Below are 57671 nucleotides of genomic sequence, written 5' to 3'. Positions count from 1 at the left end.
CCTGCCGGAGCTGGCCTTCCTCGATGGTCAGCGCGGGCAGCAGCTTGAGCACTTCGTCGTTCGCGCCGGAGGTCTCGATGACCACTCCGCCCTTGAACGCCTGGGCCGCGATCTTGTTGGCCAGTCCCGGTACGCCGCTGACCAGGCCCTGGATCAGGCCGCGGCCGCGCACCGACAGGTCCGCCTCGGGGTGGCTGTGGACCATGTTCTCCAGCCAGTCGCGCACCAGCGTCTCCTTGGCCTGGATCTCGCGGGTGAAGGCGCCGTCGCTCCAGTAGTGCTCCAGCGCCTGCTGCGCGGTCACGAAGGCCAGGTTGTTGCCGCGGAAGGTGCCGTTGTGTTCGCCCGGCTTCCAGATGTCCAGCTCGGGCTTGATCAGCACCATGGCCATGGGCAGGCCGAAGCCGCTCAGGGACTTCGACAGCGTGACGATGTCCGGCTGGATGCCGGCCGACTCGAAGCTGAAGAAGGTACCGGTGCGGCCGCAGCCGACCTGGATGTCGTCGACGATGAGCAGCATGTCGTGGCGGCGGCACAGGCGTTGCAGCTCCTGCAGCCAGCGCAGCGTGGCCACGTTCACGCCGCCCTCGCCCTGCACGGTTTCGACGATCACCGCGGCCGGGGTGTCCATGCCGCTGCTGCGGTCTTCCAGCATGCGCTCGAAGTACGCCATGGTATCCACGTCCGGACCGAAGTAGCCGTCGTACGGGATGAAGGTGGTGTTGCCCAGGCTCACGCCGGCGGCTTCGCGGTACTTGGCGTTGGCCGTGGCCGACAGCGACCCGGCGCTCACGCCGTGGAAACCGTGGGTGAAGGAGACGATGTTCGGGCGCTGCTTGACGCGGCGGGCCAGCTTGAGCGCGGCTTCCACGGCATTGGTGCCGGTCGGGCCGGTGAACTGCAGCGTGTACTTCATGCCGCGCGGCTTCAGGATCAGCCGCTCGAACGCTTCCAGGAAATCCTTCTTGGCAGACGTGGCCATGTCCAGGCCGTGCACCACGCCGTCCGCCTGGACATAGTCCAGCAGAGGCTGTTTCAGCACGGGATTGTTGTGGCCGTAGTTCAGCGTGCCGGCGCCGGCAAACAGGTCGATGTACTGCCTGCCCTCTTCGTCGAACAGCAACGAGCCCTTGGCCTTGCTGAAAACGACCGGAAACGAGCGTATGTAGCCGCGGACTTCCGATTCGAGGCGGTCGAAGATCTTGAGATCCATGGTTTTTCCCTCCTGTTTTGCTTCTAGAAGCGTGAAAGACGTATAGGCGGACCCGGACGAACCGGGACGGATACGAGGGGCATCCGGCCTTTACCTAGAACGGGCCGATGCGCAGCAGCCGTTCGTCCTCGTGCTCGGCCTGGCCGAACAGTTCGGGCGGAAACATGGGCTGCTCCACGCACTGGGCGCCGCGATCCTGCGCCAGCGCCGCGAACATGCGCCGCGACGGCTGATTGGATGGAGATACGGTGGTTTCGATGCTGTGTACGGGCTGTGGCAGCGACCTGGCCAGCAGGTGCTCGAGCATGCGTTGGCCCAGGCGGTGGCCGCGTGCCATGGGATGGACCGCAACCTGCCAGACGAACAACACGTTGGATTGCTTGGGCGGGAGGTAGGCAGAAACAAACCCTGCCAATTGCCCTTGCCGGGTGGCCACTACGCAGGTATCGCGAAAGTGCCGGCACAGAAGAAGGTAGGCGTAGGTGGAATTGACATCCAGCGGCGGCGATTCCTGTATGAGTCGCTGGATGTCCGCGGCATCTTCGATTTCAGGGGGCCGGAGATCGAAATTCTCCAGTGCCGGATTGAAGACCGCGGGTTGGATGAGCGTATCGTCGATCGCTTTCAGACTCCGACCCTCCTATGTTTCGTACGCCGCCGCCCTGCGGCGACGCACTGTGTTGATGGCTCCGGGATCAAACCGCCAGGCCTGACTCCGGAGACGTGTCCGATGCATTGATGTCCAGGATGGGCGAGGTGTCCGAGCCCGGGCTTTCCATCAGGCTGACGATGCGCTCGAGCGAGAGCGTGATCGTGGCCTGTTCCAGTTCCGGCAGCGCGCCCAGGGCGTCGGCCAGCGTTTTCTGCAGCGGCGAAGGCGCCTGGCTGGCCACCTCGCGGCCGGCATCGGTGGCCGATACCAGGACCGTCCGGCGGTCTTCCCGGCTGCGTTCCCGCTTGACCCAGCCCTTTTCCTCCAGCCGGTCGAGGATGCCGACGACCGTGCTCGGACTGACCGAGATTTCACGGCTGATGGCGGTGGCCGTGAGCGGCCCCGACTCGATTACGGCCAGGAGACAGACCAGTTGCGGCGCGGTGATGTGGCTGCAGGCTGCCAGCTGCTTGGAATGCAGCGCGATGTTGCGCGTGATGCGGCGCAAGGCCCGCAGGATGCGCAGGTTGTAGTTGACGCCCGTATCCGCAGCCGAGCCGATGTGGTCCATGTCCAGGAAATCAAAAGTGCGTAGTGAAAAAAAATCACTGCCCACAAATCAATGTAGAGCAATGATTTCAACTCAAATCATTCTAGTCAGAAGGACCGGGCATGTCAACCCTGTGGCCCCTGGATTTCGATGTCAACGGCTCCGAAATTACCCTTATCCGCGTCGATTCCGCTGACATCCCGCTGAAACATGCAAAACCGGCGTTCAGCCTTGCGCTACGCGCTTTCCGGTCAGTTCCGCAGGGTCGAAACTGTCCACCTCGACGACGTCGGCGACGGCGCGCTCCAGGTCTTCGAACATCGAAGCCTGGGCCGCATCCACCTTGCCGGCACGCACGCCTTCGCGCCAGTCGCGGATGCCGGCGTGGCGCAGGCCATCCAGGACCGGAGCGGCCCGCGCTGCCAACTCGAAGGCCTGCGCCAGCCGGTCCAGCGCCTCGCCCGGACGCGGACGGGCAAGGCCCGGCAACAGGCGGTCGCGCGCGGGCGACGGCTCCAGCAGCCGCTCGGCGCAGGCCAGGGTCACCGCGTCGGCCGGACCGCGCCGGCGCACGCCGCGGGGCAGGCAGACCACCCGCAGCAGCCCCGCGGCCGCCCGCGCGGGCAGGTTGGCCAGCACCGCGTCCAGGCTCGCCTCGATGGCGGCCAGGCCGCTTTCCATGCACCACTGCACCAGCGGCAGGTCGTCGGGTTGCCGCCCTTCGTCGTGCCAGCGCTTGAGGACGGCGGACAGCAGGTACAGTTCGGCCAGGATGTCTCCCAGCCGCGCCGACAGCATCTCCTTGCGCTTGAGCGCTCCGCCCAGCGTCGCCAGCGTGACGTCGGCCACCAGCGCGAACGCCGAGGCATAGCGGCCCAGCGCGCGGTAGTACGGGGCCACCGGACCGGCCGAGCGCGGCGCCGGCGCGAACCGGCCGCCGGTCCAGGCCCGGCCGAAGGCGCGCAGTGCGTTGGCCACCGAATGGCCGGCATGGCGCCAGAAGGTGCGGTCGAATTCCTCCAGGCCGCGCGCCGGATCGCTGTCGGCCAGCGCCGCCATCTCGCGCATCAGGAACGGATGCGCCCGGATGGCCCCCTGGCCGAAGACGATCAGGCACCGGGTCAGGATATTGGCGCCTTCGACCGTGATGCCGATGGGAATGGCGCGGTAGACGTTGGACAGGTAGTTGCGCGGGCCGTCGATCACCGCCTTGCCCGCGTGGATGTCCATCGCGTCGTTCACCGCGATGCGCATGCGCTCGGTGGCGTGGTATTTCATGATGGCCGAGATCACGGCGGGCTTGTGGCCCGCGTCCAGCGCGGCGCAGGTCAGGCGGCGCGCGGCATCCACCTGATAGGCCAGCGCCGCCAGGCGGCCGAGCTTTTCCTGCACGCCCTCGAACTTGCCGATCGGAATGCCGAACTGCTGGCGCACCCGCGCATAGGCGCCGCTGGTGTGCGCCGAGAACACGCACGAGGCCGCCGCCAGCGAAGGCAGGGAAATGCCCCGTCCCGCCGCCAGCGCCGTCATCAGCATCTGCCAGCCCTGCCCCACCCGCTCGGCGCCGCCGATGACGGACTCCATCGGGATGAACACGTCCTTGCCCTGGTTGGGGCCGTTCTGGAACACCTGCATCGACGGCAGGTGGCGCCGGCCGATCTCCACCCCCGGCGTGTCGGTGGGCACCAGCGCGACGGTGATGCCGATGTCCTCGCGGTCTCCCAGCAGCCGATCGGGGTCGCGCAGCTTGAAGGCCAGCCCGAGCACGGTCGCGACCGGCCCCAGGGTGATGTAGCGCTTGTGCCAGGTCAGCCGCATGCCCAGCACCTCGCGCCCCTGCCACGTCCCCTTGCAGACCACGCCATGGTCCACCATGGAAGCGGCGTCCGATCCCGCCTCGGGGCTGGTCAGCCCGAAGCACGGAATGTCGCGGCCATCCGCCAGCCGCGGCAGCCAGCGCTCGCGCTGGGCGTCGGTGCCGAAATGCAGCAGCAACTCGCCCGGGCCCAGGGAGTTGGGCACCATGACCGTGACCGCCGCGGTCAGCGACCGGGTCGAGATCCGCCGCACGACCTCGGAATGCGCGTAGGCCGAGAACCCCAGTCCGCCGTACTTGCGCGGAATGATCATGCCGAAGAACTTGCGCGCCTTCAGGAAGGCCCAGATGTCGGGAGGCAGATCGTGCAGTTCCCAGTTGACCCGCCAGTCGTCGACCATGGCGCACAGCTCGGCCACCGGCCCGTCCAGGAAGGCACGCTCTTCATCGCTGAGCCTGGCCGGGGGCATGTCCAGCAGACGGCGCCACTCGGGATTGCCGGTGAACAGGTCGGCATCCCACCACACGTCCCCCGCCTCGATCGCCTCGCGCTCGGTGTCCGACATGGTCGGCAGCGCCTTCGCGGCCCAGCGGAACAAAGGCTTGGACAGCCATTCGCGGCGCCATGAGGATGCGGCCATCGGGGAGTCTCCTTGTCGACTATCTACCTCATATAGTAAGCCGGCCGGGAGACGGGACCAGGGCCGCGCGCGGCCTGACGGGCATGGTCTGGTTAAATGGAGGCTGCTTCTTCCTCACCCGTTCCCATGCATCCTCCCCGCCTGGCCTTCGTCGACCTGGAAACCACGGGCACGACGCCGCGCAGCGACCGCATCACCGAGATCGGCATCGTCCAGGTGGATGCCGACGGCATGCGCGAATGGAGCAGCCTGGTCCACCCCGGCCGCCCCATCCCTCCCGCCATCCAGTCGTTGACCGGCATCACGGATGCGATGGTGGCCGGCGCCCCGCCGTTCGAGGCCCTGGCCGACGACATCGCCCGGCGCCTGGACGGCTACCTGTTCATCGCCCACAACGCGCGCTTCGACCACGGCTTCCTGCGCGAGGAATTCGACCGCCTGGAGCGGCCCTTCCGGCCCGACGTCCTGTGCACCGTCCGCCTGTCGCGCAAGCTCTATCCGCAGTACCGCAGCCACAGCCTGGATGCGGTCATCGCCCGCCACGGCCTGCAGGTGCACGCCCGCCACCGCGCGCTGGACGACGCGCGCCTGCTGTGGCACTTCTGGCGCGACATCCACCGCGAGTTTCCGGCCGGGCGGATAAGCGAACTCGTCGACGCGCTGGCCGGGCGCGTGCCCTGGCCCGAGTATCTGGATCCGGCGCTGCCCCGCCTGCTGCCCGATACCCCTGGCGTCTATGTCTTGCGTGACGTGAACAAGCAGGCGCTGTATGTCGGCCGGGCCGCCAGGCTGCGCGACAAGGTGCTGTCCCACTTCCAGCCCGGCGGCTGGAAATCGGCCAAGGCGCGGCGCCTGGCCGAACAGGTGCGGAACATCGAGTGGCTGGAGACGGGCGGCGCGATCGGCGCCCTGCTGCACGAGAACCGGCTGCTGCGGACCCTGGCGCCGCTGCACAACCGGCGCGCGCGTTCGCCGGCCCTGGCCGGCGACACGCACTGGCCCTACGAGGGCCCGGTGGGGATACGCGAGGCCCGCGTCATCCACGTCGTCGAACGCTGGCAGTTCCTGGGCAGCGCGACCGACGACCAGGCCTTGTACGACCTGCTCGACGGCGGCCGCGCCGAATACGACCATGAGGTCCACCGCATCCTGCGCGATCGGTTGGCGCAGGTCCCGCTGCTGAAACTGGACCGCGGCCGCGCTCCCTGAAGGTGCGCCCGGCTATTTCCCGCCGGGCCCCGCGACGTCGATGCCGCTGCCCGACAGCTTGTTCGACCGGGGCGCGCGGCCCAGGTCGTCGGCGGAGGTGTTCCGGTCGTTCTGCCGGGCCATCTGCTCGCGCTTGAGATCGGTCTCCGTAGCCTGCGGCTCCGGTTTTCGGGCGGGCCGGGCGACCGGCCCGGATGGCTTGCTGGACGAAGGTTTCATAAATGCTCCGGACGGCTTATCGTTGATCCGATCCACCCAGCGGTGGACCTTCACCGATCAGCACGAGACGTGCCCGACCACGACCGCCAGGAGAACGAGATGCCCCCGTCCGCGCCCATGAATCGCCGCATCGTCATGGCCAGGCGCCCCGCCGGGACGCCGGCGCCCGAGGATTTCCGCCTGGACACCCAGCCCGTGCCCAGTCCGGCGGACGGCCAGGTGCTGCTGCGCACGCTTTACCTGTCGCTCGACCCCTACATGCGCGGCCGCATGAGCGACGCCGCCTCGTATGCGAAGCCGCTGGAGGTCGGCGACGTCATGCTGGGCGGCACGGTGTGCCGCGTGGCCGAATCGCGCCATCCGGACTTCGCCGCCGGCGACCTGGTCCTGGCCGCCAGCGGCTGGCAGGACTACGCGCTATCGTCCGGCAAGGGGCTCACCCGCCTGCCGCCGGACCTCGCCCACCCATCCTGGTCCCTGGGCGTGCTGGGCATGCCCGGCTTCACCGCCTACGTGGGCCTGATGCAGATCGGCACGCCCAAGGCGGGCGAAACGGTGGCCGTCGCCGCCGCGACCGGGGCCGTCGGGTCGGTCGTGGGGCAGCTCGCTCGGCTGCACGGCTGCCGCGTGGTGGGCATCGCCGGCGGACCGGACAAGTGCGACCATGCCATCCGCGAACTGGGCTTCGACGCCTGCGTGGACCATCGAGCGGCCAACCTGGCCCAGCGGCTGGCGGCGGCCAGCCCCAACGGCATCGACGTCTATTTCGAGAGCGTGGGCGGCGCCGTGTTCGATGCCGTGCTGCCGCTGCTCAACCGCCATGCCCGCATCCCGCTGTGCGGCCTGATCTCGCAATACAACGCCGTGCCGGGCGTGGAAGCCCCCGACCGCCTGCCCATGCTGATGCGCCTGGCGCTGACCAAGAGCCTGCGCATCCAGGGTTTCATCGTTTCCGACTGGTACGGCCCGCTCTACCGGGAGTTCTCGCGCCAGATGGCGGCCTGGATCGCCGACGGGCGCATCAAGTACCGGGAAGACGTGGTGGAGGGTCTGGAAAACGCCCCCGCCGCCTTCATGGGCCTGCTGGACGGGCGCAATTTCGGCAAGCTGGTGGTGCGGGTCGCCCACTAGGCGAAGCGCGGCGTGCTACCCTAGGGGCGTCATCGAACAATTACAAGCAGGTCGCGCCACGGCGCAGTCCCGCAACAGGAGACTCGTATGACGTGCCAAGTTATCCCCCTGCGGCCCCGCCGCGCCAAACGGCGGACGTTCACCGTCCCGGGCAAGTCGTTGATGGTCGCGGTACCCGTGGCCCTGTCGATAGGCTGGCTGCTGGCCCTGCCCGGCATGCCGCACGCACAGGCCGGCCCGAATGCCTCGGCCGAGCACCGGCAGGATTTCGCCATTTCCCGCGGCGACCTGCGCCCCGCGCTCGAGAAATATGCCCGTCAGGCGGGCATACGCCTGTCGTTCGACCCGGCCCTGGTGGCTGGCCTGACGACTCCCGGGCTGACCGGCCGCCACACCATCCAGGACGGTCTGGACACCCTGCTGCGAGGCACGGGCTATACCACGGCCCAGGAAGGCGGACGCTACGTCCTCGTTCCCGAGCCGCCGGCCTCGGCCGGCAAGCGGCCGCCCAGCGGACCGCGCCTGGCGGGCGCCCTCACCCCTGTTTGAAGTCGTCGGTGCTCAGGCCCAGCCTGTGCATCTTGTCGTAAAGCGTCTTGCGCGGCAGGCCCAGCATCTCGCTGGCCGCTGCCGTGCGGCCCGAACAGCTCTTCAAGGCGTCCTCGATCAGCAGGCGTTCGAAGCTGGTCATCTGCTCTTCCAGCGAACGCTTCACGCTGGCCGCCGCGCCCGCGAGTCCGTCCTTGGCCAGCCCCAACACGAAGCGGTCCGCCACGTTGCGCAGCTCGCGCACGTTGCCCGGCCAGTGATGCGCCATCAGCGACTGCAACTGGGAGCCCGATAGCACCGGCGCTTCGCGCCCATAGCGCAGGGCCGCCTGCAGGATGAAGTGTTCGAACAGCAGGGGGATGTCCTCGCGCCGTTCGCGCAGCGGCGGGATCTCCAGCACCGCCACGCTCAGCCGGTAGTACAGGTCCGGTCGGAACGCACCCCGCTCCGACTCGGCCAGCAGATCGGTCTTGGTGGCGGCCACCACCCGGCAATCCATGGGCTGCGGCTCGTTCGAGCCCAGCCGCTCGAACACCCGCTCCTGCAAGGTGCGCAGCAGCTTGATCTGCAGCACCATGGGCATGGTCTCGATCTCGTCCAGGAACAGCGTGCCTCCCCGCGCGTACTCGATCTTGCCGATGCGCCGCTTGGCCGCGCCCGTGAACGCACCGGCCTCGTGGCCGAACACCTCGCTCTCGAACAGCGTCTCGGGCATGCCGCCGCAATTGAGCGCCGAGAAATGGCGATCGTGCCGCCGGCTGTGGTCGTGCAGGCACCGGGCCACCAGTTCCTTGCCCGTGCCGGTTTCTCCCACCAGCAGGACGTCGGCGTCGGTGTCGGCCAGGTCCTGCACCACCTTTCTCAGTGCGACCATGGCCGGCGACCGGCCCAGCAGCGCGCTTTCTATGGCCACGCGATTGTCCAGCTGCCGCCGCAGGGACTGCACTTCCAGCGTCAGCCCGCGCTTATCCAGGGCCCGCTGCACGACCTCGCTCAAATGCTCGGACGAAAAAGGCTTCTCGATGAAATCGTAGGCCCCCAGGCGCATGGCCTGTACCGCCATCGAAATGTCGCCGTGGCCGGTCACCAGGATCACCGGCAGGCTGGCGTCGATCTCCAGCGCGCGGCGCAGCAGTTCCATCCCGTCCATGCCGGACATCTTCACGTCCGTCACCAGCACGCCGGGAAACCCGGGCACGATGTGTTTGATCGCCTGCTCGGCCGACTCGAAGGCCTTGACCTCCAGGCCCGCCAATTGCAACGCCTGCTTGCCGCCCAGCCTGACCGCCGCGTCATCCTCGACAAACAGTACCGCCAATCCTTCATGCATCCATCGTCTCCTCCAACTTCGCCGGCCGCAATTGCAGCACGAATTCCGCCCCGCCCTCTTCCCGGTTGCAGGCGCGCAGGCTCCCGCCGAAATCGCGCACGATACCCGCCGAGATCGCCAGCCCCAGGCCCAATCCCACCCCTTGCTCCTTGGTCGTGAAGAAGGGCTCGAACAGCCGGCGCATCACTTCGTCCGGAATGCCCGGTCCGCTGTCCAGTACCGATATGGCGACCCAGCCCTCCGCTTCCCTGACCGAGATGTCCAGGCGCCGCTTATCGGTGCGCGCCATGGCATCGATGGCATTGCCCAGCAGGTTGACCAGTATCTGTTCCAGCCGATTGCCGTCGCAATAGGCACAGGCATCCTCCGGCACGCTCAGGCACAACTCGATCCTTTCCTGCCGCAGCCGCTGTTCGAGCAGGAAACAGGCGTCGGCCACGGCCACCGCGATCGACGTCGGCTTGAGCAGGGCCGGAGACTTGCGCGCGAACTTCTTCAATTGGCCGGTGATCTTGCCCATGCGGGCGATCAGTTGCCCGATCAGGGTCAGGTTCTCCTCGGCGTCGGCCTGCCGCCCCCGCTGCATCAGCACCGTGGCGTTGTCGGCCAGCGTGCGCAGCGCCGCCAGCGGCTGGTTCAACTCATGCGTGATACCCGCGGCCATCTGGCCAAGCGCCGCCATCTTGCCGGCCTGAACCAGCTCGTCCATGGTGGACTTCAGGACCTCCTCGGCGCGCCGGCGTTCGGCGATCTCGGTCTGAAGATGGCGGTTGGCGTTGCTCAGCGCCTGCGTGCGCGCCGCCACCTTGCGCTCGAGCTCGTCGTGCGCGCGCCGCAAGGCCGCGCTGGCCGCCATGCTCTGTGCGATGGCGCGCCGCCGCTGCTGGAGATACAGCCCCAGGATGGCCAGGAACCCCATGGCCAGCGCCACGGCAATGGCCATGTTGCGGGCGCGCGCATGGATGGGCGCCATGTTGGACAAGGCCATGAGCTTCCACTGCGTACCCGGTATCTGGCGGCTCTGGACCAGGTAGGACGGCAGCAGGAAATTGCCGCCCTCGCCTTCGCGCGCCGCCTCGCTGGTGAACTGCACGATACGCACGCCCTCGGGCTGTTTGCCGACCTCGGCCATGCCCAGCGGCTCGAGCGAGCCGGCGCGATGGTACTGGCGGGTCACGGCCAGCTTCTGCAGCGTATGCGACGACAGCGGCGCGAGCGTCTTGAACTTCCAGCCCGGCACCGAGGTCAGGAAGATCACACCGTTCTCGTCCACCACCACCACCTTCTCGTCGGCGCGCAGCCATGCGTCGTCGAGTTTGTCGAGATCGACCTTCAACGCCGCCACGCCCAGCATCCTGCCGTCGTAATAGATGCCGTACGAAAAATAGTAGCCCGGCGACTGGCTGACGGTGCCGATGCCGTAGAAACGGCCCGACAGCCCCTTGGCCGCGTCGATGAAATAAGGCCGGTACGAGAAATTACGGCCGACGAAGCTGGGCGGACGGTTCCAGTTGCTCGCGGCCAGCGTCAGCCCCTCCACGTTCATCACGTAGATATCGGAGGATCCGGCCTTCTGGTTGACCGCTTCCAGGTACAGGTTGACCCGGGCGATCCGCTCGGGATTGCCCGGGTCCTGCAACAGCGAGATGACGTCCTTGTTCAGGGACAGGATGCCCGGCAGGTAGTCGTAGCGGGTCAACTCGCTCTGCACCCCGCCGGCATAGATGTCCAGCCGGTGCTCGACGCCCTGGCGCAGCACCTGGATGCCGGTGCGCTCGCCCCAGATGTAGGCCAGCATCACCGCCAGCGCGGCGGCGAACAGACAGGCGCCGCCCCACGCCAGGCGGCGCTTGGAAAAACCGAGGGCGGGCGGGTTGACGCTCAAGTCTCCATCCATGATTGTCGTTCTAGTGTCCGCAATTTATCCCAGGCATGCGATGAAAGACACCGGAGCTTGCGCCACGGGGCGGCGCAAGCTCCCTTGCCGCCTAGTCGGCGTAGACGCCGGCCGCCCGGATGATGGGCGTCCACTTGGCGATCTCGTTGCCGAGATGCTTGCGCAGCGAATCAGGCCGGGCCCGCTCGCCAGTCGCCGCCTGCGCGCCCAGCTCCGCCATCTTTCCGCGGAACACCGGGTCCTGGACCGCGGCCTGCAGCGCGGCCGACAACTTCTCGACCACCGCCGGCGGCGTACCCTTGGGCGCGTACATCGCATGCCAGATCTTGACCTCGATGCCCGGCAGCCCCTGCTCGGCGGCGGCGGGAATGTCCTTGAAGGCGTCGATGCGCGAGGGCTGCATCGCGACGTAGGGCTTGACCACGCCGGCCTTGATCTGTCCGGCGACGTTGGTGGTCTGGTCGCACATCAGGTTCACCTGGCCGCCGATGAGATCGGTCAGCGCCGGCGCGGTCCCCTTGTAGGGCACCGTGCCCAGTTGCGTGCCTATGGTACTCATGAACAGAAGGCCGCACAGGTGCGAGGCCGATCCGATACCTGCATTCGCCAGGAACAGCTTGCTGGAATTGGCCTTGATGTAGGGCAGCAGGTCCTTGAAGTTGTCCGGAGGCAGGCTCTTGGTGCCCAGCAGCACCATCGGCACGTCGGCGATCTCGCCGATCATCTCGAAATCCTTGAGCGGATCGAAGCCCAGATGGCGGTACAGCGCAGGCGCGGTGGACATGCCGATGTGATGGATCAGCACCGTATGGCCGTCGTTGCGCGCGGAGGCGACCTTCTTCGCGCCTATGGTGCCGCCCGCGCCGCCGACGTTCTCGATCACGATCTGGCCCTTCAGGTGCCGTGCCATGACCGCCGTCACGTCGCGCGCCACCTTGTCGGTGGGGCCGCCCGCGGCGAACGGCACGACGGCGATGATGGGCGCGCTGCCGGGGAAGTCCTGTGCCTGGGCCGGCGCGGCCAGGGCCGCCAGGACGCCGAGCGATAGCGTGGAAAGAAACTTCATGTCTTTGCTCCTTAGGGATGGTTAACGTCGAACAACCGGTTCTTGGAGGACGGGCCGAACGAGAGCCATCTGCCCGTGAGCGGCTGCTGTTCCACGCCGGGCTTGCTCCAGTCGCCTACGCCATCGGGGAAGACTCGGCGCAGGCGCTCCAGTTGGCCGGCGACCGGGCACGGCGGGGTGCCCGCCTCCTCCTGTCATGGTTTTGATTCTTCTCGTTACAGCGACGGAGGATTAGCAACACCCATGCCAGCGCGGCCCATGCGCGCGATCGCGCGCCAAGCGCCTGTTTTCATTGGCGTTTTCGGAGCAGAGAAAGAAGCGGGAACGGCGGGGGCGGCCAGAATTCCGCCATGCGGGCCGCCGGCCGTTCCGGAATTCCGCAACGGCCGGGAGGGAAGATCAGTTCTCGTCGGGGGAAGGCGGACCGTCTATCGACGAGAACAGGTCCCAGACCGCCATGAACAGCGCGGCGATCAGCGGCCCGATCACGAAGCCGTTGATGCCGAACAGCGCCATGCCGCCGAGGGTCGAGATCAGGATCACGTAGTCCGGCATGCGAGTGTCCTTGCCGACCAGGATGGGGCGCAGCACGTTGTCGACCAGGCCGATCACCAGGATGCCGTACAGCGTCAGGATCACCCCCTGCAGCACCGCGCCGGTCAACAGGAAGTAGATGGCGACCGGGCCCCAGATCAGTCCCGCCCCCACGGCCGGCAGCAGCGACAGGAAGGCCATTACGACGCTCCACAGCAGCGCGCCCTTGATGTCCAGGATCCAGAAGATCAGGCCGCCCAGCACGCCCTGGGTGATGGCCACGACGATGTTCCCCTTGACCGTGGCGCGCACGACCGCGATGAACTTGCGGAACAGATGGCGCTTGTGCTCCTCGGTCAGCGGCAGGGCCTGGCGGACCCGCGCCGACAGGACGGGTCCGTCGCGCAGCAGGAAGAACAGCAGGTACAGCATGACGCCCAGGCTGATGACGAACTGGAAGGTGTTCTGGCCGATGTTGAGCGCCTGGGTGGCGAAGAACTGGCTGCCCCGGGTGGCCATCTGGGCCAGTTTGTCCTGGACGCTGCTCACGTCGACGAGGCCGAAATTCTCGAGCAGGCTGCGCGCCGTGGGCGGCAGGGCCGTCATGGCCTGGTCCAGGTATGCGCGAAAGTCGATGTCGCCGGCCTTGATCTGTTCATAGAGCCCGGCCCCCTGGCTGACGATGGCGCCCGCGATGACCGAGACGGGGATGATGACGATGAGCACGCACACCCCCAGCGTGGCCAGCGCGGCCAGGTTGCTGCGGCCGCCGAACGCCGTCACCAGCCGCCGCTGCAGGGGGAAGAAGATGATGGCCAGGATGGCCCCCCAGAACACGGCGCCGAAGAACGGCCACAGCAGCCAGCCGAACGCCAGCGTGACCAGCACCAGCAGGAGCAGGAAGGTACGGTATTGCAAAGAGGTCTGGCTCATCGAGGACGTTCCTTCAATGTTCGGGAGGCGTTCGGGTCGTGAAGACGGGCAGGGTCAGGCTCCAGCGGATCGCCACCATGCGGAACAGAAACCCGGTGACCAGGGCGATGGCCGTGGCGTGGTCGTGGCCGATGCCGTAGCGCTGCAGCAGCACGTACAGCGTGCCGGTCGCCAGCGCGACGGATGCGTACAGGTCGCGGCGCAGGACCAGCGGCACCTGGTTGCAGAGTATGTCGCGCAGCAGGCCGCCGCAGATGCCCGTCACCATGCCCATCAGCACCACGATGGCGGGATGCGCGCCCGCGGCCTCGGCCACGTCGCAGCCGATCACGGCGAAGGCGACCAGCCCCAGCGCGTCCAGCAGCAGGAAGGCCATGCGCACCCGGTGCATGTACCGGACCAGGAACGCCGCTGCCAGGGCCGCGCCCACGGTGAAGAAAAGATATTCGGGATGGGCCACCCAGCCCAGCGGGTAGTGGCCGAGCAGCACGTCGCGGATGGAGCCGCCGCCCAGGGCCGTGACGGTGCCGACGACGCAGACTCCGAACAGGTCCATGCGCCGTCTCATGCCCATGATCGCGCCCGAGGCGGCCTCGGCGGTGATCGCGACCAGATAGATCACTTGCAGCAACATAAGCGTGGCCGGTGGGCCGTCTCCTTTTCCTGCGCGCCGGACGGACGCGCGAACCAGGCGGATTATCGCATCCGCCGGGACCGCCCTAGCCGGATGGCCGCCCTACCCGCCAACGGCCGGCAGCGCCTCCATCAGGGTCGCGCGAAAATCCTCCATGACAGGCGGCACCTTGAAACCGCGCCGCGTCACCTGATAGAGATCCAGGCTGACGGCGGGCTTGGCCAGCAGGTCGGTCGCCACCCGGTGCCGGTGGCAGGCCACCAGCGCGAACGTGGGGATGACGGCCGTGCCCAGCCCCGCCTCGACCATGGAGATCAGGGTCTCGAAGAAATTGAAGCTGGGGCGGTCCTCGTTGCCGCGTCCGATCTTCTCCAGGTGCGGCTCGATCAGCCGCTGGATGGGATTGGCGGGCGGCAGGCCGATCAATGGCACGTCGCGCAGGCTGGCCCAGGCGGCGGTGCCCACCGGTCGGCCCGGCGCCCCGTCGGTGGGCGCTACGCGCATCAGCCTGAACTTGCCCACCGGCGCCCGGTCCAGACCCGCCAGTGTCTTGAAGAAGAACCCCAGCCCGATGTCGGCCTCGCCGCCGGCGACCAGCGCCTCCACCTGCGGCAGATCGGCATCGGCCAGCCGCAGTTCCACGTGCGGATGGGATTGCTTGAACAGCTGGAAGACCCGCGGCAGGATGTTCGACGAAATCAGCGGCGTGGCGGCGATGCGCAGGGTCTGGCGCGCGCGCCGGCCGGCCACGCCCAGCTTGGACACCACCTCCTCCAGGTCGCCCACCACCCGCTGCGCCACCGGCAGCAGGTCGCGGCCGGCATCGGTCAGCACCACCATGCGGGTCGTGCGGTCGAACAGCCGGCAATCGAGCTGCTTTTCCATCTCGCGGATCATGATGCTGAGCCCGGCCTGCGTCATGTGGGCCTTCTCGGCGGCACGAGTGAAATTGCCGATACGCGCGACGTGCAGGAACACCTGTAACTGGCGCAATGAGAGATTCATAAAACTCTAATATGTATTCATATCATATCTAAACTTCAAAAATAATACGTTCTGGCGCCTAATACCAGCATCAGCGGTTCCCGGTCGGGGATCCGCGAGAAAGTTCTTCACGAGGGTGCGAACATGAGCAGCAAAGAGGACGTGGTCATCATCGGCGCCGGAATAGGCGGACTGACGCTGGCCCTGAGTCTCCACCAGGCCGGCATCGCCTGCCGCATCTACGAGGCCGCGCCCGAGCTGCGGCCGCTGGGCGTGGGCATCAACGTCCTGCCCCACGCGGCGCGCGAGCTGTCCGAACTGGGGCTGCTGCCCGAACTGGACAAGGTGGGCGTGCGCACGCGCGAATCGATCTTCTTCAACGAACACGGACAGTTCGTGTTCCGCGAAGCCGCGGGCCTGGCCGCCGGCTTCGACTGGCCGCAATACTCCATCCACCGGGGCGACCTGCAGACCGTGCTGTTCGATGCCGTCAAGCAGCGCCTGGGCCCGGACGCCGTGGTCTGCGGCCACCGCTGCACCGGCGCCACGCAGGACGCCGACTCGATCACCGCGCATTTCGTCTCGCCCGAGGGCGAACGCCTGCCCGACGTGCAGGCCCGCCTGCTGATCGCCTGCGACGGCGTGCACTCGGCCCTGCGCAAGCAGCTTTATCCGCAGGAAGGCGCGCCGCGCTATTCGGGCGTCAACATGTGGCGCGGGACCGCGGTATGGAAACCGTTCCTGAGCGAGGCCAGCATGGTGCGCGCGGGCTGGCTGGACGTGGGCAAGATGGTGATCTACCCCATCCGCAACGACGTCGACGGCAAGGGCGGCCAGTTGATCAACTGGGTGGCGGAGATCACCGATCCCAACCCGGCCATCCGCGACTGGAGCCGGCCCGGCAGGCTGGAAGACTTCCTGCCCGCCTTCGAAAACTGGCATTTCGACTGGCTGGACGTCCCCGCCCTGATCCGGTCCTCGGACTCCATCCTGGAATATCCGATGGTGGACCAGGATCCGCTGCCCACCTGGACCCAGGGCCGCCTGACGCTGCTGGGCGACGCCGCCCACCCCATGGTGCCGCGTGGATCGAACGGCGCGGGCCAGGCCATCATCGACGCGCGCTACCTGGCGGGCCAGCTGAAGCAGCGCGGCCTGACCGTGGAAGCCCTGCAGGACTACGACAAGGTCCGGGTCGCGGCGACCACGCAGGTGGTGCTGACCAACCGCACGAATCCGCCCGACGCCATCCTGCGCGAGGTCTTTGAACGCACCGGCGGCAAGCGCTTCGAGCAGCTCGAATCCATCGTCCCGCAGGCCGAGCTGCAAGCCATCTCCGACAACTACAAGAAAGTCGCCGGCTACAGCCCGGCCTCGCTGAAGGCCCGACCCTCCTTCCTCTGACCCCGGCGCGGTCCGCGCCGGACCGCCCGACCTTCCCGAAGCCGCCCTGGAGGCGGCTTTGTTTTTGCAAATTCGGAAACTATTGATAATTTTTATCGGTACGAAAAAGCAATATTCAAATTAAAAGTATCTGATCTTGATACTTTTTTAAAATTAGCCGAGAATCGCTGCCATACCATCGACCGTTCCGGCACGGCATCCTCCGCTCCGGAAAGCAAGGAGACCCCCATGGCAGCGCTCGTTCCCATCCAAGGCCTGCATCACTACGCCTACCGGTGCAGGGATGCCGAGGAAACCCGTCATTTCTACGAGGACCTCCTGGGCCTGCCGCTCGCGCACGTGATCCGCGCCGACCACGTACCCAGCACCGGTGAATATTGCCCCTACGTCCACATCTTCTTCGAGATGCGGGACGGCTCCTACATGGCCTTCTTCGACCTGGGCGACGGCCAGGCGGCCCAGCCCTCGGCCAACACTCCGGACTGGGTCAACCACATCGCGCTGCAGGTCGAATCCGAGGCCGAACTCCACGCGGCCCGCGCCCGGCTGGAGGCAGACGGCGTCGAGGTCCTGGGCGTGACGGACCACGGCTTCGTCCGGTCCATCTACTTCTTCGATCCCAACGGCATCCGGCTCGAACTGACCACGCGCACGGCGCCCCCCGCCCGGCTCGATGAATTCAAGGCCTCGGCCCATGCCGAACTGGCGGACTGGATCCGCACCCGGCCCCTGGCCGCCCATCGCTAACCGCCTGCCCCGCCATCCACAAGGAAATCAGCGTCATGTCCACGCCGTCCAAGCACACCTTCGATCGCATTCCCGTCATCCTGCAATTCCGCGAGCCGGTCGAGATGGTGGAAACCTACGGCTTCAACGGCAGCCAGGGCTATACCGTGCTCGAGGGCCAGCGGCTGGTGCCGCGCAACGTGCCGTCCAAGGTCGTGTTCCTGTTCATGCATCCGGCCTCCACGCTGCAGCTCCTGCCCATGCCCGTGGCGCTGGCCGAGTCGGGCATGCACGTGCTGTGCGCCGGCAGCCGCTACGCCAAGAACGATTCGGCCCTGATCATGGAGAAGGTGGCGGCCGACCTGGGCGCCTACATGCGCTACGCGCGCGAAGAACTGGGCTACGAGAAGGTGGTGCTGGTCGGCTGGTCCGGCGGCGGCGCGCTGTCGCTGTTCTACGAGGCCCAGGCCGAGGCCCCCTCGATCACGCACACGCCGGCGGGCGATCCCTATGACCTGACGCAGGCGGGCCTGACGCCGGCGGACGGCATCATCTTCATCGCCGCCCACCTGAGCCGGCCGGAAACCCTGACCGAATGGCTGGACCCCTCGGTCCGCAACGAACTGGACCCCGAGGACCGCGACCTCGAACTCGACATCTACGCCCCCGGCTGCCCCAACCGGCCGCCCTACGCGCAGGACTTCGTGGCGCGCTTCCGGGCGGAGCAACTGGCGCGCAATCGCCGCATCAGCGCCTGGGTGCTCGATACGCTGGACCGGCTCAAGCGCTCGTCGTCGGGCGAGCGGGAACGCGGCTTCGTGGTCCATCGCACCATGTGCGACGTGCGCTGGCTCGACCCCGCGCTGGACCCGAACGGGCGCAAGCCGAACTGGTGCTACCTGGGCGACCCGCGCGTGGTCAACTCCGGCCCCGCCGGCCTGGCCCGCTTCAGCACGCTGCGCAGCTGGCTGTCGCAATGGTCCTACGACCACTCCAACATCAAGGGCCCCGCGAACGCCGCGCGGATACGCCAGGTTCCCGTCCTGCAGATCGAGAACGAGGCGGACGACGCCGTGCCCGCCACCCACAACCCCCTGATCCATGCCGCGCTCGGCACCCCGGACAAGGAGTTCGTGCAGATCCAGGGCGCGACCCACTACTACCTGGGGCAGCCCCGGGAACTCGCGCAGTGCATGGAGACCATCATCGACTGGACTCGCCGTAAGATCGCGGCGGACTTCGAAGCTCCGGCCGCCGCGCCCCGCTGACCGGGCGGGCCGGCCCGGGATTGATTACCATCATGCCTGCGAGCGCGCCGGCCGGCATGGCCGGCGCGCCGAACACCGAGGTGCATCGATCCCGCCATGTCCCAGTTCGCCAAAGTCCTCCAGGTCCTGGACCTTTTCTCCGAAGCCAGGATCACGCTGGCGGCCGAGGAGATCGCCGATCTGCTCGACGTCTCCCGGCCCACCGCCTTCCGCTACGTCAAACAGCTATGCGAGACCGGCCTCTTGGCGAAGATCGCGGGGCGCTACGCGCTGGGCGCGAAGATCATCGAACTCGACTACCGCATCCGGCGGTCCGAACCCATCCTGCTGGCCAGCCGCGCCAGCATGCGTGAACTCGCCCAGCGCACGGCCATGACGGTCGTACTGTGCAACATCTATGGTGACGAGATCGTGCACAGCCACCATGAGCTGGTGGGCGAACTCACCCCCATGAGCCTGGACCGCGGCCATCTGATGCCGCTGTTCAAGGGCGCCGCCTCGGCGGTGATCCTGGCCAACCTCCAGGCCGCGCGCCTGAAGCGGCTGTACGAGCGCCACAAGGCCGATGCCGAGGTGCGGGCCATCGCCGGCGACTGGCCCTCCTTCGCCCGGCACTACAAGCGCATACGCAAGGATGGCCACTACGTCTCGCGCGAGGAGATCGACCCGGGCGTCATCGGCATCGCGGCGCCCATCTTCAACGATGGGCGCCACGTCGTGGGCGCCACCACCCTGGTCTACGAGAAAAAGCGCGAGAAGCTGGTGAACGAGGAAGGCTATGCCGAACTGGTGCGGCACTGCGCCGCGGCGGTGACCCAGGAGATCGCCGCCGCGGCGCAACGGGCTACTTGAAGTCGGCGTTCGGGTCCTTGCCCTCCTGCCCCGGCGCGGGCTCTTGCCCATAGACGCTGCCGCCGCCATAGCTTTCGCCGTAGGTGCTGTCCACCTCGATCTTGACGCTGCCCGGGTCCACCACGGCCCGGTCGCCCTTGTAGTGCATCACCAGTCCCGGCATCAGCAGCACGATGGCCACCATCAACAACTGGATCACGATGAACGGGATGGAGCCCCAGTAGATCTGGCCGGTGGTGACGCGGGCGATGCGCTTGCCCGTGACCTTGTCGAGATAGTCTTCCTTGGGCGCCACCGACCGCAGGTAGAACAGCGCGAAGCCGAATGGCGGATGCATGAAGGAGGTCTGCATGTTGACCGCCAGCAGCACGCCGAACCAGATCAGGTCTATCCCCATCTTCTCGGCCACCGGCCCCAACAGCGGCACGATGATGAAGGCCAGCTCGAAGAAATCCAGGAAGAAGGCCAGCACGAAGGTCAGCACGCTGACGACGATCAGGAAGCCCCACTGGCCGCCGGGCACGGACGTCAGCAGGTGTTCGACCCACAGGTCGCCGCTGACGGCCCGGAAGGTCAGGCCGAACACGGTCGAACCGATCAGGATGAACACCACGAAGCAGGACAGCTTGGTCGTGGTGTCCATCGCCTGCTTGAGCAGGTCCAGCGTGAGGCGCTTGCGGATGAGCGCCATCGCGATCGCGCCCACCGCCCCCATCGCGCCGCCCTCGGTGGGGGTGGCCACGCCGATGAAGATGGTCCCCAGCACCAGGAAGATCAGGAACAACGGCGGGATCATCACGAAGGTGACCCGCTCGGCCAGCGCCGACAGCCACCCCAGCCGCAGCACCTTGTTGGCCAGCGCGATGATGAAGGCCGAGACGCCCCAGATCAGCATGGTCAGCACGATGCGTTCGTCCACCGGCGCGGTGTCGTGTTCGAGATAGTTGCCGACCAGCGTGGCGATGCCCGCCGAAATGATCATCAGCACCAGCAACGAGCGGCCGCCGCGCGTCCCATTGGGTTCCTGGAAGCGGCGGGCCTCTTCGGGCAGGGCCGGCGCGCTGGCCGGCCGGAACAGCGACGCCAGCACCACGAACGCGACGTAGGCGCCGGCCAGCAGGAATCCTGGCAGCATCGCCCCCCGGTACATGTCGCCGATCGACCGGCCCAGCTGGTCGGCCAGGATGATCAGCACCAGCGAGGGCGGGATGATCTGCGACAGCGTGCCCGAAGCCGCGATCACGCCCGAGGCCAGCCTGCGGTCATAGCCGTAGCGCAGCATGATGGGCAGCGAGATCAGTCCCATGGAGATGACCGAGGCCGACACCACGCCCGTGGTGGCCGCCAGCATCGCGCCGACGAACACCACGGCGATGGCCAGCCCGCCCCGCAGCGTACCGAACAACTGCCCGATGGTCTCGAGCAGGTCCTCGGCCATGCCGGAACGCTCCAGCACCAGCCCCATCAGGGTGAAGAACGGCACCGCCAGCAGCGAATCGTTGGCGATGATGCCGAATACCCGCTGCGGCAACGCCTGGAACAGCACCGGAGTCAGCAGGCCCAGTTCGATGCCGATCAGCGCGTACAGCATGCCGTTGGCGGCCAACGCGAACGCCACCGGGAACCCCAGCAGCAGAAAGACCACCAGGTTGGCGAACATGATCGGCGCCAGGTTCGCGATCAGGAAATCGATCATCAGCGGCCTCCCTGCGTGCTGCCATGGACGGCGGCCTCGCGGGCCTGCGCCTCGCGGGCGATTTCCTCGGCCAACTCTTCCTCGGCGGTCTTGCCCCGCTCCCGCTCGCGCGGGTCGGGCCCCTTGCCCATCAGGAAGGCCACGCACTTGATCAGGTGCGACAGGCCGGCCAGCACCAGCAGGAAGAAGCCGACCGGAATCAGCAGCTTGACGGGCCAGCGCACCAGGCCGCCTGGATTGGACGACTGCTCGTTGGTCACGAAGGAATCGACGAACACGGGCCAGGACAGCCACATGATCAGCACGCACGCCGGCATCAGGAACAGGACGACCCCGAGGATCTCTATCCAGATCTGCGTGCGCTGCGACAGCTTCTGCGCGACGATGTCCACGCGCACGTGTTCGTTCTTCAACAAGGTATAGCCCGCCGCCAGCAGGAAGATGGCGCCGAACAGGTACCACTGCAGCTCGAGCCAGGCGTTGGAGCTGGTGTGGAAGACCTTGCGCACGATGGCGTTGCCCGCGCTGACGACGACCACCACCAGGGTCAGCCAGGTGACGGCCTTGCCGACGAGCTGGTTGAGCTTGTCGACCAGGCGGGAAAAAGCGAGGAGAGCATTCATGGTTGTGAACCGATGCTGAACGAAAAACGCCTGGCGCGAGGCCAGGCGAGCGATTCCTGCTTCCGGTGCGTGGCGGGGAACCTGGTAGGTAGCGCCACGCTGGTGTCCTTTACTTGCGGATGGTGGACATGTAGCCGTCGAAGTTGCCTTCGGCCACCCGGAACCATGGCAGCACGTTGCCGCGGAAGGCAACCATGCTGTCATAGACCTTCTTGAACTCGGGACTCTTGGCGCTCATCTCGGCATACAGCTTGTTGGACTCGGCATAGCAGGCGTCCATGACCGATTTCGGGAAAGCCCGCAGCTGCGCCCCCTGCGAGATCAGCCGGCGCAGCGCCGCCGGATTCTCGGCGTCGTACTTGGCGATCATGTCGTTGGTAGCCGCGGCGCATGCCTGGTCCAACGCGGCCTGGTACTGCTTGGGCAGCTTGTTGTAGGCGTCCTGGTTCACGTACAGCGACACCTGCAGCGTGCCTTCCCACCAGCCGGGGTAGTAGTAGTTCTTGGCGACCTTGTGGAATCCCAGCTTTTCGTCGTCGTACGGGCCGATCCACTCGGCCGCGTCGATGGTGCCCTTCTCGAGCGCCGGATAGATGTCGCCGCCGGCGATCTGCTGCGGCACCACGCCCAGTCGGGACAGCACGGCGCCCGCGAAGGCGCTGACGCGGAACTTCAGCCCCTTCAGGTCCTCGACCGACTTGATCTCCTTGCGGAACCAGCCGCCCATCTGGGTGCCGGTATAGCCGCAGGGGAAGTTGACGACGTTGTATTTCTTGAAGACCTCGCGCAGCAGCTTGAGGCCGTCGCCGTGGCGCATCCAGGCGTTCATCTGGCGCGTGTTGAGCCCGAACGGCACCGCCGCGTCGAAGCTCAGCGTGGGATCCTTGCCGTAGTAATAGTAGGAGGCGCTGTGCCCGCATTCGATGGTGCCGTTCTGCACGCTGTCGAGCACCTGCAGCGCGGGCACGATTTCCCCGGCCGGAAAGGCGCGGATCGTGAACTTCCCGCCCGTGGCCTCGGACACGTACTTGGCCACGGCTTCGCCGCCGCTATAGATGGCATCGGCGCTGCGGGGAAAGCTTGAAGCAAGGCGCCAGGTCACGGTGGGCGCGTCCTGGGCGAATACTGGGGCTGCCAACGTCACGCCGCCAGCGGCGGCGCCCACGGTTGCCTTGGTCAGAAAGGAACGGCGGTGCATGTACGGGTCTCCCGGGTGGTTGTAACCCACGGGCGGCACCGGTCCTGTCAAGAGGTGTCACGAGACTGCAACCGATGCAAAACAAGTGCCACCCATAGGTAGGGCAAGTACATAATAGCGGGACGCTAGAGCACTGCATTCCTAAGGGAAACCCTGATTCCCTGAAAAGGGAATCGCCATGCACTCGCGTTCAGTCGGCGCCTATCCTGGCCTCCCGGACCACCCGCTTCCACTTCACCAGCTCGGATCGCAGCAGCTCTCCCAGTTGCTCCGGCGTGCTGGGTTCGGCCAGGGCCCCCAGCGACGCGAACTGCTGCTGGACCTCCGGCAACCGCAGGATGGCATCGATCTCGTCGTGCAGGCGCGCGACGATCGCCGGCGGCATGCCCGCGGGGCCGAACACGCCGGTCCAGACGTCGACCTCGCCCTCGGGCAGCCCCAGCTCGCGCAGGGTGGGAACGTCGGGCAGCAAGGGGCTGCGCCGGGGGCTGGTGATGGCGAGCGGACGCACCTTGCCCAGCCTGGCCTGGGGCGCCGAGGTCAGCACCAGGTCGAACATGGCGTCGACGTGCCCGCCCAGCAGGTCGTTCAGGGCCGGCGCGCTGCTTTTGTACGGGACGTGCAGCAGCGGAATGCGCGCGGCGCTCTTGAGCAGTTCCCCCGCCAGGTGGTTGGACGTGCCCGCGCCGGCCGACGCATAGGTGATGGGCTGGGCGCGCGACTTCGCCAGCGCCAGGAACTGCGAGAAATCCGCCGCCGGCAGCGAAGGATGGACCACCAGCACCAGGGGCAGCGAGTTCACCAGCGAGATGGGCGTGAAGTCCTTGACCGGGTCGAAGTCCACCCGGTTGATGAGCGGGTTCATGACCTGGGAACTGACGCCGCCATACAGGATGGTGTAGCCGTCGGGCGCGGCCATGGCCGCGTGCTTGACGCCGATCGCGGTGCTGGCTCCCGGCCGGTTCTCCACGATCACGGGCTGGCCCAGCCGCTGGCCGAGCTTCTGGGCCAGCGCCCGCGTCAGCACATCGGCGGTGCCACCCGGCGCGAAGGGCACGATGAAGCGGATCGGCCTGTCGGGGTATGGCTGCGCCCGTGCGCCGGGCAAGGCCATACAGGTGATCGAGATCCCGATTGCCGCTTGCATGCATAGGGTGCGTATCATGGTCGTATCCTAAAAAGCCGGTGGACAGCGCGCGAAACGTCGGCATCGACGGCCGGCCGCTCCTCGCGGGCGCCGGCCGCCACGGGTCACAACGTGTATTCGGGCAGGTCTATGCCCAGCTGGGCCGCCTTGCTCCGGATCTCGGCCAGCGTGGACACGAAGGCCTCGTGCTCGATGTCGGGAGGCGCCGCCCCCAGGCCGGCCTTGGCCACGACAAGGTCGAGCCGGGCGAACAGGTCCTGCTCCTCGTTGACGTTGGACGACGAGTGGAACCCGCCCAGTTCGATATTCTCGATGACATCGATCATGGCCGTCCTCACGTTCTCGCGCACCTCGTCCGAGACCTGCGGCAGGCGATACGCCAGGTACTCCCAGCCCATGCCGATGTGGCGGACTTCGTCGGCCAGGATGCGGCCCAGGACGGCCCGCGCGACGGGGTCGGTGGTGTGGTGATAGCGGACGCGGAAGATCTCGACCGCGAAGTATTCGCTGACGCAATGCCAGCACGCCAGCACGGCCTCGGGGGTGTAGTCCGGATTCATGCCGCGTTCGCGCAGGCCCGCCACCAGCCGCTTGCGCGGCGCTCCTTCCGGCGGCTCGGACAGGTAGCCTCCCAGCTTCTCGGCCATCATGTAGGAGGCCTCGATGTGCTTGGCCTCGTCCATGAACTTGGTCGCCAGGGCCAGCTTGATCATGCCGGGCCGGTCCCCCTCGAAGGCGAAGCGCAGCAGCACGGTGGGCGATTCGGCCAGGCCGGTATATTCGCTCCAGGCGCGCCGGCTCCAGAAGACCCGGGCGGCGTACAGCTCTTCCTCGGTGTACTTGCCCAGGTCCAGCTGGTTCCAGGGAATGTCCGTGACCGGATCCCAGTTCGATCCCTTGGCGACGGTCCAGATGCGTTCGACGCGAGGCAGCATCTCCCCCAGGTTCAACGGAAACCGCTGCTCGCGGATTCCGGGAAAGCCGGTGACGGGAATGAAAGACGACGGCTGTGCGGACATCTTGGCTCCTTGTGATTCCGTTTTTTCGTAACTAACCAACTGATTAGTTAATAGTCTAGAAATCAGGAGGAAGCCATGTCAAGAAAATTCTTCCATCCATGATCTTTGACATGATCAACGGGTGCTGCTTAGAATTAACCAACCAGATAGTTACTTAACAACAGGGAGACCAGCATGATCACCAAGACACCCCTGGGACCCTCGGGCCGTCCCTACTCCCAGGCGCTGGACGTGGCCGGCGGCAAGCGCATGGTCTTCGTATCGGGCCAACTGGCGCGAGCCGATCCGGAGCATGCCCATCATCCCGGCGACCTGGGGCGGCAGGCCCGCGAGATCTTCGCCAACATGGATACGCTGCTGCGCGAGGCGGGCGGATCGCTGGCCGACGTGGTCAAGATCACGGCCTTCCTGACGACGCTGGACGGCTACGCGGACTATTCCGCGATCCGCCGCGAAGTCTTCGCGGATCCCCTGCCCGCCAGCTCCACGGTGCAGGTCTCGTCCCTGGTCACGCCCGGATGCCTGATCGAGATCGAGGCCATCGCGATACTATGAACGCCGTTGGCCGCCCCCTTCGCAAAGAATCCTCCATGGCATCACGCACTCCGTCACCCCGCCAGAAGGCCGCCCCCGCCCCGCGCAAGGCCGTGCGCGACAGCGTCGCCACCCGCAGCGCGATACTCGACTCGGCCGAGAAGATCTTCGCCCGCGATGGACTGCGCAGCACCCGCACCGAGGAAATCGCCGCGGGCAGCGGCGTCACCAAGGCGATGATCCACTACTACTTCGACACCAAGGAAGCCCTGTACCAGGCGGTGCTCGACCGCGTGTTCCAGGACCGCGAACAGGGCATGGACTTCAGCTCCCTGCGCAAGCTTCCGCCGGTCGACGCGCTGCAGGCCTTCGTGGAAAGGCTGCTTCAGCAGATGGTCGCCAAGCCCCACCTCGGCCCGCTGTTCGCGCTGGAGAACATCCAGAACGACGGCGCCTTCTACAGCCGCAACGGCGGCAAGCTGTACCGGACGCTGGCCGACATCCTGGAACGCGGCGTGGCCGACGGCTCGTTCCGGCAGCAGGATCCCGGCCATGCGGCCGTCAACATCATGGGCGCCTGCGTGCACTTCTTCAACGTGTCCTCGAACATTCGGACACTGTGGCCCAAGGACAAGGCCGACTCCACCGCGTCGATGATCAACCACTGGCGCGCCGTGGTCGAGTTCGTCATGTGCGCGGTGCTGGCCCCGCCGCCGGGTCCGCGCGCCAGGAATCCGCGCCAGCCGCGGCTGGCGGCCCTATGAACCCGGCTCAGGCGGTGGGCGCGCTGCTCGCGCGCATCGGCCCGGCCTGGGGCGACGACATCCGGACGCATCGGGACCAGGTGCTGGATGCCTACGCGCCCTTGCTGGACGCGACGGCCGCGGCGGGCCCGGCCTGCACGCGCGGCCTCGCCTACGGGTCCGACCCGCGCCACGTCCTGGACATCTACCGCGATGCGGCCTTTGCCGGCCCCCTGCCGGTCGTGGTGTTCATGCATGGCGGCGCCTACGTGCGGGGGGACAAGGACATCGCTCCGCGCGTGTACGCGAACGTCCCCACCTGGTTCGCCCGGCAAGGCTACCTGGGCGTCAACCTGGAGTACCGGCTGGCGCCCGGCGCGCCCTATCCCGGCGGCGCCGAAGACCTGGGACGCGCGCTGGCGTGGATGCGGGAGAACATCGGCGCCCACGGCGGCGACCCCGGCAGGATGTTCGTGATCGGCCACAGCGCGGGCGGCACGCACGTCGCCCACCATGCCCTGGACCCGCGGCTGCCCTACCGGGGCAAGGAGCTCCGGGCGGCGGCCATCCTATCGGGCCGGCTGCGCGCCGATGCGCTGCCCGCCAACCCCAACGCCGCAGGGGTGCGCGCGTACTTCGGCAACGACGAGAGCCGGTACGAGGCGTTGTCCCCGGTCAGCATGGCGACGCCGGATGCCATCCCGCTGTTCGTGGCGATCGCCGAATACGAGAACCCGCTGCTGGACGTCTACGGCGCGGAGTTCTTCCATCGCCTGCGGGCCTGCGGACACCGGGCCAACCAGTTTCTCATGCTGCCACGCCACAACCACATGTCCATCATGGCCCACTTCGACACGGGCGAGGACTTCCTGGGGCGCCAGCTTTGCGGCTTCTTCGCTCGGCACGGCGCCGCCGCGTGAACGCGGCGGCTCAGGCCGCGGCCAGGCGGGGCGCCGCCGGCCGCCGTATCAGGAAGACCACCAGCGCGGCCAGGATGCACGCCGCGCCCGCGGCATACAGCGCCGGGGTATAGGTCAGCATCTGCGTACGGACCAGCCCCGCGCCGTACGCCGCGATCGCGCCGCCGATCTGGTGGCCGGCGAACACCCAGCCGAACACCATGCCCGCTTTCTCCTTGCCGAACTCGGCCGCCGCCAGCTTGACGGTGGGCGGCACGGTGGCGATCCAGTCCAGGCCGTAGAACATCGCGAACAGCGACAGTCCATACAGCGTGAACTCCGAGTGCGGCAGCCAGAACAGCGACAGGCCGCGCAGGCCGTAGTACCAGAACAGCAGCTTGCGATTGTCGTAGCGGTCGGACAGCCAGCCAGAGAGGATGGTGCCGACGAAGTCGAACGCGCCCATCATCGCCAGCACCGAGGCGGCGGGCAGCGCGGCCAGGCCGAAGTCCCCGCACAGCGAGATGAAGTGCGTCTGGATCAGGCCGTTGGTGCTCAGGCCACAGACGAAGAAGGTGCCGAACAACACCCAGAACGTCCGGTTGCCGGAGACGCCGCGCAGCACCTGCAGCGGCGCCAGGAAGGACAGGCGCGGCAAGGCGGGCGCGGCCACCGGGGCGTGAGGATCCGCGCCATAGGGCGCGAGCCCGAGGTCCTGCGGACGATCGCGCACCAGCAGGAACGCCAGCACGGCCACGGCCAGGCAGCACGCCACCACCGGCGCCACCGCCATGCGCCAGCCCACATGCTCGATCAGCCATGCCGCGGCCGGCAGGAACACCAGTTGCCCCGTGGCCGCGCTGGCCGTCAGCAGGCCCAGCACCAGTCCGCGCCGCTGGTCGAACCAGCGCGTGGCGACCACCGCGCCCAGCACCACGGCCGTCAGGCCGGTGCCGAATCCCAGCAGCAGCCCCCACAAGGCGATCAGGTGCCAGACCTCGGACATGCGCGTGGCCAGCAACAGACCGAAAGCCACCAGGACCATGGCCGTGCACATGATGCGGCGCAGGCCGTAGCGTTCCATCAGGATGGCGGAGAACGGCCCCATCAGGCCGAACAGCGCGAAGCGCAGCGCCAGGGCCGACGAGATCTGGTCGACGTTCCAGCCGAACTCGCGGGACAGGGGTTGCAGGAAGGCGCCGGGCAGGCCCAGCGCCGCCGACGACGACAACATGGTCAGGAAGGCCAGCGCCACCATGACCCAGGAGAAGTGGATGCCTCGCCGGGCCAGCCAGCGCGATACGGGATGGGCGAACACGATGCGGTCCTGTCAGGGCGTGGGAAGGGAATCATCCGCGGGCAGCAGGTGCCTGCGGGCCGCTTGCAGGATCTGGTCGGAAATGGGGTCGGCCGCCGTGGCCCGCGCCATCAGCAGCGCGCCCACCATCAGGGACAGTTCGACCAGCGCCCGCTCGCGGTCCGCCGCCTCGTCGCCACTGCCGCGCAGCGCGGCCAGCGAGGCAACCAGCCCATGGATGCCGTCGACGTAGCTCTGGTGCACCGGCTTGCCGGCGGGTTCCCGGGCCACGTCCACCGCCAGCGATGCCGCCGGGCAGCTGCCGCCGGCGTTGTCGCGCGCCTTCGGCGACAGATAGGCTTCGACGATGAAGCGCAGCGCGGCGGACGCGTCGGCCGCGCTGGCGGTCCGCTGCCGCCAGCGCTCCAGCGACGTGGCGAAGGCCTTGGCGCAGGCGGCCGCGGCCAGCGCGTCCTTGGACTCGAAGTGTCCGTAGAAGCCGCCGTGGGTCAGGCCCGCCGCCGCCATGAGGTCGGCCACGCTGACTCCCTTGATCCCCTGTTCCCGGATCAGGCGCGCCGAGGCTTCCTCGATGGCGGCGCGGTTCTTTTCGGCCTGCTGTCGCGATACGCGGGGCATGTCGCCCTCCTGTGCATGGAGGGCGAATAATAAATGATGCCTATAATTTATTCAATAGATGTCAATCATCATTTATTTCCCCCTCTTCACCCGCCCGGCGCCGGTAGGCCAGCCGGTAAAGCGTGGGCAGGACCAGCAGGGTCAGGGCGGTGGACGAGATGATGCCGCCTATGACGACCGTCGCGAGCGGCCGCTGCACCTCGGCGCCGGTGCCGGTCGCCAGCGCCATGGGCACGAAGCCCAGCGACGCGACCAGCGCGGTCATCAACACCGGCCGCAGGCGGGTGGCGGCGCCCAGGCGGACCGCGTCGTCCAGTGGATGGCCTTGCGCCCGGAGCGACCGGATGAAGGACAGCATCACCAGTCCGTTCAGCACGGCCACGCCCGAGAGCGCGATGAAGCCGACGGCCGCGGAAATGGATAGCGGAATGCCGCGCAGCCACAGCGCCAGCATGCCGCCGGTCAGCGCGAAGGGAATGCCGGTGAACACGATCAGGCCGTCGCGCAGGTTGCCGAACATCGCGAACAGCAGCGCGAACACCAGCAGCAGCGAGATCGGCACGACCCATTGCAGGCGCTCGGTGGCGGATTGCAACTGCTCGAACGTGCCTCCCCAGGCCGTCCAGTAGCCAGGCGGAATGCGCACCGACGCCTCGATGCTGTCCTGGGCATCCGACACGAACGAACCCAGGTCGCGGCCGCGCACGTTGGCGCTGACCACGATGCGCCGCTTGCCGTCCTCGCGGCTGATCTGGTTGGGGCCAGGCGCCAGTTCGAAACGGGCCAGCTCGGCCAGCGGCACGAAGGCCACGCGCGCCTGGCCCTCGCCTCGCGGAAGCGCCACCGGCAGGCGCTTGAGCGCCTCGATGTCGCCCCGCACGTCGTCGGGCAGGCGCACCAGGATGTCGAACCGCCTGTCGCCCTGGAAGAAGATGCCCGCCTCGCGCCCTCCCACCGCGGTGGCGATGGTTTCCTGCACCTCGGCCAGGCTCACGCCATAGCGGGCGGCCTTCTGCCTGTCGACCTCGATGGTCAGCATGGGCAGGCCGGCGGTCTGCTCGGCCTTGACCGAATCGGCGCCGGGCAGACGCGCCATGACCGCCGCGATCTCGGCCGCCGTGCGTTCCAGCTGCGCCATGTCGTCGCCGAAGATCTTGACGGCGACGTCGCTGCGCACGCCCGAGATCAGCTCGTTGAAACGCATCTGGATGGGCTGCGTGAACTCGTAGTTGTTGCCCGGCACGCCCTCCACCACCTTCCGGATCGCGGCCACCACTTCTTCGTGGGAGCGGCGCGGCTGCGGCCAGGCGTCCAGCGGCTTGAGCATGACGTAGGTGTCGGCGATATTGGGCGGCATGGGATCGGAAGCGATCTCGGCCGTCCCGATCTTGGCGAACACCCGTTCCACCTCGGGCACCTTGGCGACCTGCCGCTCCAGTTCCTCCTGCATCGCAATGGCCTGGGTCAGGCTGGTGCCGGGAATCCGCAGCACCTGCACCGCCAGGTCGCCTTCGTCCAGGCTGGGAATGAACTCCGCGCCCAGGCGCGTCGCAACGGCCAGCGCCAGGGCCACGGCCACCGCGCCGAAGGTCAGCACCACCGGCGTGTTGGCCAGCGAACGGCTCAGCAGCGGCTCGTACAGCCGGCGTGCGCCGGTCATCAGGCGGTTCTCCTTCTCCTGCACGCGGCCGTTCAACAACAATGCCACCGCGGCCGGCACGAAAGTGATCGACAGGATCATCGCGCCCAGCAGCGCCAGCACCACGGTGATCGCCATGGGATGGAACATCTTCCCTTCCACGCCCGTCAGGGCGAAGATCGGCAGGTAGACGATCATGATGATGAGCTGACCGAAGATCAGCGGCCGCCGCGCTTCCTTCGAGGCCTCGAACACCTCGGCAAAACGCTCGGCGCGCGTCAGCGTCCGGCCCGCCGCGGCCTGGGCATGCGCGATCCGCCGCACGCAGTTCTCGACGATGACCACGGCGCCGTCGACGATGATGCCGAAGTCCAGCGCCCCCAGGCTCATCAGGTTGGCGCTGACCTTGTAGGACACCATGCCCGTGAAGGTGAACAGCATGGACAGGGGAATGACCATGGCCGTGATGAGCGCCGCCCGGATGTTGCCCAGGAACAGGAACAGCACAACGATGACGAGGATCGCGCCTTCCAGCAGGTTTTTCCTGACCGTGGCGATGGCCTTGTCGACCAGCGTGGTGCGGTCATATACCGTCGCAGTCTTCACGCCCGGCGGCAGGGTCTTGTTGATGGCCGCGAGCCGCTCGTCCACCGCCCGCGACACCGCGCGGCTGTTCTCGCCTATCAGCATGAACACGGTGCCCAGCACCACTTCCCTGCCGTTCTCGGTGGCGGCGCCGGTGCGCAGTTCGCGGCCCAGCTGCACGTCGGCGATGTCGCGCACGCGTATGGGCTGGCCCTGGGCCTGGCTGACAATGACCTCGCGGATGTCCTCCAGCGATCCGACCTGCCCGGGCGCGCGCACCAGGTATTGCTCGCCGCCCCGCTCGATGTAGCCGGCCCCGACGTTGACGTTGTTGCGCTCCAGCGCGGCCACCACGTCGGCCAGCGTCAGCCCGTGGGCCGCCATGCGTTCCAGGTTGGGCGCGACCAGGTATTCCTTCGCGTAGCCGCCTATGGTGTTGACGTCGGTCACGCCCGGCACCGTGCGCAGCTGCGGTCGGACGACCCAGTCCTGGATCTCGCGCAAATCCGCCAGCGTGTAGGGGCTGCCGTCCGGCTTGCGCGCGCCGGGCTCGGCCTCGACCGTCCACATGTAGATCTCCCCCAACCCGGTCGAGATCGGCCCCAGGGTCGGCGTGACGCCGGCCGGCAGGGCCTCGCGCGCCTCCTGGATGCGCTGGTTGACCAACTGGCGGGCGAAGTGGATGTCGGTATCGTCGCGGAAGATGACCGTTACCTGCGACAGGCCGTAGCGCGACAGCGACCGCGTCTGCGCCAGGCCGGGCAGGCCCGCCATGGTGGTCTCGACGGGATAGGTGATGCGCTGTTCGGTCTCCAGCGGCGAATAGCCCGGCGCGGAAGTGTTGATCTGCACCTGGACGTTGGTGATATCGGGCACCGCGTCGATGGACAGGCGGGTGAAGTTGTAGAGGCCCAGCGCGACCATGCCGAATACTGCCAGCATGACCAGCCATCGTTGCTCGATGGCGAACCGGATGATCCGTTCGAACATGAGAGTCTTCCTGTCTGGCGGGTCTAGTGGGTATGCTCGGCGCTGGCCTTGCCCAGCTCGGCCTTGAGCGTGAAGGTATTGGTCTCGGCGTAGCGCGAGCCGGGGGCCAGGCCCTCCAGCACTTCCACCCGCAGGCCGTCGCGGCGGCCGGTCTTCACCGGCTGCGCCTTGAAGCCGCCGGGCACGACGGTGAACACCACGCTGTCATCGCCCACCGTCTGGATGGCATCGGCCGGCACGGCCAGGGCCACGGGCTCTTCGCCGCGCAGCACCTTGACGGTGATGAAGAGCCCGGGACGCCAGGCCATGCCGGGATTGGCCAGCGTGACGCGGGCGGTGGCGGTGCGGGTCTGCGCGCCCAGCAGCGGGCCGACGTAGGACACTTCCCCCTGGGCCGTCTCGTTCAGGGCGGACGAGGAAATGCTGACCTTCTCGCCCACGCGCACGGCCGCCAGGTCCTGCGGAGCGACGATGAACTCGGCCCAGACCGTGCTCAGGTCGGCGATGGTGAACACGGTGGTGGTATCGCCCACCGCCTCGCCCATGGCCATGTGTTTCTCGACCACGGTGCCGTCGAAAGGCGCGCGCAGTTCGTACTGGTTCAGCGCGGGCGCCCGGCCCGCCGCGCCCACGGCCTGGAGCTTCTGCGCGGCGTTCTGCACCGCGATCCTGGCCTCTTCCCGCGCGGTGCGCGCCTGCAGGTAGTCCTGCTCGGCGGACACCCGCTCTTCCCACAACTTCTTTTCGCGCACGAAGGTTTCCTCGGCCAGGGTCTCGCGCTTGCGCGCGGCCAGCAGTTCGCTGCGCAGGTCCGACAGCGACGTGCTGGCGATCGCGGCCAGCACCTGGCCCTTGCGGACCTGTTGCCCCAGGTCCGCCGACACGCGCTCGACGATGCCGGCCAGCCGGGGCACGACGTGGGCCGTGCGGTCTTCGTTGAAGCGTATCTCGCCCGGGAACTCGCGGGTCGGCCGCAGCACTCCCGGGCCAGCCTCGGCCGTGCGTATGCCGGCCGCCTGGACCTGGGCTTCGCTCAGCTTCACCAGGCCGTCATCGGCGTGCTCGTCGGCCGATGCGCCGGCCGGCGTCTCGCCGCCGTGGCCGTGGCCGTCTTCCTCGCCATGCGGCGCGGGCCAGAACAGCACGCCGGCCACCGCCAGCGCGCCCGCGATCAGGATGGCCGCCATCGCGGCCTTTTGTTTGTTCGTCGTCGACATGACAGGATTCCTTCAGCGGCCCAGCACGCGGTCGATCGCGATGGCGGCCTGGTAGGTGTCGGCCAGCACGGCCAGATAGCGGATGCGGGCCTGGAACAGCGTGCGCTGCGCGTCCAGGACGTCCAGGAAACCGGACTTGCCGGCCTCGAATCCGCGGGTGGCGGCTTCATAGGCGTCGCGCGCGCCGGGCAGCACCGTGCCGCGCAGCGCGTCGGCGCTCTTGCGCGCCAGTTCCAGCTGCGCGGAAGCTTGCCGCAGCTCGTGGGCCAGCCTGACTTGCATGGCGCGATGCACGTCGCGCGCCTGGTCTGCGCGCACCGTGACCTCGTACAGATTGCCCTGGTTGCGGTCGAACAGCGGCAGCGGAATCGACACGCCCAGCAGGGTCTGGTTGCGCCCCAGCTCATTGTTGCGCTGCGTACCCGCGGTCAGCCGCACGTCCGGGTAGCGCTTGCTGCGCTCGACGCCGATCACGGCCTCGCGGCGCTCGATCTCCAGCCGGTGCGCCGCCAGTTCGGGCGCCTGCTCCAGCTCCCGCAGCAGCGCATCGACCGGCGCGCGCGCGGGCAGCACGTCCAGGCTGCCCACGGCCTGGCCGAAGCGCGGATCGGGTTCGCCCCACAACGCCCCCAGCGCCCGTCTTGCCTCCTGCACGCGCGCTTGCGCCGTCTCGACCTCGAGGTCGGCATTGGCCCGCTCGACGCGGGCCCGCGTCTCTTCCAGCGGCGGGACCTTGCCGGCCGCCACCCGCCGGGCCGCGATGTCCGCCGCCCGGGCCGCCACCTGCGCCGACCCGTTGGCCAGCGCCACCCCTTCCTGCGCGATCAGCAGGTCGAAAAAGGCGGCCACCGTGGCCGCGCGCAATTGCGCACGCGCCCGCGTGAACTCGGCCACCGCCACGGTCTGCGCCCGCTCCGCCGCCAGGATGCGCGCGGAACGCTTGCCGCCAAGCTCGATGGGAATGCCCAGCTCCACGCTGGTGGTGCGCGAATCGCGTCGCGTGTCCTCGACGGCGAACGAGATATCGGGATTGGGCAGGACCCGCGCCTGGACGACGCCGCCCTGCAGGGCCTCGGCCTCCTTGGCGGCGGCCGCCAGTGCCGGGTTGCCCGCGGCAGCCATGGCCAGCGCCGCCTCCAGGGTCAGCGGGCCGCCAGCGGCGGGTACCTGGTCAAGAATGGGAATAGGAACGGGATCGGGCCGCGGCTGGGCCACGACCATGGGGCTGGACAAGACGGCCGCCAGCCCGAGCGGCCATAGAAGTCTGCGCATCGAATTGCACCTGGAAAACGGTTCCGTGAATTCGGCGAGACGAAAGTAGCGGGGGGAACGGCTGCGTCTCGCCGGCTAGGCGAGCGCGCGCCACTGGGGGCGTTCGGGCAGCGAGACGGGCGCCGCCGCCAGGAAGGCGGGCGGCGCGGGAGGATGGGCATGGGCGATGCCGGCCTTGGGCAGGTCCGGGGTGCCGGCCAGGACGGCCTGCAACGCGATCATGTGGCAGACCACGCAGTCGGGATGCACCGCTTTCTTGGCGTCGCCCTTGTCGCCGGTGTCCTGATGGACGTGTTCGTGGTGGCCGAAGTGCGCCTGGGCCACCTTGCCGGTTTCGTGCTGGCAATAGCCCGCCGCCGCTGCCCAGGTGAACTGGAACGGCAGGAAGGCAAGCAGCAGCAGGATGAACAGGCGGCGCATCGGGGCATTGTAGCTGCTGACGCCACCGCGTGCCTGCGGCGGCGTGTCGCGGCCCTAACGCAGCAGCCCGCTGCCGCTGTTGCGCGAACCGGAACGGTCTCCGGCTCCGGAAGACTCCGTCCCGGTGGAGGGATCGCGCCCGCCGGAGCCCGAGCCCGTGGCGCCCCGGTTGGGCGGCTGGTTCTGCGCGCCGCCCTGGGTCGTGCTGCCCGGATAGCCCGCGCTGCCGGTACCCTGGCCCTGCTTGCCGGGGGACGAGCCGCTGTCCTGGGCGTTACCCGACGAACCGGACGGCCCGCTGTTGGTGCTGCCCCGGGTCGGGCTGTCGGAGCTGGAGCCGCTGGGCGCGTTGCTGCCGCCGCTCTGGCCGTTGCCGCTCTTCTGGCCGTTACCGGTCCCCGAACTTGTCTGCGCCAGGGCCAGCGGCGCCGTCAGGACCATGCCGAGGCTGAGCAGGATGCTTGCCGTAATGGAACGCTTCATGTCGATCTCCTGAAACGTCCCCTTCCAGCAGAAAACATGCCCGCCGGCCTACAGCCCCAGCACGCGCGCCGCGTTGCCATGCATGACCTTCTCCATCACGGTGTCGCTGTAGTCCAGTTCCTGCCATTCCTTCAGGATGCGCGCGTACGGCAGGCTGGGATAGTCGCTGCCGAACATGATCTTGTCCTGCAGCCGGCCGCGGATGTCGACCTTGAGATTGCCCGGAAAATGCCTGGGCGCCCAGCCCGACATCTCCCAATAGACGTTGCCCTTGTGCAGGGCCACGGCGGTGGTCTCGTCCACCCAGGGCCAGCCGGGGTGCGCCATGATGATCTTCAGGTTGGGAAAATCGGCCGCCAGGTCGTCGATGGCGGCCGGATGGGCGTGGCGTATGCGCGCGCCCATGCCACCCGGCAGGCCGGCCCCCATGCCGGTGGTGCCGACGTCTATCATCACGGCCGAGCCCAGCGAGGCGATTTCCTCGAACAGCGGGTAGTAGCGCGTGTCGTTGACCGCGAAGTGCTGCATGATGGGATGGAAGTGAAAGCCCATGAAGCCCAGCTCGCGCACCGCCCTGCGAGCCTGGCGTATCGCGATTTCGCCCTTGGCGGGCTCGAGCGCGCCCCAGCACTGGATGATGCGGTCGGGATGCCGTTTCCACATGCCGTGCACGTATTCGTTGGTGCAGGGCGGCGTGGCCACGGTGGTCTCCAGGTCCAGCGCGACCAGGCAGGCATCCACGCCGGCGGCGGCGAATTCGGCCACGACCTCGTCCTCGGGCTTGCCGACCCAGTTCCGCTTCCAGTAGGTGGCCAGGGCCTCGACATAAGGGCCCTGGGCGTCGATCCAGGTCTGCGTGCCCGGATAGCAGTGCAAATCGATGATGCGCATGGTCGCGTCTCTCCTTCTTTCAGGCCGCGGCCGCCCGGGATGCCACCATCTCGGCCAGGGATTTCTTCGACACCTTGCCGAAGGTGGACACCGGAAAATCGTCCAGGACCTCCAGCCGCTCGGGCAGCTTGAACTTGGCGATCTCGCGCGCCTTCAGGAAAGCCACCAGCTCCGGCAGCGTCAGCGACGCGCCCGCCCTCAGCACCACGCACGCGCACATGCGTTCGCCCATGTCGGGATCCGGCATGGGAACGCAGGCCACGTTCTGTACCGCGGGATGCATGAGTATCAGGTTCTCGATCTCTTCCGCGCTGATCTTCTCGCCGCCGCGGTTGATCAGGTCCTTCTTGCGGCCCTCGACGATGTAGTTGCCCGAGGGATGCCTGCGCATCAGGTCCCCGGACCGGTAGAAGCCGTCGGGCGTGAACTGCCTGGCGTTGTACTCGGGCACGCCGAAGTAGCCTCGCAGCGTGTAGGGACCGCGGCAGGACAGTTCGCCCACCTCGCCCGGCCCGACCTCGCGCCCCTCGTCGTCGATCAGCCTGATCTCGTCGTCGGGGCAGACCGGCCGGCCGCAGGTTTCCATCAGCACGTCCTCGGGGTCGTCGTGGCGCACGAACATCAGCACGCCTTCGGACATGCCGAAGTTCTCCTGCACCAGCGCGGTGGGAATCAGGCGGCGGGTGCGCGAGCGGACCTCGGGCTGCATGCGCTGGCCGCCGCTCTGGATCAGCCGCAGCGACGACAGGTCGTAGCGCCCGATGTCCGGATCGTTGATCAGGCGTATCAGCAACGCCGGCACCACCTTCAGGTGCGTGACGCGGTGTTTCTCGATCAGCGCGAACATCTCGGCCGGACGGGTGTTCGCGTGCAGCACCACCTTGGCGCCGTTGAACAGGAAGCCCTGTATGCCGGGACACGCCAAGGGCAGGTTGTGCGCGATGGGCAGCACCAGCAGCAGCACGGAGTCGCCGTCCACCCGGGTCACTTCCGCCGCGACCTTGGAGTTGTAGGCGTAGTCGTTGTTGGTGCGCGGGATCAGCTTGGGAATCCCGGTCGTGCCGCCCGACAGCTGGAAGATGCAGGGGTCCTCGGGATCGATGCGGATGTCGCGCAGGGCCGCGCGGTCGCCGGGGGCCGGCGTCTCGATCAGCTCGGCCAGCGAATGCTCCCCGGGCCCGGCCGGGCCCAGCACGAGGCGCAGCCGCAGGCAGTCGTTCTCCTGCTGTATGCGGTCGACGACGGGACCGAAGGCGAAGTCCCCCTGCGATACCGGATAGACGCAGCAGCGCGCCTGCGACAGCCTGACGAACTGGCTGATTTCCAGATAGCGATGAGTGACCAGCGCGGCGATGGGAATGGCGCCGATCTTCTGCAGCGCAAAATACAGGATCACGAATTCGGCCACGTTCGGCAGGGTGGGCACGACGCGGTCCAGCGGCCGCAGCCCCAGCGCCAGCAGGTGCAGCGCCAGATTGTCGCTTAGCCGGTCCAGGTCGGCGTAGGTATGGCTGCGATCGCCGTCGACCAGGGCCACCCGGTCCGCATGGCGCGCGAAGACCTGCGCGAATTCCTGGGCCAGCGAGCGGTCCTGCCAGTAGCCCCGCTCGCGGTAGCGGCGGGCGAACTCGGGCGGAAAGGGGACGAATCCTTCGAGCATGGCGCCTCCTCAGGTCGAGCTGGTGTAGCCGCCGTCGATCACGACGATCTCGCCGGTGACGAAGCGGTTCGATTGCAGCAGGTTCAACATGGTCTCGGCCACGTCGTCGGCGGTCACGCAGCGGCGCAGCGGCGTGGCGCGGGCGCGCTTGCCCATGAGGTCGCCGTACTTCTCGCCCAGCATGCGCTGCATCCAGTCGCCCTCCATCCAACCCGGCGCGACGGCGTTCACCCGGATGTCCGGCCCCAGGTTCCAGGCCAGCGTCTTGGTCAGGTTCACGACCGCCGCCTTGCTGGCGGCGTAGGGCAAGGGCTGGGGGCCGGGCCGCAGGCCGACGATGCTGGCCGTGTTGACGATGGCCGGGTCCGTGCCCTTCCTGAGCAGCGGCACCGCGGCGCGCGTGACCTGGAAAAGCCCCCGCACGTTCACCGCGAAAGTGCGGTCCCACTCGTCCATGTCCAGGCTGTCCAGGTCCCGGACCTTCCAGGCCGCGGTGGTGCCGGCGTTGTTGACCAGCGCGTCCAGGTGCCCGAACCGCTCGTCGACGGCCCGCATCATCTGGCGCACCGCCGCGTCGTCGGACACGTCGCACTGGAGCAGCATGGTGCGGGCCCCCAGGGCCGCCGCCTCGCTGGCCACTTCGCCGGCGGCCTTCCCGCTGGAGGCGTAATTGATCGCCACGTCGTAGCCGGCGCGCGCCAGGGCCAGCACCGCGCTGCGGCCGATGCCGGTCGCCCCGCCGGTAACCAGGGCTTTTCTTCTATCGTTCATCTGCATTTCCATCGTGGTTGATTGGACGGCCAGGCCTACTGGGGCTGGATCGCCAGTTCCTGCACCGTGTTCTTCCAGACCGCCTGCTGGCCCCGCACGAAGGCCTGGAGATCGGCCGCGCTGCCGTGCATGGGGTAGACGCCCAGGTCGGCCAGGCGCGAGACCAGTTCCTTGTCGTCCAGCAGGCGATTGATGTCGGCGTTGATGCGCTCGACCACCGCGCCGGGCGTCCCGGTGGGGGCGAACAACGCGAACCAGCCCAGCGATTCGAAGCCCGGCAAGGTCTCGGCCACCGTGGGCACCGATTCCAGGCCCGGCAGCCGCCGCGGCGAAGTCACCGCCAGGGCCCGCATCTTGCCGGCCTTGACGTGCTGGACCAGGGCGGGGATACCGTCGATGGTCAACGCCGCCTCGCCCGCCAGCACCGCGTTGATGGCGGCGGGCGAGCCGGCATAGGGCACGGTGAAAAGCTGGAATCCGCCGGCCCGCGCCAGCATCTCGCCGGTCAGGTGCGGCACCGATCCGGCCTGCGCCGCCGCGAAATTCAAGGTGCCCGGCCGGGCCTTCCCTTCCTTCGCCAGGTCCGCCATGGAGCGGATGGCCGACGTGCCCGGCACCACCACCATCATGGGGCTCGTGCCCACGGCGGCCACGGGCACGATGTCGCGGTCCATGTCGTACTGCGGCTGCTTGTAGAGCAAGGGCGTGAGCACCGCCGCGGCGGCGGGCACGAAGCCCACCGTGTAGCCGTCGGCGCCGGACCGCGCCAGCGTGGACATGCCCGGAATGCCCCCGGCGCCGGGCTTGTTCTCGACATACACGGGCTGTCCCCAGCCGTGCGAGAGCCGGTCGGCGATCAACCGCGCCACGACGTCGGGCGCGGCCCCGGGCGGGAACGGCACGATCATCCTGACCGGCTTGGCGGGCCAGGTCTGGGCCCTTGAATCCTGAATCAGCGACAGGGCGACGGCGAACCCTGCCACCCATGCCAGCAACCGGCTGTGCCGGCCCGAGGCCATGATGCGTTGCATGCTTGTCTCCTGCGCGTGCTATCAAGTTTTTCTGGTGGACGCGAGGTGACTGTAGAAAAGTGGCGGTGCTACGGACAAGATGTCAAAATCCCACGAGTGATTCGATTTTGATATCCATGAAACTCAATCAGCTGCGGGACCTCGTGGCCATCGTCGAACATGGCGGGCTGCGCGCCGCCGCCCGCCGGCTCGGCGTGGCGCAGCCGCTGCTCACCCGCAGCGTGCGCGGCCTGGAAAAGGAACTGGGCACGCCGCTGTTCGAACGCCAGGCGCGCGGCATGGTCCTGACGCCGCTCGGGCGGCTGTTCCACGAACGCGCGCGCGGCATGGTCAACGAACTGCGCCGGGCGCGCGACGAACTGGCGCAGGCCCAGGGCTCGGGCGCCGGCACGGTCATCGCCGGCTTGTCCATCATGCCGCACATGGGCCTGCTGCCCCGCGCCCTGCCCGCCTTCCGGCGGCGCTATCCTCAGGTGTACCTGCAGCTCATCGAAGGCCTGTTCCCCGACCTCGAATCGCAGTTGCGCAGCGGCGCCATCGATTTCTACCTGGGCGCCGCGCCCGGCACCGTGCCGGCCGGTTTCATCGTCGAACCGCTGTTCTCCAATACCCGCGCCGTGGTCTGCCGCAAGGGACATCCGCTGGCGCGCTCGCGTTCGCTCAAGGCGCTGGCCGGCGCCGAGTGGGCCCTGCCCTCGACCGACTACGACAACCAGGACGACCTGGCGCGGCTGTTCCAGGAATACGGCCTGCCCGCGCCGCGCGTGGCGCTCCAGGCGCGCACCGCGCTGTCGATGATGGTGGCGCTGGCCAACAGCGACCTGCTCGCGCTGCTGCCGGTGCAATGGCGGGAATTCGACCTGACGCGCGATTCGCTGCAGGTGATCGCCGTGCGCGAAAACCTGCCCGCGCCCGACATCGTGCTGATCCGGCGCGCCGAGATGCCCATGACGCCGGCGGCCGAACACCTGTGCGATCTCATGCAGCGCAACGCCCCGTCCCTCCAGCCCACGCGGGGCCGCGCATGATACGCAGGCACATCGAAGCCCAGGTCCTGGGCCTGACCGGACTGGCGCTGGGCGGCATCGACTTCGAGCATCCGCGCGGCGATCCCGGCCTGTTCGGCCCTGACTCGGCCTGCTGGAAAGTGCACGGGGATTTCACCTCCATGCTGATCGGCGGCATTGCCGCGCTGCTCATGCAGATGCTGCATCCGCTCGCGCTGGCCGGCGTCTGGGACCACTCCAATTTCCGCCAGGACATGCTGGGCCGCCTGCGCCGGACCGGCCAGTTCATCTCGGGCACCACCTACGCCGCCACGGCCGATGCGGAGCGGCTGATCGCGCGCGTGCGCGGCATCCATGAACAGGTACGCGGCACGGCGCCCGACGGCCGCCCCTACGCGGCCGACGATCCCGACCTGCTGACCTGGGTCCACGTGGCCGAGGTCAGCAACTTCCTGGCCGCGCACCTGCGCCATCGCAATCCCGCGCTGTCCGGCGCCGAGCAGGACCGCTACTACGACGAGATCGCGCTGATCGCGCTGCGCCTGGGCGCGCGCGAGGTCCCACGCTCGCGCGCGGAAGTGGCGGCCTACCTGGCGCGCATGCGGCCGCAACTGGTGTGCGACGACCGCACCCGCGAAATCGCCCGCATCCTGCTGTCCCATCCTCCGGCCGTCAGCCCGCTGGCACGGCCGGTCAGCCGGTTCATGATGGAAGCCGGCACGGCCTTGCTCCCGGGCTGGGCCGCCGACATGCTGGAGTTGCGGCGCCCCGCCTGGCGGGTCCGTGCCGCCGGCATGGCGATCGGCGGCGTCGCGCCGGTGCTGCGCTGGGCCGTGCGCAACGGCTCGGCGCACCGAGCGAAGCGGCGCATGGGACTGCTGCCGCCATCCCCTGGCAGGCTTTGACGGCCAGCATGTGAATGTCTAACATATATTCCATATAGAAATTTGCTTATTTCTTGAAGAAATATATGATCTTCCGCCAGTTCTTCGAGCCCGACTCCAGCACCTACACCTACCTCCTGGCGTCCCGCCGCGGGGGCGAGGCGCTGATCATCGATCCGGTGAAAGAGCGCCTGGACCACTACCTGCAGGCCATACGCGAGCTGGACCTGCGCCTGGTCCACGCCATCGACACCCACACCCACGCCGACCACATCACCGCGCTGGGCGACCTGCGGGACGCCACCGCCTGCACCACCATCATGGGCGAACGCTCGCGCGCCGAATGCGTCTCGCGCCAGGTGCGCGACGGCGAATTGCTGCGCGTGGACGGCATCACGCTGCAGGCCCTGTATACCCCCGGGCACACCGACGAGTCCTTCAGCTTCGTGCTGGAACCGGCCGCGCCCCGGGCCGTCTTCACTGGCGACGTGCTGCTGATCCGCAGCACCGGCCGCACCGACTTCCAGGCCGGCGATGCCGGGCTGTCGTGGCACTCCATCGTCGACCGGCTGTTCGCGCTGCCCGACGACACCACGGTCTACCCGGCGCACGACTACAAGGGCTGGACCGCCTCCAGCATCGGCGAGGAAAAGCGGCACAACCCGCGCCTGGCCGGCAAGACGCAGGCCGAGTACGTCGAGATCATGCGCAACCTGAACCTGCCCAACCCGCGCCTGATGGACGTGGCCATACCGGCCAACCTGGCCTGCGGGCAGGCGCCCGGATCGCCGTAACGGCCTATCATGGGATCTCTGTCCACGGAATCCCATGAGCGCCCTTCTCGTCCGCCATGAACCCAACCACCGCGGCCGCGACATCGCGGTCGGGGACATCCATGGCCATTTCACGCGGCTGCGGGCCGACCTGGACCGCGCCGGCTTCGACCCCGCCGTCGACCGGCTCTTCAGCGTGGGCGACCTGGTCGACCGGGGGCCGGAATCCGAACAGGTGCTGGACTGGCTGGCCCTTCCCTGGTTCCATGCGGTGCGCGGCAATCACGAAGACATCGCGATACGCTACGCCAAGGGCAACCCCGTCGACCAGACCAGCTACATCGCCAACGGCGGAGCGTGGTTCGTCACGCTGCCCCTCGCTCGGCGCCGGGTCTATGCCGAGGCCTTCGCGCGCCTGCCGCTGGCCAGGGAGATCGAAACACCGGCAGGACGGGTGGGCATCGTGCACGCGGACAGCCCGGTGCGGGACTGGAGCCGGCTGACCTGGTCGCTGCGACTGTGGCGCGCGGCGCGGGACCGCGCGATGTGGTCGCGCGATCGGCTGCAAGGCGAGAATGCCAGCGGCGTTGCCGGGCTGCGCGCGCTGGTGGTGGGCCACACGCCCGTGGACGATCCGGTCGTGCTGGGCAACGTCCATCACATCGACACCGGAGGATGGATGCCGGACGGCCGCTTCACGCTGCTGGACCTCGCCACGCTGCAAGCCATCCCGCCCATGGGCTAGACTGGATCCTGCCGCACGCCGCCCGGCGCCAGGAGGGCATCCATGCCGTCGACCACTCCCCGCCCCATCCCCTTCGAGTCCTTCGCGCCAGGCCTCGCGCCGCAGACCGGCGAACGCTCGGCCATCACGGCGGACACCCGGCGGGCGGAACACGAGATGGTCGGGCGCCTGCTGGACGCGATCGAACCGCCGACCGACAACGGGCCGGTCATGGAGCTGGCGTGGCGGCTGGCCTCCACGCTGCGCGACCAGGCGGGGCTCCCGGCGACCGAAGGCCTGGCGCAGATGCTGCTGCAGGAGTTTTCCCTCTCGTCCGAGGAAGGCATCGCGCTGATGTGCCTGGCGGAATCGGTCCTGCGCATACCGGACACGGTCACCCGGGGCGCGCTGATCCGCGACAAGATCGGCAAGGGCCGATGGTCGGCCCACCTGGGACACAGCTCGTCGCTGTTCGTCAACGCCGCCGTCTGGGGCCTCCTGCTGACCGGCCGGCTGTATGCCGCGCACCAGGGATCGGGCCCGCAGGCGGCGCTGGCCGGCCTGATCGAGAAAGGCGGCGAGCCGCTGGTGCGCCGGGCCGTCGATGCCGCCATGCGCCTGCTGGGCGATCAGTTCGTCGCGGGCCGCACGATGGAACAGGCGCTGGACCGCTCGCGCGCGCAGGTGGCGCGCGGCTACACCCATTCCTACGACATGCTGGGCGAGGCGGCCATGACCGAGGCCGACGCCCTGCGCTATACCGCGGCCTACGACCAGGCGATCCAGCGCATCGGCGCCTCGTGCCGGGGCGGCACGCCCTACGAGGTTCCCGGCATCTCGATCAAGCTGTCCGCCCTGCATCCGCGCTACGTGCGAAGCCAGCGGGCACGGGTGCTAGGCGAACTCTATCCGCGCCTGCTGTCGCTCGCGCGCGCGGCGCGCGGCTACGGCATGGGCATCAACATCGACGCGGAAGAGGCCGCGCGCCTGGACCTGTCGCTGAACCTGCTCGAACGCCTGTGCGCGGAGCCGGACCTGGCGGGGTGGGACGGCCTGGGGTTCGTGGTGCAGGCCTACCAGAAGCGCAGCCTGCGGCTGATCGACCACCTGGCCGCCCTGGCCCGTCGCAGCGGCCACCGGCTCATGGTCCGCCTGGTCAAGGGCGCGTACTGGGACAGCGAGATCAAGCTCGCCCAGATCCAGGGCCTGCCGGACTACCCGGTCTATACGCGCAAGCCCCACACCGACATCGCCTATCTCGCCTGCGCGCGCAAGCTGCTGGCCGCGCCCGACGCGGTCTTTCCGCAGTTCGCGACCCACAATGCCCACACCCTGGCGGCCGTCTACCACCTGGCCGGCCCCGCGGACTTCCGACCCGGGCAATACGAGTTCCAGTGCCTGCATGGCATGGGCGAGCCGCTGTACGACCAGGTCGTGGGCACGGGCGGCCTGGACCGCCCCTGCCGCATCTACGCGCCGGTCGGCCCGCACGATACGCTGCTGGCCTATCTGGTGCGGCGCCTGCTCGAGAACGGCGCGAACACCTCGTTCGTCCATCGCGTGGCCGACCGCGGCCTGCCCCTGGAAGCGGTGATCGTGGACCCGGTCGCGGCCGCGCACGACATCGGCACGGGGGGCGGCCCGGTCGGCGCGCCCGACCCGCGCATCCCCCTGCCGCCCGACCTGTATGGCGCCGAGCGCGCCAATTCGCGCGGGCTGGACTGGTCCGACGAATCCTGCCTGCTGCGGCTGTCGCACCGGCTGGCGGGCGCCGCCGCGCGGACCTGGCTCGCCCGCCCCCTGCTGGATGACGAGGTGGCGTCCGGGGCGCGCCTGGACATCCGCAATCCGGCCCATCGCGGGGACCTGGTCGGCCAGGTACAGGAAGCCTCGCTGGCCGACCTCGAGTTCGCGCTCGCCCGCGCCGCCCATGCCACCCGCCTCTGGCGCGACACGGCGCCGGCCGAACGCGCGGCCGTCCTGCGCCGCGCCGCCGACGGCATGGAAGACGAACGCGAGGCGCTCGCGGCGCTGATGGTGCGCGAGGCAGGCAAGACCTTGCCCAACGCCTTCGGCGAAGTCCGCGAGACCGTCGATTTCCTGCGCTACTACGCCGCGCGCGCCACCGAGGGATTCGACGCCGCGCTGCACCGGCCGCTGGGCATCGTGGCCTGCATCAGCCCCTGGAATTTCCCGCTGTCCATCTTCACCGGCCAGGTGGCCGCCGCGCTGGCGGCCGGCAATACGGTCGTGGCCAAGCCGGCGGAGCAGACGCCGCTGATCGCCGCCGAGGCCGTGCGCATCCTGCGCGCCGCAGGGGTACCGCCGGGTGCGCTGCAAATGCTGCCGGGACGCGGCGAGTCCGTGGGCGCCGGCCTGGTCGCCGACGCGCGCGTGCAGGGCGTGCTGTTCACCGGCTCGGTGGCGGTGGCGCGGGACATGCGCCGCGTCCTGGCCGAGCGGCTGGGCGCCGACGGCCGGAGCATCCCGCTGATCGCCGAAACCGGCGGGCTGAACGCCATGATCGTCGATTCGTCGGCCCTGCCCGAACAGGTGGTCGCCGACGTGATGGAATCGGCGTTCGACAGCGCCGGCCAGCGATGCTCGGCCCTGCGCCTGCTATGCCTGCAGGAAGACATCGCCGACCGGATGCTGGCCATGCTGCGCGGCGCCATGGACGAATACCGCACCGGCCGGCCCGACTGCCTGGAGACCGATGCCGGGCCGGTCATAGACGAAGCCGCGCGGGACGACATCGAGCGGCACGTCGCCGCCATGCGCGACGCCGGCCATCCCGTATTCCGCGCGGGCCGCCTGGATCCGGACGAGTGCCGGCACGGCTGCTTCGTCGCCCCCACGCTGATCGAACTCGAACGGCCGGACCAGTTGCACCGGGAGGTGTTCGGACCGGTCCTGCACGTGGTGCGCTATGCGGGGCAGCATCTCGACCGCCTGCTGGATCAGGTGAACGCGCTGGGCTACGGGCTGACGCTGGGCCTGCATACCCGCATCGACGACACCGTCGCGCTGGTGCTGGACAGAGCGCGCGTGGGCAACATCTACGTGAACCGCAACATGATAGGCGCCGTCGTCGGCGTACAGCCCTTCGGCGGCGAAGGCCTGTCGGGCACCGGCCCCAAGGCGGGCGGGCCGCTCTATCTGCCGCGCCTGCTGTCGGCGGCGCCGCCGCCGGACATCGCGATACGCGCACTGGCCTCGCATCCGCCAGCCCCCGCGTGGCTGCAACCCCTCCGCCCCGCTCGGCCGCTGGCCATCCTGTGGGACTGGGCCCGGGAGCAGGGCATGGCGGAACTGGCCGACCGCTGCGCGGCCTACGCCGCGCGACTGCCCGAGACCGCCGCGGCCACCCTGCCCGGCCCCACCGGACAACTGGATGTCTACGCGCTGCGCCCGCGCGGCAGGGTGCTGTGCATCGCGGACGAAACCGCCGACCTGCTGGTCCAACTGGCCGCGGCGCTGGCCACGGGCAATGACGCCCTGTGGCAGGCCAGCCATCAGGCAGCCGCGCTGCACGCGTCGCTGCCGACGGACCTCGCCGCCCACGTAGCCGTGGCCGATCCCGCCGCCTCGCCGTTCGACGCGGTCCTCGTCCATGCCATGGGCAACCGGCTGAAATCCATCCTGCGGCAGCTTGCCCGCCGCGAGGGTCCGCTCGTGCCGGTGGTCGATCTCGCGCCGGGCGAGGCCGCCATCCCGCTCGAACGCCTGCTGGTCGAACGGTCGGTCAGCATCAACACCGCCGCGGCCGGCGGCAACGCCAGCCTGATGACGATGGGCTGAGCGGTCAGGCGCGCATGTAGGCCCAGCCCTCGGCCTGTCGGCGCGCGATGTGCAGCACCGCGGCCTCGACCACGGCGATGCCGTCCGGCGTCGTCAGCCCGTTGGCCGCCAGCGTGTTCGCGCAAAGGCGCAGATGGACATCGGTGGCGTCCGGCTGCCCCAGGGCGGCCGCGACGGCGCCGGCGTTGGCCACCAGTTCCACCTGGGCCTGGCCGTCGGCCTTGAGCAGGTTGGCGACGTTGCGCCGGCCCCGCTCCAGCGCGGCCGGCGTGGGCGCGTGGATGACGAGTTTGATGACGGCCATGATCAGTCCACCCCCAGTTGCGTCGACAGGTGCGTCACATAGCGGCCGAAGTCGGCATGGCCGCGATCGCGCGGCCTCGGCAAATCGATCACCAGGTTCTCGGCCACGTTCGCGGGCCGACCGCCCAGCACCACGACACGGTCGGCCAGGAACACCGCCTCGTCGATGTCGTGGGTGACGAACATGATCGCCGCGTGCGTGGCCTGCCAGATCCGCATCAGCTCGGCCTGCAAATGGCGGCGCGTCAATGCGTCCACCGCGCTGAAGGGCTCGTCCATCAACAGGATGTCAGGCTTGACCGCCAGCGCGCGCGCAATGCCGACGCGCTGCGCCTGGCCGCCGGACAACTGGTGCGGCCAACGGTCGGCGAACTCGGCCAGCCCCGTCATCCTCAGCGCCTCGTCCACCCGGCCGCGCTTCTCGCCGGCATCGATGTCCAGGGTCTCCAGGCCGTAGGCCACGTTGCCGGCCACGGTGCGCCAGGGCAGCAGCCGGCCGTCCTGGAACACCACGGCCCGCCGGCGGCGGCCCGCGCGCTGCGGCAGGCGGAAATGCATCTGCCCCGCGGACGGCGCGATCAGGCCGGCGGCGGTGCGCAGCAGCGTGGACTTGCCCACGCCCGAACCGCCGACCACGGCCAGGAACTCGCCCTTCGCGATGTCCAGGGACAGGTCCTGGATGACCGGGCCCGGCGCGCCCGGATGGGTGTATGAAAAACGATCGAATTCGATTACGGCCGCCACGACAGCACCTTTTTCTCCAGCCACGCGTAACCCAGGTCGCAGATGGCGTAGACCAGCGATATGGCCAGCATGTAGACGACGACCGCCTCGTAGGCGCCCACGCCGGCTGCGGCATTCATCTCCTGCCCCATGCCGGGCACGCCCAGCAGTTCGGCCGCGATCAGCGTCATCCACGCCTGGCCGATGCCGGTGCGCACGCCCGCCAGCGTGCCGGGCGCGATGGCCGGCAGCGTGATGCTGACGGCGCGCCGCCAGTAGCTGCCCTGCCCGAAGCTGCGCGCCAGCTCATAGAAGCGGGGATCGATGTTGCGGACCGCGCTATAGGTGGCGAAATAGTTCACCCAGAACACGCCGATGGCGATCACGAAGGCCGCCCCGGCATGGCTGACCTTGAACCAGGCGATGGCGAACACCACCCAGGCCAGCGGCGGAATGGGCCGCAGCACGCGGGCCAGGTAGGCCTGGAACAGATCGAAGCGCCGTATCGTGGCGGCGGCCAGGCCGACGGCGATGCCGAACGCGGTACCCAGCGCCAGGCCCCAGAAGTAATGAATGAGGCTGGAGCCGACGGCGGGCAGCAAACGGCCCGAGGTCCACTCCTGCGCCAGCGCGTCGGGCAGCGCGAACGGATCGGGCAGCGTGCCGGGATTGACCCAGCGGAACACGCCCGCCGCCTTCCACAGCAGCACGAAGACGACGATGCCCGCCACGCCATAGGCCGCGCGCACCGGCCATCCGGGATTCTTGACCATCATGGACGACGCGCGGGTCTATCGCTTGCCGGCGACGGCGTCATAGAAACGCGTGTCGAACAACTTCGTCACGTCCACGGCCGGACCTTCCAGCGTGCCGGTCTCGGACTGGAACTTCTGCAACACCAGCGTGGCCGGCACGATGGTGTTGGGGTCGGCCTCGAACTGGCCCTTGGAATTGCGGATCGACTTCTCGACCAGGTCCACCGGCAGGCGGCCGCCGCCCACGTATTTCTGCACCAGCGGCGCGGCCTTGGCCGGATCGGTATCCAACAGCCGGGTCGCCGCGACATGGGCGGCCACCAGCGACTTCACCAGTTCGGGCTTCTCGTTGATCAGCTTCTCGCGCACCAGCAGCACCGCGCCGGGCTGGCGCGGGAACAGGTCGGAACCGCGCGCGACGACGCGGGCCTTGGGCGCACGCGTCAGGACCGTGGTCACGGTGGGTTCGAGGATCACGGCGCCGTCCACCGCGCCGGTCAGCAGGGTCTGCTGCATCTGCGCCTCGCCCTGGTAGATCAGCTTGAAGGACGCGGGATCGACCTTGATGCGATTGCGCAGCCAGTATTGCAAGGCGGCTTCGGGCACCGCGCCCCGGGGATAGCTGGCGATGACGGGCTGGCGGCCCTTGTCCTTGGCGAAGCGGGAGAAGGCCGTGGCCGGATCGCCCGAGGCGAAATAGGGCGCGAGGTCGCCCATGGCGACGAAGCTGACCTGCTCGACGATGTTGGAGGCGACGACCTTGATGTCGGCGCCCTTGCCGCGCGCCACCAGGGCCGGGCCGATGCCGACGTAGGCGATGTCGAGCTGCCCCGCCAGCAGGGCCTGCACCAGCGCGGGCCCGCTCTGGAACTGGACCAGCTTGGGCGGACCGCCCTCGGCCGGCAGCGCCCCCTGCTCGCGCGCGATGAACAACTGCGCGTCGGGCAGGATGGGCAGATAGCCGATCTCCAGCGGCGCGGCGGCTGCCGTCTGGAGAGAGGCCGAGGCGAGGCCGAGCGCAAGCGCGGCGGATGCGAAGAAACGTTTCATGGTGTTCAGAACCTCGAGTGATATCGAGCAGGTTCTATATATTGTATTTAAATGTTTTTGCATCACTTAACAACTAAAAGAAATAAGCTTAAGCCCCTGCCGGCGTGGTATGTTGTGCTCATCACGCACCTTCTACATGCGGTCCCGCACCGCACAGGAGGAGGAAAGCCGGCCCGCTGCACCAGGCCGCGCCGACCGAAGGTATGAACGCGAAGGCTCGCACAGCGCATGCTCCTGCAGGCCCGCCCACCCGGGCCGCGCGACCATGTTTCGGGTCGCGCCGCCTCGCTGGTTCCTCCCCCCGTCCACCGCTTACCCCCTTCGCTGTTTCCCGGCCCGTCCATCCGACCGGGCCTTCAAGGCGCCATGCGGACGCCATCCGCCGCCCCGCGCGGCCGGCCGGCTCCGCGCTACCCCCTTGCGCGCCCAACCCTGGACTGCGAGTGCATCATGAGCGCACAACCCGTCGAGACCGTCCTGACCCTGGACGACAAATACACACGGCCGCGCGGCCGCGTCTACATGACCGGCACGCAGGCGCTGGTGCGCCTGATGCTGGCGCAGAAGCAGCGCGATGAAGCTGCCGGACTGAACACTGCGGGCTTCGTCTCGGGCTACCGGGGATCGCCACTCGGATCGGTGGACCTGGAGATGTGGAAGGCCGCCCGGCACCTGGAGGCCCACCGCATCAAGTTCGTGCCGGGACTGAACGAGGAACTGGCGGCCACCGCGGTCTGGGGTACGCAGATGGTCAGCCTGGACGCCCGCGCCACCACCGACGGCGTGTATGCGCTGTGGTACGGCAAGGGCCCCGGCGTGGACCGCTGCGGCGACGTCTTCAAGCACGGCAACATCGCCGGTTGTTCACGCCATGGCGGCGTGGTGCTGGTGGCCGGCGACGACCACGCCTGCAAGTCGTCCACCCTGCCCCACCAGAGCGAACACGCGTTCATCGCGGCCATGATCCCGGTCCTGAACCCGGCCGGCGTGCGCGAGCTGATCGAGTTCGGCCTGCACGGCTATGCGATGTCGCGCTATTCCGGATGCTGGGTGGGCCTGAAAGTCGTCAGCGACACGGTGGAGTCGTCCACCTCCATGGACATCGATCCCATGGCGGTGAACATCCGCGTGCCCGATACCTATCCCATTCCGGAAGGCGGCTTCCATATCCGCTGGCCGGACCCGCCGCTGGAGCAGGAAAACCGCCTGCAGCGCGAACGCCTGTACGCGCTGCTGGAATACGTGCGGCAGAACGGCCTGAACCGGCAGGACTGGCACGTGCCGCGTGCCAGGCTGGGCATCGTCACCACCGGCAAGAGCTACCTGGACGTGCGCGAGGCCCTGGCCATGATGGGCGTCGACGAGACGGCCGCCCGCGCCATGGGGCTGCGGCTGCTGAAAATAGGCGTGTCCTGGCCGCTGGAACCCGAGTGCATCTGCGAATTCGCCGAAGGCCTGGACGAGATCCTGGTGGTCGAGGAAAAACGCCAGATCATCGAATACCAGATCAAGGAACATCTCTACAACGCATCCATTTCCGCGCGGCCGCGCGTGGTCGGCAAGTACGACGAGACCGGCGAATGGGTGCACGTGCCGCACGACGGCATCCTCTTGTCGCCCAATGGCGAGCTGACGCCGGCCGCCATCGCCGGCGTGATCGCCTCGCGCATCGCCAAGGTGATCGGTAGCGACGCCCTGGACGCGCGCGCCTTGCCCTACCTTGCCGCGCGCAAGCCGCCCGAGGGCTACACCCGCGCGGCGCCCGGCGCCCCGCAACGCCTGCCCTACTTCTGTTCGGGCTGCCCCCACAACACGTCCACCAAGGTGCCCGAGGGCTCGCGCGCGGTGGCCGGCATAGGCTGCCACTACATGGCACAGTGGATGAACCGCCATACCGAGACCTTCACGCAGATGGGCGGCGAAGGCGCGACCTGGATAGGCCAGGCCTTCTTCACCGACACGCCCCACATCTTCGCCAACCTCGGCGACGGCACCTATACGCACTCCGGATCCCTGGCCATCCGCGCCGCCCTGGCGGCGGGCGTGAACATCACCTACAAGATCCTCGTCAACGACGCGGTCGCCATGACCGGTGGGCAGCCGGTCGAGGGCGCGCCCACGGTGCCGCAGATCCTGCAGCAGATGGTGGCCGAGGGCGTGCCCCACATCCACCTCGTGAGCGACGAGCCCGATGCGCTGCGCGAGCTTCCCGGGCTGCCTGCGGGCATAGCCATCAGCCACCGCGACCGCATGGACGACATCCAGCGCGAACTGCGCGAGCTACCCGGCGTGTCGGTCATCGTCTACGTGCAGACCTGCGCCGCCGAGAAACGCCGCCGCCGCAAACGCGGCAAGCTGGCCGACCCGGCCCGCCGCGTGCTCATCAACGAGGAAGTCTGCGAGGGATGCGGCGATTGCGGCGTGCAGTCGAACTGCGTGTCCATCCTGCCGCTGGAGACCCCGCTGGGCCGCAAGCGCACCATCGACCAGAGCTCGTGCAACAAGGATTTCTCGTGCGTGAAGGGGTTCTGCCCCAGCTTCGTCACGGTCGAAGGCGGCGCGCTGCGCAAGCCGGCGGCGCGGCAGGTGACGCCGCCACAGGATCTGCCGGCGCCGGTCCTGCCCGGCCTGGAGCAGGCCTGGAACATCGTCGTGACCGGCGTGGGCGGCACGGGCGTGGTCACGATAGGCGCGCTGATGGGCATCGCCGCCCACCTCGAAGGCAAGGGCGTCATCGTGCTGGACATGGCCGGACTGGCGCAGAAAGGCGGCGCGGTGATGTCGCACGTGCGGCTGGCCGCCACCCCCGCCGCCCTGCACGCCACCCGGGTTCCTTCCAGCCAGGCCGACGTCGTGCTGGGCTGCGACCTGATGGTGGCCTGCGGCCAGGATGCCATCGACATGATGGCGACGACGCGCACCCGCGCGGCGCTGAACCTGGACGTGTCGCCCACCGGCGCCTTCACCCAGGACCCCGACTGGCATGCCTCGCCCGAGGCCATGCTGCAACGCGTGCGCGAGGCGGCCTGGCAGACCGAGGCGGTGGACGCCACCGAGATCGCCACCGGCCTCCTGGGCGACGCGATCGCCACCAATGTCTTCATGCTGGGCTACGCGTGGCAGAAAGGCTGGATCCCCTTGCGCGAGGACTCGCTGATGCGGGCGATCGAACTGAACGCCGCGGCCGTGGAAATGAACAAGGCCGCGTTCGCCTGGGGCCGGCTGGCCGCGCTGGACCTGCCGGCGGCCAGCGTCGCCGCCGGGCTCAAGCGGCCCGGCACCGTGGTGATGATGCCGCCGCGCCCGTACTCGCTGGATGCGCTGCTGGCCGACCGCACGCAGCGGCTCGCCCGCTACCAGAACGCCGCCTATGCGGCCCGCTACGAGACCTTCGTGCGCGAGATCGCCGCCCTGGAAGAGGAACGGGTCGCCGGCAACCGGCTGGCGCGCACGGTCGCGGCCAGCCTCTACAAGCTCATGGCCTACAAGGACGAATACGAGGTTGCCCGGCTGTTCGTCGAGACCGGCTTCGCCGAGCGCGTCGCGCGCCAGTTCGAAGGCGACTACCGCCTGCGCTTCCACCTGGCGCCGCCGCTGTTCGCGCGCCGCGACGCTCACGGCCACCTGGTGAAGCAGGCCTACGGCCCATGGATGCTGACCGCCTACAAATGGCTGGCACGGGCCCGCGGGCTGCGCGGCACACCGTTCGATCCGTTCGGCTACCTGGCCGAGCGGCGCGCCGAACGCGCGGCGATCGGCGGCTACGAGGCGTTGATGCGCCGGATCGTCGCCACGCTTACCCCCGAACGCCTGCCCCTGGCGCTGGAACTGGCCAGGCTGCCCCAGGAAGTGCGCGGCTTCGGACACGTCAAGGAGGAAAACGCACGCCTCGCCCGCATCAAGCAGGAGCGCCTGCTGGCGCAGTACGCCGAGTCCCCTGGCTCGGCCTCGCCGCAGGACCGCCAGGCCCCTCACGCCGTGGCCTGACGTCTTTCTTTCCGCAGCAAGACAAGAATCGGAGAACCTCCATGATCCCGCTGCCTTCCCTGGATTTCGGCGTGAACGACACCATCGAGATGCTGCGCGAGGTCGTCCGCAGCTTCGCCGCCAACGAGATCGAGCCGCGCGCCGCGGCCATCGACAAGAACAACACCTTCCCCCGCGACCTGTGGAAGAAAATGGGCGATCTCGGGCTGCACGGCATGACGGTGGGCGACGACTACGGCGGCATCGCGCTGGGCTATCTCGCGCACGTGGTGACCATGGAAGAGCTGTCGCGAGCGTCGGCGGCGGTGGGCCTGTCCTACGGAGCCCATTCCAACCTGTGCATCAACCAGTTGCACCGGCACGGCACGCCCGGGCAGAAGGCACGCCACCTGCCGCCGCTGGTTGCCGGGGATCACGTGGGTGCGCTGGCGATGAGCGAGACCACATCCGGCTCGGACGTGGTGTCCATGCGGCTGCGGGCCACGCGCAAGGACGGGCGCTTCGTGCTGAACGGCTCGAAGATGTGGATCACCAACGGCGGCGACGCCGACACCCTGATCGTGTACGCCAAGACCGATCCCGACGCCGGGCCGCGCGGCATCACCGCCTTCATCGTCGAGAAAGGCTTCCCCGGACTGGCCTTCGGTGAAAAGCTCGACAAGCTCGGCATGCGCGGCTCCAACACCTATCCCTTGTTCTTCGACGATTGCGAGGTCCCGGAAGACAACGTGCTGGGCGGCCTCGGCAACGGCGTGGGCGTGCTGATGAGCGGCCTGGACTACGAGCGCGCGGTGCTCGCCGGCGGGCCTCTGGGCATCATGGCGGCCTGCATGGACGTCGTGATGCCCTACGTGCACGAACGCAAGCAGTTCGGACAGAGCGTGGGCGAGTTCCAGCTGATGCAGGGGAAACTGGCCGACATGTACACCACCTGGCAGGCCTGCCGGGCGTACGTCTACGCGGTGGCACGCAGCTGCGACAAACCCGGCCACGACCGCTCGCTGCGCAAGGATGCCGCGGGCGCCATCCTGTACGCCGCCGAGAAGGCCACCTGGATGGCCGGGGAAGCCATCCAGGCGCTGGGGGGCAACGGCTACGTCAACGACTATCCGACGGGTCGCCTGTGGCGCGACGCCAAGCTGTACGAGATCGGCGCGGGCACCAGCGAGATCCGGCGCATGCTGATAGGCAGGGAACTCTTCTCCGAAACCCGCTGACCCCTTCGCCCAGGAGCCAGGCCATGCATGCCCACACCAGCCGGCTGGACACCCGTTCCCCGGAATTCCAGGCCAATGCCGATGCCATGCGCCGCCTCGTGGCGGACCTGCGCGCGCGGGCCGCGCAGGCCGCGCAAGGCGGCGGGGACGCCGCCCGCGCCCGCCATGCGGCGCGCGGCAAGCTGCTGCCGCGCGAGCGCATCCGCCTGCTGCTGGATCCCGGCTCGGCCTTCCTGGAAATCGGCCAGTTGGCGGCGCTGGGCCTGTACGGCGACGAGGCCCCCTGCGCCGGACTGATCGCGGGCGTCGGCCGCATCCACGGCGTGGCCTGCATGGTCGTGGCCAACGACGCCACGGTCAAGGGCGGCACCTATTACCCCATGACCGTGAAGAAGCACCTGCGGGCCCAGGAGATCGCCCAGGCGAACCATCTGCCCTGCCTCTATCTGGTGGATTCCGGCGGCGCCTACCTGCCGCTGCAGGACGAGGTCTTTCCCGACCGCGAGCACTTCGGCCGCATCTTCTACAACCAGGCCAACATGTCGGCCCAGGGCATCGCGCAGATTTCCGTGGTGATGGGATCCTGCACCGCCGGCGGCGCCTACGTGCCCGCCATGAGCGACGAAACCGTGATCGTGCGGGGCCAGGGCACCATCTTCCTGGGCGGCCCGCCGCTGGTGCAGGCCGCGACCGGGGAAATCGTCAGCGCCGAGGACCTGGGCGGCGGCGACGTGCACACCCGCGTCTCCGGCGTGGCCGACCACCTGGCCGAGAACGACGCCCATGCGCTGCACCTGGCGCGCCGCATCGTCGGCAACCTGAACCGCCCCGCCGCGCCCGCGCCGGCCGACGGCGACGAACCCGCGCACGACCCCGAGGAACTGTACGGCATCGTGCCGTGGGACGTGCGCAAGCCCTACGACGTGCGCGAGATCGTCGCCCGACTGGTGGACGGATCGCGCTACGACGAGTTCAAGGCGCGCTACGGCCCCACCCTGTTCACCGGCTTCGCGCGGCTGTACGGCATGCCCGTGGGCATCGTCGCGAACAACGGCATCCTGTTCTCGGAATCGGCGCAGAAAGGCGCGCACTTCATCGAGCTGTGCGCCCAGCGTTCGATCCCGCTGATCTTCCTGCAGAACATCAGCGGCTTCATGGTGGGACGCAAGTACGAGAACGGCGGCATCGCCAAGGACGGCGCCAAGATGGTGACCGCGGTCGCCACCGCCCGGGTGCCCAAGCTGACCGTCATCATCGGCGGCAGCTTCGGCGCGGGCAACTACGGCATGTGCGGGCGCGCCTACGGCCCCCGCTTCCTGTGGATGTGGCCCAACGCCCGCATCGGCGTCATGGGCGGCGAACAGGCCGCCGCGGTCCTGGCCACGGTGCGGCGCGACACCCTGCAGTCGCGCGGCGAACCCTGGAGCGAGGAAGTGGAGGAAGCCTTCAAGGCGCCCATCCGCCAACAGTACGAGACCCAGGGCCACCCTTATTACGCCACGGCCAGGCTGTGGGACGACGGCATCATCGATCCCGCGCAGACGCGGCGCGTGCTGGGCCTGTCGCTGGCGACGGCGCTGAACGCCCCCGTGGAGCCGACCCGCTTCGGCCTGTTCCGGATGTAGCGCCCCTGAAGGAAAGCCCATCGTGTTCGACAAGATCCTGATCGCCAATCGCGGAGAAATCGCCTGCCGCATCATGGCCACGGCCCGGCGGATGGGCGTGGCGACCGTGGCGGTGTATTCGGACGCCGACGCCGGCGCGCGGCATGTCCGGCAGGCCGACGCGGCCCGGCGCATCGGCCCCGCCCCGGCGCGGGACTCCTACCTGCGCGCGGATGCACTGGTCGAGGCCGCCCTGGCCAGCAGCGCGCAGGCGGTCCATCCGGGCTACGGCTTCCTGTCCGAGAACGCGGCCTTCGCCGAGGCCTGCGAACGCGCGGGCCTGGTCTTCATCGGACCGCCGGCCGGCGCGATCCGCGCGATGGGTTCCAAGTCCGCCGCCAAGGCCCTGATGGAAAGCGCGGGCGTGCCGCTTACTCCGGGCTATCACGGCGACGACCAGGATCCCGCGCTGCTGGCCCGC

General features: G+C 68.5%; 51 protein-coding genes (2 of these 51 only partly in view). 19 read left to right on the top strand and 32 right to left on the bottom strand.

Translation table 11 applies throughout. From position 1 onward, the window contains the following. The 4 genes from ectB to EGT29_RS07165 form a co-directional block, all read right to left on the bottom strand. Positions 1-1213, bottom strand: the 5' portion of a protein-coding gene (gene ectB, locus EGT29_RS07180; RefSeq protein ID WP_124688374.1) for a diaminobutyrate--2-oxoglutarate transaminase. Its footprint begins 107 nt before the window's first position; the window shows 1213 of its 1320 coding nt (coding positions 1-1213); the start codon lies at positions 1211-1213; its stop codon lies off the left edge, out of view. Positions 1214-1307: 94 nt separating this feature from the next. Then, a complete protein-coding gene (gene ectA, locus EGT29_RS07175; RefSeq protein WP_124688373.1) occupies positions 1308-1841 on the bottom strand; it encodes a diaminobutyrate acetyltransferase in 534 nt (177 codons plus the stop codon). A gap of 67 nt (positions 1842-1908) precedes the next feature. Then, positions 1909-2436, bottom strand: coding sequence for a MarR family winged helix-turn-helix transcriptional regulator (locus EGT29_RS07170; protein WP_124688372.1), 528 nt, complete (start codon positions 2434-2436; stop codon positions 1909-1911). A 204-nt stretch (positions 2437-2640) separates the two neighbouring features. Further along, positions 2641-4872, bottom strand: a complete 2232-nt coding sequence (locus EGT29_RS07165) for an acyl-CoA dehydrogenase (RefSeq protein ID WP_124688371.1) — start codon at positions 4870-4872, stop codon at positions 2641-2643. Between the two features lie 126 nt (positions 4873-4998). Here EGT29_RS07165 and EGT29_RS07160 point away from each other — a divergent pair, with 126 nt between their 5' ends. Next, the gene (locus tag EGT29_RS07160; RefSeq protein WP_124688370.1) at positions 4999-6081 is read left to right on the top strand and encodes an exonuclease domain-containing protein; all 1083 of its coding nucleotides are present in this window, start codon (positions 4999-5001) and stop codon (positions 6079-6081) included. 12 nt (positions 6082-6093) lie between these two features. Here the strand turns inward: EGT29_RS07160 and EGT29_RS07155 are convergent, their stop codons facing one another. Next, complete coding sequence (locus EGT29_RS07155; protein WP_124688369.1) at positions 6094-6300, bottom strand: hypothetical protein; 207 nt, start codon at positions 6298-6300, stop codon at positions 6094-6096. A 99-nt stretch (positions 6301-6399) separates the two neighbouring features. On the opposite strand from EGT29_RS07155, the gene EGT29_RS07150 reads away from it, so the two are divergent. Next, a complete protein-coding gene (locus tag EGT29_RS07150) occupies positions 6400-7431 on the top strand; it encodes an NADP-dependent oxidoreductase (protein ID WP_124688368.1) in 1032 nt (343 codons plus the stop codon). A gap of 87 nt (positions 7432-7518) precedes the next feature. Then, complete coding sequence (locus EGT29_RS07145; protein ID WP_124688367.1) at positions 7519-7980, top strand: STN domain-containing protein; 462 nt, start codon at positions 7519-7521, stop codon at positions 7978-7980. On the opposite strand, the gene EGT29_RS07140 is transcribed toward EGT29_RS07145, so the two are convergent. From EGT29_RS07140 to EGT29_RS07115, 7 genes are all read right to left on the bottom strand, one after another. Continuing rightward, positions 7967-9310 (bottom strand): sigma-54 dependent transcriptional regulator, encoded by a 1344-nt coding sequence (locus EGT29_RS07140; RefSeq protein WP_124688366.1) that lies wholly within the window; start codon positions 9308-9310, stop codon positions 7967-7969. The genes EGT29_RS07145 and EGT29_RS07140 overlap by 14 nt on opposite strands. Next, entirely contained in the window at positions 9303-11195 is a 1893-nt protein-coding gene (locus EGT29_RS07135) for an ATP-binding protein (RefSeq protein WP_161567726.1), read from the bottom strand. Before EGT29_RS07135 ends, EGT29_RS07140 begins: the two co-directional genes overlap by 8 nt. A gap of 103 nt (positions 11196-11298) precedes the next feature. Continuing rightward, positions 11299-12273, bottom strand: a complete 975-nt coding sequence (locus EGT29_RS07130; RefSeq protein ID WP_124688364.1) for a tripartite tricarboxylate transporter substrate-binding protein — start codon at positions 12271-12273, stop codon at positions 11299-11301. Positions 12274-12284: 11 nt separating this feature from the next. Further along, entirely contained in the window at positions 12285-12425 is a 141-nt protein-coding gene (locus EGT29_RS28925; protein WP_370283022.1) for a DUF6351 family protein, read from the bottom strand. A 247-nt stretch (positions 12426-12672) separates the two neighbouring features. Continuing rightward, complete coding sequence (locus tag EGT29_RS07125; RefSeq protein ID WP_124688363.1) at positions 12673-13740, bottom strand: AI-2E family transporter; 1068 nt, start codon at positions 13738-13740, stop codon at positions 12673-12675. Between the two features lie 13 nt (positions 13741-13753). Next, positions 13754-14368, bottom strand: coding sequence for a trimeric intracellular cation channel family protein (locus tag EGT29_RS07120; protein WP_202865625.1), 615 nt, complete (start codon positions 14366-14368; stop codon positions 13754-13756). 108 nt (positions 14369-14476) lie between these two features. Next, positions 14477-15379 (bottom strand): LysR family transcriptional regulator, encoded by a 903-nt coding sequence (locus EGT29_RS07115; protein ID WP_124688361.1) that lies wholly within the window; start codon positions 15377-15379, stop codon positions 14477-14479. A gap of 123 nt (positions 15380-15502) precedes the next feature. On the opposite strand from EGT29_RS07115, the gene EGT29_RS07110 reads away from it, so the two are divergent. The 4 genes from EGT29_RS07110 to EGT29_RS07095 all read left to right on the top strand — a co-directional run bounded on the left by EGT29_RS07110 (position 15503) and on the right by EGT29_RS07095 (position 19608). Further along, positions 15503-16762: a flavin-dependent oxidoreductase gene (locus tag EGT29_RS07110; RefSeq protein ID WP_124688360.1), complete on the top strand. Its 1260-nt coding sequence runs from the start codon at positions 15503-15505 to the stop codon at positions 16760-16762. A 228-nt stretch (positions 16763-16990) separates the two neighbouring features. Next, a complete protein-coding gene (locus EGT29_RS07105; RefSeq protein ID WP_124688359.1) occupies positions 16991-17509 on the top strand; it encodes a VOC family protein in 519 nt (172 codons plus the stop codon). A gap of 35 nt (positions 17510-17544) precedes the next feature. Continuing rightward, complete coding sequence (locus EGT29_RS07100) at positions 17545-18756, top strand: alpha/beta hydrolase (protein ID WP_124688358.1); 1212 nt, start codon at positions 17545-17547, stop codon at positions 18754-18756. Between the two features lie 96 nt (positions 18757-18852). Then, the gene (locus EGT29_RS07095) at positions 18853-19608 is read left to right on the top strand and encodes an IclR family transcriptional regulator (protein WP_124688357.1); all 756 of its coding nucleotides are present in this window, start codon (positions 18853-18855) and stop codon (positions 19606-19608) included. Here the strand turns inward: EGT29_RS07095 and EGT29_RS07090 are convergent. From EGT29_RS07090 to EGT29_RS07070, 5 genes are all read right to left on the bottom strand, one after another. Beyond that, a complete protein-coding gene (locus EGT29_RS07090; RefSeq protein ID WP_124692252.1) occupies positions 19601-21301 on the bottom strand; it encodes a TRAP transporter large permease subunit in 1701 nt (566 codons plus the stop codon). The genes EGT29_RS07095 and EGT29_RS07090 overlap by 8 nt on opposite strands. A gap of 2 nt (positions 21302-21303) precedes the next feature. After that, complete coding sequence (locus EGT29_RS07085; RefSeq protein ID WP_124688356.1) at positions 21304-21927, bottom strand: TRAP transporter small permease subunit; 624 nt, start codon at positions 21925-21927, stop codon at positions 21304-21306. A 109-nt stretch (positions 21928-22036) separates the two neighbouring features. Then, on the bottom strand, positions 22037-23125 hold the full coding sequence (locus tag EGT29_RS07080; RefSeq protein ID WP_124688355.1) for a TRAP transporter substrate-binding protein: 1089 nt from the start codon (positions 23123-23125) through the stop codon (positions 22037-22039). Positions 23126-23315: 190 nt separating this feature from the next. After that, positions 23316-24290, bottom strand: a complete 975-nt coding sequence (locus tag EGT29_RS07075) for a tripartite tricarboxylate transporter substrate binding protein (protein WP_124688354.1) — start codon at positions 24288-24290, stop codon at positions 23316-23318. Positions 24291-24376: 86 nt separating this feature from the next. Beyond that, positions 24377-25291, bottom strand: coding sequence for a ferritin-like domain-containing protein (locus tag EGT29_RS07070; protein WP_124688353.1), 915 nt, complete (start codon positions 25289-25291; stop codon positions 24377-24379). Between the two features lie 174 nt (positions 25292-25465). On the opposite strand from EGT29_RS07070, the gene EGT29_RS07065 reads away from it, so the two are divergent. From EGT29_RS07065 to EGT29_RS07055, 3 genes are read left to right on the top strand one after another with little or no spacing between them, the layout of a single operon-like run. Beyond that, on the top strand, positions 25466-25846 hold the full coding sequence (locus EGT29_RS07065; protein ID WP_124688352.1) for a RidA family protein: 381 nt from the start codon (positions 25466-25468) through the stop codon (positions 25844-25846). A gap of 35 nt (positions 25847-25881) precedes the next feature. After that, complete coding sequence (locus EGT29_RS07060; protein ID WP_161567725.1) at positions 25882-26589, top strand: TetR/AcrR family transcriptional regulator; 708 nt, start codon at positions 25882-25884, stop codon at positions 26587-26589. Continuing rightward, entirely contained in the window at positions 26586-27488 is a 903-nt protein-coding gene (locus EGT29_RS07055; RefSeq protein ID WP_124688350.1) for an alpha/beta hydrolase, read from the top strand. Before EGT29_RS07060 ends, EGT29_RS07055 begins: the two co-directional genes overlap by 4 nt. Before the next feature lie 10 nt (positions 27489-27498). Here EGT29_RS07055 and EGT29_RS07050 read toward each other — a convergent pair whose 3' ends face one another. The 11 genes from EGT29_RS07050 to EGT29_RS07000 form a co-directional block, all read right to left on the bottom strand. Next, positions 27499-28785, bottom strand: a complete 1287-nt coding sequence (locus EGT29_RS07050; RefSeq protein ID WP_124688349.1) for an MFS transporter — start codon at positions 28783-28785, stop codon at positions 27499-27501. Between the two features lie 12 nt (positions 28786-28797). Then, entirely contained in the window at positions 28798-29403 is a 606-nt protein-coding gene (locus tag EGT29_RS07045) for a TetR/AcrR family transcriptional regulator (protein WP_124688348.1), read from the bottom strand. A 61-nt stretch (positions 29404-29464) separates the two neighbouring features. Beyond that, positions 29465-32617 (bottom strand): efflux RND transporter permease subunit, encoded by a 3153-nt coding sequence (locus EGT29_RS07040; protein WP_124688347.1) that lies wholly within the window; start codon positions 32615-32617, stop codon positions 29465-29467. A 23-nt stretch (positions 32618-32640) separates the two neighbouring features. Continuing rightward, the gene (locus EGT29_RS07035) at positions 32641-33834 is read right to left on the bottom strand and encodes an efflux RND transporter periplasmic adaptor subunit (RefSeq protein ID WP_124688346.1); all 1194 of its coding nucleotides are present in this window, start codon (positions 33832-33834) and stop codon (positions 32641-32643) included. A gap of 12 nt (positions 33835-33846) precedes the next feature. Continuing rightward, complete coding sequence (locus EGT29_RS07030; RefSeq protein ID WP_124688345.1) at positions 33847-35106, bottom strand: TolC family protein; 1260 nt, start codon at positions 35104-35106, stop codon at positions 33847-33849. A 75-nt stretch (positions 35107-35181) separates the two neighbouring features. Further along, on the bottom strand, positions 35182-35526 hold the full coding sequence (gene czcI, locus EGT29_RS07025; RefSeq protein WP_124688344.1) for a cation efflux protein, CzcI family: 345 nt from the start codon (positions 35524-35526) through the stop codon (positions 35182-35184). Between the two features lie 54 nt (positions 35527-35580). Continuing rightward, positions 35581-36009: a hypothetical protein gene (locus EGT29_RS07020; protein ID WP_124688343.1), complete on the bottom strand. Its 429-nt coding sequence runs from the start codon at positions 36007-36009 to the stop codon at positions 35581-35583. Positions 36010-36057: 48 nt separating this feature from the next. Then, positions 36058-36900 (bottom strand): amidohydrolase family protein, encoded by an 843-nt coding sequence (locus tag EGT29_RS07015; protein ID WP_124688342.1) that lies wholly within the window; start codon positions 36898-36900, stop codon positions 36058-36060. Positions 36901-36919: 19 nt separating this feature from the next. Continuing rightward, entirely contained in the window at positions 36920-38560 is a 1641-nt protein-coding gene (locus EGT29_RS07010; RefSeq protein ID WP_124688341.1) for a (2,3-dihydroxybenzoyl)adenylate synthase, read from the bottom strand. 9 nt (positions 38561-38569) lie between these two features. After that, positions 38570-39331: an SDR family NAD(P)-dependent oxidoreductase gene (locus EGT29_RS07005; protein WP_124688340.1), complete on the bottom strand. Its 762-nt coding sequence runs from the start codon at positions 39329-39331 to the stop codon at positions 38570-38572. 35 nt (positions 39332-39366) lie between these two features. Beyond that, entirely contained in the window at positions 39367-40362 is a 996-nt protein-coding gene (locus EGT29_RS07000; RefSeq protein WP_124688339.1) for a tripartite tricarboxylate transporter substrate binding protein, read from the bottom strand. Positions 40363-40478: 116 nt separating this feature from the next. Here EGT29_RS07000 and EGT29_RS06995 point away from each other — a divergent pair, with 116 nt between their 5' ends. The 5 genes from EGT29_RS06995 to putA all read left to right on the top strand — a co-directional run bounded on the left by EGT29_RS06995 (position 40479) and on the right by putA (position 47551). Then, a complete protein-coding gene (locus tag EGT29_RS06995) occupies positions 40479-41390 on the top strand; it encodes a LysR substrate-binding domain-containing protein (protein ID WP_124688338.1) in 912 nt (303 codons plus the stop codon). Next, entirely contained in the window at positions 41387-42274 is an 888-nt protein-coding gene (locus EGT29_RS06990; protein WP_124688337.1) for an oxygenase MpaB family protein, read from the top strand. The genes EGT29_RS06995 and EGT29_RS06990 overlap by 4 nt, the downstream gene beginning before the upstream one ends. Before the next feature lie 65 nt (positions 42275-42339). Further along, positions 42340-43047, top strand: coding sequence for an MBL fold metallo-hydrolase (locus EGT29_RS06985; protein WP_124688336.1), 708 nt, complete (start codon positions 42340-42342; stop codon positions 43045-43047). Between the two features lie 34 nt (positions 43048-43081). Beyond that, positions 43082-43771 carry a metallophosphoesterase gene (locus EGT29_RS06980; RefSeq protein ID WP_124688335.1) on the top strand — a complete coding sequence of 230 codons (690 nt, stop codon included), beginning with the start codon at positions 43082-43084 and terminating at the stop codon, positions 43769-43771. 42 nt (positions 43772-43813) lie between these two features. After that, entirely contained in the window at positions 43814-47551 is a 3738-nt protein-coding gene (gene putA / locus EGT29_RS06975; protein ID WP_124688334.1) for a trifunctional transcriptional regulator/proline dehydrogenase/L-glutamate gamma-semialdehyde dehydrogenase, read from the top strand. 4 nt (positions 47552-47555) lie between these two features. Here the strand turns inward: putA and EGT29_RS06970 are convergent, their stop codons facing one another. From EGT29_RS06970 to EGT29_RS06955, 4 genes are read right to left on the bottom strand one after another with little or no spacing between them, the layout of a single operon-like run. Further along, positions 47556-47855 carry a hypothetical protein gene (locus EGT29_RS06970; protein ID WP_124688333.1) on the bottom strand — a complete coding sequence of 100 codons (300 nt, stop codon included), beginning with the start codon at positions 47853-47855 and terminating at the stop codon, positions 47556-47558. A gap of 2 nt (positions 47856-47857) precedes the next feature. Continuing rightward, positions 47858-48598 carry an ABC transporter ATP-binding protein gene (locus tag EGT29_RS06965; protein WP_124688332.1) on the bottom strand — a complete coding sequence of 247 codons (741 nt, stop codon included), beginning with the start codon at positions 48596-48598 and terminating at the stop codon, positions 47858-47860. Further along, positions 48586-49353 (bottom strand): ABC transporter permease, encoded by a 768-nt coding sequence (locus EGT29_RS06960; protein WP_192901800.1) that lies wholly within the window; start codon positions 49351-49353, stop codon positions 48586-48588. Before EGT29_RS06960 ends, EGT29_RS06965 begins: the two co-directional genes overlap by 13 nt. A 15-nt stretch (positions 49354-49368) precedes the next feature. Then, positions 49369-50382, bottom strand: coding sequence for an ABC transporter substrate-binding protein (locus EGT29_RS06955; RefSeq protein ID WP_124688331.1), 1014 nt, complete (start codon positions 50380-50382; stop codon positions 49369-49371). Between the two features lie 450 nt (positions 50383-50832). Between EGT29_RS06955 and EGT29_RS06950 the strand changes: the two genes are divergently transcribed. The 4 genes in view from EGT29_RS06950 to EGT29_RS06935 are tightly spaced (at most 41 nt apart) and all read left to right on the top strand, a layout consistent with a single transcriptional unit that may run on beyond the window. Next, entirely contained in the window at positions 50833-54369 is a 3537-nt protein-coding gene (locus tag EGT29_RS06950; protein ID WP_124688330.1) for an indolepyruvate ferredoxin oxidoreductase family protein, read from the top strand. A gap of 41 nt (positions 54370-54410) precedes the next feature. Further along, positions 54411-55586, top strand: coding sequence for an isovaleryl-CoA dehydrogenase (locus EGT29_RS06945; RefSeq protein ID WP_305037041.1), 1176 nt, complete (start codon positions 54411-54413; stop codon positions 55584-55586). A gap of 23 nt (positions 55587-55609) precedes the next feature. After that, on the top strand, positions 55610-57211 hold the full coding sequence (locus EGT29_RS06940; RefSeq protein ID WP_124688329.1) for a carboxyl transferase domain-containing protein: 1602 nt from the start codon (positions 55610-55612) through the stop codon (positions 57209-57211). Between the two features lie 22 nt (positions 57212-57233). After that, on the top strand, positions 57234-57671 hold the beginning of the coding sequence (locus EGT29_RS06935; protein ID WP_124688328.1) for an acetyl/propionyl/methylcrotonyl-CoA carboxylase subunit alpha. It continues 1527 nt past the right edge of the window; the window shows 438 of its 1965 coding nt (coding positions 1-438); its start codon is at positions 57234-57236; the stop codon falls past the right edge of the window.

The sequence above is a fragment of the Pigmentiphaga sp. H8 genome (genome assembly GCF_003854895.1).
Classification (GTDB): domain Bacteria; phylum Pseudomonadota; class Gammaproteobacteria; order Burkholderiales; family Burkholderiaceae_B; genus Pigmentiphaga.
Note: the sequence above shows the minus strand (reverse complement) of the source record. Positions and strands in the feature narration are given on the sequence as shown.

Coding starts and splice junctions, on each gene's coding strand:
- EGT29_RS07170 (WP_124688372.1), bottom strand. CDS start 2,436: ATGGACCACATCGGCTCGGCTGCGGATACGGGCGTCAACTACAACCTG.
- EGT29_RS07165 (WP_124688371.1), bottom strand. CDS start 4,872: ATGGCCGCATCCTCATGGCGCCGCGAATGGCTGTCCAAGCCTTTGTTC.
- EGT29_RS07160 (WP_124688370.1), top strand. CDS start 4,999: ATGCATCCTCCCCGCCTGGCCTTCGTCGACCTGGAAACCACGGGCACG.
- EGT29_RS07155 (WP_124688369.1), bottom strand. CDS start 6,300: ATGAAACCTTCGTCCAGCAAGCCATCCGGGCCGGTCGCCCGGCCCGCC.
- EGT29_RS07150 (WP_124688368.1), top strand. CDS start 6,400: ATGCCCCCGTCCGCGCCCATGAATCGCCGCATCGTCATGGCCAGGCGC.
- EGT29_RS07145 (WP_124688367.1), top strand. CDS start 7,519: ATGACGTGCCAAGTTATCCCCCTGCGGCCCCGCCGCGCCAAACGGCGG.
- EGT29_RS07140 (WP_124688366.1), bottom strand. CDS start 9,310: ATGCATGAAGGATTGGCGGTACTGTTTGTCGAGGATGACGCGGCGGTC.
- EGT29_RS07130 (WP_124688364.1), bottom strand. CDS start 12,273: ATGAAGTTTCTTTCCACGCTATCGCTCGGCGTCCTGGCGGCCCTGGCC.
- EGT29_RS07125 (WP_124688363.1), bottom strand. CDS start 13,740: ATGAGCCAGACCTCTTTGCAATACCGTACCTTCCTGCTCCTGCTGGTG.
- EGT29_RS07115 (WP_124688361.1), bottom strand. CDS start 15,379: ATGAATCTCTCATTGCGCCAGTTACAGGTGTTCCTGCACGTCGCGCGT.
- EGT29_RS07110 (WP_124688360.1), top strand. CDS start 15,503: ATGAGCAGCAAAGAGGACGTGGTCATCATCGGCGCCGGAATAGGCGGA.
- EGT29_RS07105 (WP_124688359.1), top strand. CDS start 16,991: ATGGCAGCGCTCGTTCCCATCCAAGGCCTGCATCACTACGCCTACCGG.
- EGT29_RS07100 (WP_124688358.1), top strand. CDS start 17,545: ATGTCCACGCCGTCCAAGCACACCTTCGATCGCATTCCCGTCATCCTG.
- EGT29_RS07095 (WP_124688357.1), top strand. CDS start 18,853: ATGTCCCAGTTCGCCAAAGTCCTCCAGGTCCTGGACCTTTTCTCCGAA.
- EGT29_RS07085 (WP_124688356.1), bottom strand. CDS start 21,927: ATGAATGCTCTCCTCGCTTTTTCCCGCCTGGTCGACAAGCTCAACCAG.
- EGT29_RS07080 (WP_124688355.1), bottom strand. CDS start 23,125: ATGCACCGCCGTTCCTTTCTGACCAAGGCAACCGTGGGCGCCGCCGCT.
- EGT29_RS07075 (WP_124688354.1), bottom strand. CDS start 24,290: ATGATACGCACCCTATGCATGCAAGCGGCAATCGGGATCTCGATCACC.
- EGT29_RS07070 (WP_124688353.1), bottom strand. CDS start 25,291: ATGTCCGCACAGCCGTCGTCTTTCATTCCCGTCACCGGCTTTCCCGGA.
- EGT29_RS07065 (WP_124688352.1), top strand. CDS start 25,466: ATGATCACCAAGACACCCCTGGGACCCTCGGGCCGTCCCTACTCCCAG.
- EGT29_RS07060 (WP_161567725.1), top strand. CDS start 25,882: ATGGCATCACGCACTCCGTCACCCCGCCAGAAGGCCGCCCCCGCCCCG.
- EGT29_RS07055 (WP_124688350.1), top strand. CDS start 26,586: ATGAACCCGGCTCAGGCGGTGGGCGCGCTGCTCGCGCGCATCGGCCCG.
- EGT29_RS07045 (WP_124688348.1), bottom strand. CDS start 29,403: ATGCCCCGCGTATCGCGACAGCAGGCCGAAAAGAACCGCGCCGCCATC.
- EGT29_RS07040 (WP_124688347.1), bottom strand. CDS start 32,617: ATGTTCGAACGGATCATCCGGTTCGCCATCGAGCAACGATGGCTGGTC.
- EGT29_RS07035 (WP_124688346.1), bottom strand. CDS start 33,834: ATGTCGACGACGAACAAACAAAAGGCCGCGATGGCGGCCATCCTGATC.
- EGT29_RS07030 (WP_124688345.1), bottom strand. CDS start 35,106: ATGCGCAGACTTCTATGGCCGCTCGGGCTGGCGGCCGTCTTGTCCAGC.
- czcI (WP_124688344.1), bottom strand. CDS start 35,526: ATGCGCCGCCTGTTCATCCTGCTGCTGCTTGCCTTCCTGCCGTTCCAG.
- EGT29_RS07020 (WP_124688343.1), bottom strand. CDS start 36,009: ATGAAGCGTTCCATTACGGCAAGCATCCTGCTCAGCCTCGGCATGGTC.
- EGT29_RS07015 (WP_124688342.1), bottom strand. CDS start 36,900: ATGCGCATCATCGATTTGCACTGCTATCCGGGCACGCAGACCTGGATC.
- EGT29_RS07010 (WP_124688341.1), bottom strand. CDS start 38,560: ATGCTCGAAGGATTCGTCCCCTTTCCGCCCGAGTTCGCCCGCCGCTAC.
- EGT29_RS07005 (WP_124688340.1), bottom strand. CDS start 39,331: ATGAACGATAGAAGAAAAGCCCTGGTTACCGGCGGGGCGACCGGCATC.
- EGT29_RS07000 (WP_124688339.1), bottom strand. CDS start 40,362: ATGCAACGCATCATGGCCTCGGGCCGGCACAGCCGGTTGCTGGCATGG.
- EGT29_RS06995 (WP_124688338.1), top strand. CDS start 40,479: ATGAAACTCAATCAGCTGCGGGACCTCGTGGCCATCGTCGAACATGGC.
- EGT29_RS06990 (WP_124688337.1), top strand. CDS start 41,387: ATGATACGCAGGCACATCGAAGCCCAGGTCCTGGGCCTGACCGGACTG.
- EGT29_RS06985 (WP_124688336.1), top strand. CDS start 42,340: ATGATCTTCCGCCAGTTCTTCGAGCCCGACTCCAGCACCTACACCTAC.
- EGT29_RS06980 (WP_124688335.1), top strand. CDS start 43,082: ATGAGCGCCCTTCTCGTCCGCCATGAACCCAACCACCGCGGCCGCGAC.
- putA (WP_124688334.1), top strand. CDS start 43,814: ATGCCGTCGACCACTCCCCGCCCCATCCCCTTCGAGTCCTTCGCGCCA.
- EGT29_RS06970 (WP_124688333.1), bottom strand. CDS start 47,855: ATGGCCGTCATCAAACTCGTCATCCACGCGCCCACGCCGGCCGCGCTG.
- EGT29_RS06960 (WP_192901800.1), bottom strand. CDS start 49,353: ATGATGGTCAAGAATCCCGGATGGCCGGTGCGCGCGGCCTATGGCGTG.
- EGT29_RS06955 (WP_124688331.1), bottom strand. CDS start 50,382: ATGAAACGTTTCTTCGCATCCGCCGCGCTTGCGCTCGGCCTCGCCTCG.
- EGT29_RS06950 (WP_124688330.1), top strand. CDS start 50,833: ATGAGCGCACAACCCGTCGAGACCGTCCTGACCCTGGACGACAAATAC.
- EGT29_RS06945 (WP_305037041.1), top strand. CDS start 54,411: ATGATCCCGCTGCCTTCCCTGGATTTCGGCGTGAACGACACCATCGAG.
- EGT29_RS06940 (WP_124688329.1), top strand. CDS start 55,610: ATGCATGCCCACACCAGCCGGCTGGACACCCGTTCCCCGGAATTCCAG.